Source organism: Variovorax sp. GW531-E2, from assembly GCF_059423125.1.
This window is the reverse complement of record NZ_JBWKXQ010000050.1, coordinates 1-48818: the sequence shown is the minus strand read 5'-3', so window position 1 is coordinate 48818 and position 48818 is coordinate 1. Positions and strand designations below refer to the sequence as shown.

Here is a 48818-nt window from a genome sequence, read left to right as displayed (position 1 = left end):
CATCCAGGGCCCGCCGCGATGGGCGGCAGGCCCTGGATGGGCGCGCCCAGCTTGCCGTCGGCCGCCACCAGCCGCAGGCGGCCGGGCTTCTCGGTGACCACGAAACGGCCCTCCGGCAGGAAGGCGACGCCCCAGGGGTTTTCAAGACCGGAAGCGACGGTTTCGGTGCGCACCTGCGCCATGGCCGCGCCAGCCATGCCACAACCCGCGAGCACCAAGAGGCTTCCCAGGGAGCGAAGAAAGGAGCGATTTCGCAAGTTCATGAAGATTTCCTGAATTTGAGGCCATCTTGACAACAAATGGAATGCACATATCGACTTTTAAGACTTCGAAGTCATATCAGCCGAGGTGTTTACATTCGAATCCTTATGCCGCATAAACGTTCACCGTTACATTTTTTCTTCCGCCGGATCGAAAAAACACATGTAAATCAATGGTTTACGCACGCATTCAACAATTCAGATTAAATTGACATAACTGCGCGTCATCAATATCCTACGCGCCATGCGTTTTTTCGTCCTACCCGTATCCCTCCTGTTCGCCGTGGCCGTCCACGCCGCCCCCCCTCAACAGGATCGATCGGATGAGATGGACCGAATCCTTGCCGAACGCGGCCTGGTCGGCCAGTTCCATCAGGTTCGCCAGACCGTCGCAGAGCGCACGTCCGACCTCGTCGTGACCGCCATCGGTTTCCTCGGCGTTCCTTACCGCCGTGGCGGCAACACCGCCGAATCCGGTTTCGACTGCAGCGGCTTCGTCCGCGCCATGTACAACCAGACGGTGGGCCACGTGCTCCCGCGCCGCGCCGAAGAACAGGCCGCCGCCACCGAGAAGATCGACCGCAGCCAGCTCAAGCCCGGCGACCTCGTGTTCTTCAACACCATGCGCCGCACCTTCAGCCATGTTGGCATCTACGTCGGCGAAGGCAAGTTCATCCACTCCCCCCGCTCCGGCGCCCAGGTCCGTGTCGAAGACATGAACGGCAGCTACTGGCAGCGCCGCTTCGACGGCGCCCGCCGCGTGCTCAGCGGCCAGGGCGACGAGGTCAAGGCGGCGGCCATGGGCACCGCCAGCGACTGATTCGATTTCCCCGAATCCCGGACGAAAAAAATCCCGCCGCGGCGGGATTTTTTGTGGGCGCTCGATCGGCGCCATAGGGCGCCGTAGCGCCTATCGATCAGGCCGCCTTCTTCGCCGGCGGCAGGTCGGTACACGTACCGTGCGCCACTTCCGCCGCCATGCCGATGCTTTCGCCCAGCGTCGGGTGCGGATGGATGGTCTTGCCGATGTCGATCTCGTCCGCGCCCATCTCGATGGCCAGCGCGATCTCGCCGATCATGTCGCCGGCGTGCGTGCCGACGATGCCGCCACCCAGGATGCGGTGCGTCTCGGCGTCGAACAGCAGCTTGGTGAAGCCTTCGTCGCGGCCGTTGGCAATGGCGCGGCCCGAAGCCGTCCACGGGAAGTGGCCCTTCTTGACCTTGATGCCTTCGGCCTTGGCCTGGTCTTCCGTGAGACCGACCCATGCCACTTCGGGATCGGTGTAGGCCACGCTGGGGATCACGCGGGCGTTGAAGGCGGCGCTGGACAACTCCTTGTCACCCTTCTGCTCGCCGGCAATCACTTCGGCTGCCACGTGTGCCTCATGCACCGCCTTGTGCGCCAGCATGGGCTGGCCCACGATGTCGCCGATGGCGAAGATGTGCGGCACGTTGGTGCGCATCTGGATGTCGACCGGAATGAAGCCGCGGTCGCTCACCGTGACGCCGGCCTTCTCGGCGCCGATCTTCTTGCCGTTCGGGCTGCGGCCCACGGCCTGCAGCACGAGGTCGTACACCTGCGGTTCCTTCGGCGCGTTCTCGCCCTCGAAGGTGACCTTGATGCCTTCCTTCGTGGCTTCGGCGCCGACCGTCTTGGTCTTGAGCATGATGTTGTCGAAGCGCGGCGCGTTCATCTTCTGCCAGACCTTCACGAGGTCGCGGTCGGCGCCCTGCATGAGGCCGTCGAGCATTTCGACCACGTCGAGGCGCGCGCCCAGCGTCGAGTACACCGTGCCCATTTCGAGGCCGATGATGCCGCCGCCCAGCACCAGCATGCGCTTGGGGTCGGTGCCCATCTCGAGCGCGCCGGTCGAGTCGACCACGCGCGGGTCCTTCGGCATGAAGGGCAGGCTCACCGACTGCGAGCCGGCCGCGATGATCGCGTTGCGGAACTTGACGGTCTGCTTCTTGCCGGTGGTGTCCCAGCTCGTGCCGGAGGTCTCTTCGACTTCCAGGTGGTACGGGTCGATGAAGTTGCCCACGCCGCGCAGCACCGTCACCTTGCGCATCTTGGCCATGGCCGTGAGGCCGCCAGTGAGCTTGCCCACCACCTTGTTCTTGTGGCCGAGCAGCTTGGCGCGGTCGACCGTGGGCGCGGCGAAGCTCACGCCCAGGTCGGCGAAGTGCTTCACCTCGTCCATGACGGAAGCGACGTGCAGCAGCGCCTTCGAGGGAATGCAGCCGACGTTCAGGCACACGCCGCCGAGGGTGGCGTAGCGTTCGATCAGCACGACCTTCAGGCCGAGGTCGGCCGCGCGGAAGGCGGCTGAGTAGCCGCCGGGGCCGGCACCGAGTACGACCACGTCGCACTCGACATCGACCTTGCCGCCGTAGCTGGACACCACCACCGAAGCTGCCGCGGCGGGGGCCGGTGCAGCCGCCTTGGGCGCAGGCGCAGCAGCTGCCGGCGCGGGTGCCGCCGCAGCCGGCGCGGGCGCGGCGGCCCCGTCGACTTCGAGCGTCAGCACGACCGAGCCTTCCTTGACCTTGTCGCCCACCTTCACGGCCAGCGACTTCACCACGCCGGCGGCCGACGAGGGAATCTCCATCGAGGCCTTGTCCGATTCGACCGTGATGAGCGACTGCTCGGCCTTGACCGTGTCGCCGACGTTGACCAGCACCTCGATCACCGCGACTTCGTCGAAGTCGCCGATGTCCGGCACCTTGATGTGTTGTTCGCTCATTTGGACACTTTCAGTTTGAGTGTGAGAACGTCGGCCGGCAGGGCCGAATTGCGATCGAATTCGCAGGCGGCGGCGATGCCCGCCTCCGCCACGTCGCGCGCGTTGCGCGACTTGTTGTCATAGGCCGCGTGCATGGCGCCGAGCGCAAAGCTGCGTCCCGAGCCAATGGCCCAGTACTGCTTGAACTCGAACACCTCGCGGTAGCTGTAGATGCCGTAGATGCCGCTCGGGTTGGCCAGCAGCATGGTGAACTGGCTCGACTCGTAGGGCTCGTGCTCGTCTTCCTTGGTCTGCATGAAGAACGAGTCCTTCAGCACCGGATGCAGCTGCGTGAAGGTGTGGAACACCTCGTGCTTGCTGCCGAACTGCAGCGCCTCGCGCGGCTGGGCGGCCAGCGCATGCTGGAGCACCAGCTGGTGCGCAGCAGCGCCCGCCACCGCGAACAGGCTCTGGCCCGCGGCATCCTCGACGGTGAAGATCTTCTGGTTCGCTTCGGCGTTGTGCGACATGCGCGTGTCGCCGAAGGTCACCAGCGAGTCTGCCGCCATCGTGACCTGGCCGCCTTTGCGGACGGCCACTACGGTGGTCATAGCAGGATGCGACGGTAGTCCGCGAGCACTTGCCCCAGGTAGGCGTTGAAACGCGCAGCCAGGGCGCCGTCGATCACGCGGTGGTCGTACGACAGCGACAGCGGCAGCGTGAGACGCGGCACGAACTGCTTGCCGTCCCACACCGGCTTCATCTGGCCCTTGGAGAGGCCGAGGATGGCCACTTCGGGGGCGTTGATGATGGGCGTGAAGTGCGTGCCACCGATGCCGCCGAGCGAGCTGATCGAGAAGCAACCGCCCTGCATGTCGGCCGAGCCGAGCTTGCCGTCACGCGCCTTCTTGGCGAGTTCGCCCATCTCGGCGCTGATCTGCAGGATGCCCTTCTTGTCGGCATCTTTCAGCACCGGCACCACGAGCCCGTTGGGCGTGTCGGCCGCGAAGCCGATGTTGTAGTACTGCTTGTAGACGAGCTGGTCGCCGTCCAGGCTGGTGTTGAAGTCGGGGAATTTCTTCAGCGCCGCGACCACCGCCTTGATCACGAAGGCGAGCATCGTGACCTTGATGCCCGACTTCTCGTTCTCCTTGTTGGTGGAGACGCGGAAGGCCTCGAGCTCGGTGATGTCGGCTTCGTCGTTGTTGGTGACGTGCGGGATCATCACCCAGTTGCGGTGCAGGTTCGCGCCGCTGAGCTTCTTGATGCGCGACAGGTCCTTGCGCTCGACGGTGCCGAACTTCGTGAAGTCGACCTTCGGCCACGGGATGAGGCCCAGCGCCGCGCCGTCGCCACCACCACCGGCCGGCGCCTTGGCCGCCGAGGCCTTGGTGCTGGCCTGGCCGCTCATCACGGCCTTGGTGAAGTTCTGGACGTCTTCCTGCGTGATGCGGCCCTTGAGGCCGGAACCCTTGACCTCTTCGAGCGGCACGCCGAGTTCGCGTGCGAACTTGCGCACCGAGGGCGAGGCGTGCGGCAGGCTGCCGGTGGGCGCCGACGTCGGCTGGTGGGCCGGGGCGGCTGCAGCAGGTGCTGCGGCGGCCGGTGCAGGTGCGCTGGTGGTTGCGGCGGCGGGCGCAGCAGCCGCGGCCTGTGCCGGCGCGGGCGCCGGTGCGGCAGCTCCTGCGGCGCCTTCGAGCACCGCGATCAGGTCGCCGATGTTGACGGTGTCGCCGACCTTGACCTTGAGTTCCTTCAGCACGCCGGCAGCCGACGACGGGATTTCCATCGAGGCCTTGTCCGACTCCACCGTGATCAGCGACTGCTCGGCGGCGATGGTGTCACCCACCTTCACCAGCAGCTCGATGACCGCGACGTCCTTGAAGTCGCCGATGTCCGGCACCTTGACTTCGACCGGGCCAGAGGCAACCGGTGCGGCGGCGACGGGCGCGGGCGCTGCAACCGCCGGGGCGGGTGCCGCGGCAGCAGGCGCAGCGGCCGGCGCCGGGGCGGCGGCAGCCGCGCCCTCGGCCTCGACCACCAGCACCACCGAGCCTTCCTTGACCTTGTCGCCCACGGCGACCTTGATTTCCTTGACCACACCGGCCGTGGACGACGGGATTTCCATCGACGCCTTGTCCGATTCGACCGTGATGAGCGACTGTTCGGCCTTGACCGTGTCGCCCACCTTCACGAGCACCTCGATCACCGCGACTTCATCGAAATCGCCGATGTCCGGCACCTTCACTTCCACTGCTGCCATATCGTTGTCTCCCGCCGTCAGGCGCCGTTCGTTCGTTGGTTGTTGATGTTCAAGCGTAAAGCGGGTTGACCTTGTCGACATTGATGCCGTACTTCTTGATCGCTTCCACCACCTTGGCCACCGGCACGGTGCCATCTTCGCTCAGCGCCTTGAGCGCGGCCACGACGATGTAGTGACGATTGATCTCAAAGTGTTCGCGCAGCTTGGCGCGGAAGTCGCTGCGACCGAAACCGTCGGTGCCCAGCACCTTGTAGTTGCGGCCCTTCGGCACGAACGGACGGATCTGCTCGGCGTACGCCTTCATGTAATCGGTCGACGCAATCACCGGGCCGGTCGAAGCACCGAGCTGCTCGGCCACGAAGGGCACGCGCGGCGTCTGGTCGGGGTGCAGCAGGTTCCAGCGGTCGGCGTCCTGGCCGTCGCGGGTCAGTTCGTTGAAGCTCGGGCAGCTCCACACCGAAGCCGACACGCCCCACTCCTTCTCGAGCAGCTCTTGCGCGGCAAAGCTCTCGCGCAGGATGGTGCCGCTGCCCAGCAGTTGCACGGTCGGCGCTTCTTTCGCGCCCTTGGCGGCCTTGACGACCGGGCCCTGCTTGGACAGGTACATGCCCTTGATGATCTGCTCTTCGGTGCCGGGCTGCAGGCCGGGCATCGCGTAGTTCTCGTTGAGCAGCGTCAGGTAGTAATAGACGTTGTCCTGCTTCTCGACCATGCGCTTGAGGCCGTGGTGCAGGATCACGCCGACTTCGTGCGCGAAGGTCGGGTCGTAGCTCACGCAGTTCGGGATGGTGTTGGCCAGGATGTGGCTGTGACCGTCTTCGTGTTGCAGGCCTTCGCCGTTCAGCGTGGTGCGTCCCGAGGTGCCGCCCAGCAGGAAGCCGCGGGCCTGCATGTCGCCGGCCGCCCAGGCCAGGTCGCCGATGCGCTGGAAGCCGAACATCGAGTAGTACACGTAGAACGGCACCATGATGCGGTTGTTCGTGCTGTACGACGTGGCCGCCGCGATCCAGCTGGACATGCCGCCGGCTTCGTTGATGCCCTCTTGCAGGATCTGGCCGGCCTTGTCTTCCTTGTAGTACATGACCTGGTCTTTATCGACCGGGGTGTACTGCTGACCGTGCGGGTTGTAGATGCCGATCTGGCGGAACAGGCCTTCCATGCCGAAGGTGCGGGCTTCGTCCACCAGGATGGGCACGACGCGCGGGCCCAGGGCCTTGTCGCGCAGCAGCTGCGTGAGGAAGCGCACGTAGGCTTGCGTGGTCGAGATCTCGCGGCCTTCGGCCGTGGGCTCCATCACCGCCTTGAAGGTGTCGAGCGAGGGCACCGTGAAGCTCTCGTCGGCCTTCACGCGGCGATGCGGCAGGTAGCCTCCCAGGGCCTTGCGGCGCTCGTGCAGGTAGCGCATTTCCGGCGTGTCGTCGGCCGGCTTGTAGAACGGCAGCTCGGCGATCTGGCTGTCGGGAATCGGGATGTTGAAGCGGTCGCGGAAGGCCTTGATGTCCTCGTCGCCGAGCTTCTTGGTCTGGTGGACCGTGTTCTTGCCTTCGCCGATCTTGCCCATGCCGAAGCCCTTGACGGTCTTGACGAGCAGCACGGTGGGCTGGCGCTTGTGGTTCTGGGCGGCGTGGAAGGCGGCATACACCTTCTGCGAGTCGTGGCCGCCGCGCTGCAGGTTCCAGACCTCGTCGTCGGTCAGGTGCTCGACCATCTTCAGCGTGCGCGGGTCGCGGCCGAAGAAGTTCTTGCGCACGTAGGCGCCGTCGTTGGCCTTGAACGACTGGTAGTCGCCGTCGTTGCACTCCATCATGATCTTGCGCAGCGCGCCGTCATGGTCCTTCTCGAGCAGGGCGTCCCAGCCCTTGCCCCAGATGAGCTTGATGACGTTCCAGTTGGCGCCGCGGAACTCGCCTTCGAGCTCCTGGATGATCTTGCCATTGCCGCGCACCGGACCGTCCAGGCGCTGCAGGTTGCAGTTGATGACGAAGATCAGGTTGTCGAGGTTCTCGCGCGCGGCCAGGCCGATGGCGCCGAGCGATTCGACTTCGTCCATTTCGCCGTCGCCGCAGAACACCCAGACCTTGCGGTTCTCGGTGTTGGCGATGCCGCGGGCGTGCAGGTACTTCAGGAAGCGCGCCTGGTAGATCGCCATCAGCGGGCCCAGGCCCATCGACACCGTGGGGAACTGCCAGAACTCGGGCATCAGCTTCGGGTGCGGATAGCTCGACAGGCCCTTGCCGTCCACTTCCTGGCGGAAGTTGAGCAGCTGGTCTTCGGAGAGGCGGCCTTCGAGGTAGGCGCGGGCGTAGATGCCGGGCGACACGTGGCCCTGGATGTATAGCAGGTCGCCGCCGTGGTTTTCGCTCTCGGCGTGCCAGAAGTGGTTGAAACCGGCGCCGAACATGCTGGCCAGCGAGGCGAAGGAGCCGATGTGGCCGCCCAGGTCACCGCCTTCGGGCGGGTGGATGCGGTTGGCCTTGACCACCATGGCCATGGCGTTCCAGCGCATGTAGGCGCGCAGGCGCTGTTCGATCTCGAGGTTGCCGGGGCTGCGGGCTTCCACGCCCGGCTCGATGGTGTTCACGTAGCCGGTGTTGGCCGAGAACGGCATGTCGACGCTGTTCTGGCGCGCATGTTCGAGCAGTTGTTCGAGCAGGAAGTGCGCCCGCTCGGGCCCTTCGCTCTGGATGACGGAAGACAGTGCATCCATCCATTCACGCGTCTCCTGGGCGTCCGCATCGTTTGCGGCCGAGCCGAACAGGTTCTCGGGATTTGCCGACATGCTTGTCTCTCCTTTTAGGGCTGTGGCTGTAATTTAGTGCGCTGGGCACCGAGCGCGCCGGAGTTTCGCATAGAAGTTTCCCTATTTCAAATAGTGCTTGTTGATTTCTTATTATGAAATATCAATGAGGCACGTCCCCGGCAGGGCCTCTTGCCCGCGAGGGCCATCACCTAAACTCCGCCCATGCCCCTTTCCTCCCCGCTCGCGGTCGCCCGCAGTGCCGTCAAAGCCTCGCCGTTGTCCTGGTGGCGCACGTGGTGGCGCAAGCAGACACCCGTGCTGCAGGACGCCGTCGCGATGCTCGCGCCGATGGCGGCCGTGCTGCTGTTTCTCGCGGCCATCGTGTCGGCGTTCTGGTATCTGCGCTCCGAAGAAGTCGAGCGCGAGCAGGAGTCGGTGCGACGCGATGTCGAGTACGCGCAACAGCGCATGCGCCTGCGTTTGCTGGAGCGGCAGGAACAGCTGATGCGCATCGCGCGCGATGCCTCCAACCGGGAGATCGATCCGGTCGAATTCACGAGCCGCGCCGAGTCGCTGGTGAGCCAGTTCCCCGAGCTGCAGACCATCAGCTGGATCGACGACCGCCGCCGCTTCAAGGCCGGCTATGCCGCGCCCAGCGTGCATCCGGCGCAACAGCACCTGATCGGCGATGTGCTGCGCCCCGGCGACATCGAAAGCAACTACGCATTGGCGCGCGAGCTGCGCCAGCCGGTGTACTCGCAGCCCGTGGCCGGCGGCGAACCGGCCGCGATGCTGCAGCTGCACATTCCGCTGTTCGACCAGGGCCTGTTCGCCGGCGTCGTGCTCGGCGAGTTCTCCATCGACGGCCTGCTGCGCTACGGCATGCCCTCCGAGGTGCAGGCGCGCTATGCCGTGTCGCTGCTCGACGCCAAGGGCAACGTCATCGCCGGCAACACCACGCCGCTGAAGAACAGTGGCACCCGCCTGCTGCCCTGGACCGAAGCCACCAACGAATACGAAGTGCCGGTGTCGCCCGTGGGCAACGCGCTGATGCTGCGCGCGCAGGCCTACCGCACCTCGCAGGGCGTGGTGGGCAACGGCCTCTTCTGGCTCGTGTGCGCCCTCAGCGTGATGACCAGCTGGATGCTGATCGGCACCTGGCGCCACACGCGCCGCCGCCTGCAGGCGCAGCAGCGGCTCGTGGCCGAAACCAACTTCCGCCGCGCAATGGAAAACTCCATGCTCACCGGCATGCGCGTGCTCGACCTGCAAGGCCGCATCACCTACGTGAACGCCGCGTTCTGCGCCATGACGGGCTGGAGCGAAGACGAGCTGGTCGGCCAGACGCCGCCCTTCCCCTACTGGCTCGAATCCGACCGCGAGGTGATGAACGAGCGCCTCGAAGAAGAACTGCACGGCCGCGCCCTGCCCGGCGGCTTCCAGGTGCGCGTGAAGCGCAAGAACGGCAGCGTGTTCAACGCCCGCCTGTACGTGTCGCCGCTGATCGACGCGCGCGGCCACCAGACCGGCTGGATGACGTCGATGACCGACATCACCGAGCCGACGCGCATCCGCGAGCAGCTGTCCGCGTCGTACGAACGCTTCACCACCGTGCTCGAAGCGCTCGACGCCGCCGTGTCGGTGGCGCCCATCGGCAGCGAGGAGCTGCTGTTCGCCAACAAGCTGTACCGCCTGTGGTTCGGCTCCGACACCGTGGGCCATCTGGGCATGGTGGCGCAGGCTGGCGTGCCGCCGTCGAACGCGCACGACGAGGGCCTGGACGACGTTGACCCCTACGCCGGCCTGCCCATCGACACCCTCACCGCCGCCCAGACCGCGAACAACGAGATCTTCGTGCCGCACCTGGGCAAGTGGCTCGAGGTGCGCTCGCGCTACCTGACCTGGGTCGACGGCCGCCTCGCGCAGCTGGTGATCGCCACCGACATCACGCCGCGCCGCGACGCCGAAGAGCAAGCCGCCGCGCAGGCCGACAAGGCCCAGGCCGCGAGCCGCCTGATCACCATGGGCGAAATGGCATCGAGCGTGGCGCACGAGCTCAACCAGCCGCTCACCGCCATCGCCAACTACTGCAACGGGATGATGTCGCGCATCAAGGGGCAGACGATCGACAACGACGCCCTGCTGGCCGCGCTCGAAAAAACCTCGAAGCAGGCGCAGCGCGCAGGCCAGATCATCCAGCGCATCCGCTCCTTCGTGAAGCGCAGCGAACCCAACCGCACGCCGGCCGACGTCGCCACCATGGTGAGCGAGGCGGTCGAACTCGCGGGCATCGAGCTGCGCCGGCGCAACGTGCGCCTGAACCACTACGTGGCCGCGCGGCTGCCGGTGGTGCGCGTCGACCCGATCCTCATCGAGCAGGTGATGGTCAACCTGCTGAAGAACGCGGCCGAATCCATCGACATCGCCGACCGCCCGCTGGCGCGCCGCAGCGTCGAGCTGCGCGTGCTGCCCAAGGTGATCGAGGGGCACAATGCCATCGAGTTCTCGGTGCAGGACACGGGCAAGGGCCTCTCGCCCGAGGTCATGGACCGGCTCTACGAGGCCTTCTTCTCCACCAAGCCCGAGGGCATGGGCATTGGGCTCAACCTGTGCCGCACCATCGTCGAGTCGCACCGCGGCCGGATGCAGGCGGAGAACATCTACAATGGCCCGGATGTGATCGGATGCCGTTTTTCCTTCTGGATTCCGGTGTTGGACGCTATCAGTTCCGTAGCAAGCGACGAGGCAAAGGTACCTGCATGAGTTTGATTCCGAAGAAGGGCACGGTCTATGTCGTCGATGACGACGAAGCCGTACGCGATTCGCTGCAATGGCTGCTCGAAGGCAAGGACTACAGAGTCCGCTGTTTCGAGTCCGCCGAATCCTTTCTCTCCCGATACGACCCGCGCGAAGTCGCCTGTCTGATCGTCGATATCCGCATGGCCGGCATGACCGGCCTCGAATTGCAGGATCGACTGATCGAACGGCGCTCTCCGTTGCCGATCGTGGTCATCACCGGCCACGGCGACGTGCCGATGGCGGTCGACAGCATGAAGAAGGGCGCCATGGATTTCATCCAGAAGCCCTTCAACGACGAAGAACTCGTGTCGCTGGTCGAGCGCATGCTCGAACACGCACGCGGCGCCTTCACGCAGCACCAGCAGTCGGCCAGCCGCGACGCGCTGCTGTCCAAGCTCACGGGCCGCGAAGCGCAGGTGCTCGAGCGCATCGTCGCCGGCCGCCTGAACAAGCAGATCGCCGACGACCTGGGCATCAGCATCAAGACGGTGGAGGCGCACCGCGCCAACATCATGGAAAAGCTCAACGCCAACACCGTGGCCGATCTGCTCAAGATCGCGCTCGGGCAAGCGGCCCCAGCCGCCAAGGCCTCCTGAGCTGCAGCTATCCCTGCGATAGCCACGCACCTTCCCCACGCCTGCGCAAGCGGGCGTTTTTACTTGGAGAATCAAAACCGATGACCGCCCAACTGATCGACGGCAACGCCCTCGCCAAAACCATCCGCGCCGAGGTGTCCGGCCGCACCGCTGCGCTGAAGGCCCGCGGCGTGAACCCGGCCTTGTCCATCATCCTGGTGGGCAGCGATCCGGCGAGCCAGGTCTACACCAAGCACAAGGTCAACGACAGCACCGAGACCGGCCTCTCGGCCACCCTCGAGACCTACCCCGCCGACCTGAGCGAGGCCGACCTGCTGGCGCGCATCCGCGCCCTCAACGACGACCCCAAGGTGCACGGCATCCTCGTTCAGTTGCCGTTGCCCAAGCACATGGACAGCCAGAAGGTCATCGAGACCATCTCGCCCGCCAAGGACGTCGACGGCTTCCACGTGGCCAGCGCCGGCGCGCTGATGACCGGCGCCCCGGGCTTCTGGCCCTGCACGCCGCACGGCTGCATGAAGATGCTCGAATCGATCGGCTACGACCTGCGCGGCAAGCACGCCGTGGTCATCGGCCGCAGCAACATCGTCGGCAAGCCGATGGCCATGATGCTGCTGGCCAAGAGCGCCACCGTCACCATCTGCCACAGCGCCACGAAAGACCTGGGCGCCCTCACGCGCCAGGCCGACGTGGTCGTCGCCGCCGTGGGCAAGCTCGACCTGCTGACCGCCGACATGGTGAAGCCCGGCGCCGTCGTCATCGACGTGGGCATGAACCGCAAGGCGGACGGCAAGCTGGCCGGCGACGTCGATTTCGACGGCGTGAAGGAAGTGGCCGGCTGGATCACCCCCGTGCCCGGCGGCGTCGGCCCGATGACGCGCGCGATGCTTCTGGTCAACACCCTTGAAGCGGCCGAACGCGCCGCAAGATAAGAACCACCCCGTTGTTGGCTCACTGCGTGTAGCCGCCTCCCCCTCAAGGGGCACCACCAGCGGCCCGGCAAAGCCGGTTCCGCGGTGGTTCCCGAAATGGCTTCGCTACGCTCGCCCAGGATCTTTCACATGACCAATCCGCTCCTCGACTTCACCGACCTCCCCCTGTTCGACCGCATCAAGCCCGAACACGTGTCGCCCGCGGTCGACGCGCTGCTGGCCGATGCCGAGGCCGCGCTGCAGACGGTGACGGCGCCCGAATTCCCGGCCGACTGGATCGCGATCTCGAAGGTGCTCGACGTGGCCTCCGAACGCTTCAGCCGCGCCTGGGGCGCTGTCGGCCACCTCAACGCCGTGGCCGACACGCCCGAGCTGCGCGCCGCCTACAACGAGGCCATGCCGCGCGTCACCGCCTTCTGGACCCGCCTGGGTTCCGACGAGCGCCTGTACGCCAAGTACAAGGCCATCGACCCGGCCACGCTCAACCCCGAGCAGCGCCAGGCGCACAAGAACGCCGTGCGCAACTTCGTGCTCGGCGGTGCCGAGCTGCAGGGCGAGGCCAAGCAGCGCTTTGCCGACATCCAGGAACGCCAAGCCGAGCTGAGCCAGAAGTTCAGCGAGAACGCCCTCGACGCCACCGACGCCTTCGCGCACTACGCGCAGCTGGGTGAACTCGACGGCGTGCCCGAAGACGTGGTGAGCGCCGCGCGCGCGGCCGCCGAGGCCGAAGGCAAGAAGGGCTACAAGCTCACGCTCAAGATGCCGTGCTACCTGCCGGTGATGCAGTTCGCCAAGAGCAGCGCGCTGCGCGAAACCCTGTACCGCGCCTACGTGACGCGCGCCAGCGAACTCGGCGATCCGAAGTTCGACAACACCGCGCTCATCACCGAGATCCTCGCGCTGCGCGAGGAAGAATCGAAGCTGCTGGGCTACAAGAATTTCGGCGAACTCTCGGTCGTGCCCAAGATGGCCGAATCGCCCGAGCAGGTCGTCAAGTTCCTGCGCGACCTCGCCGCCAAGGCCAAGCCCTACGGCGAGCGCGACCTGGCCGACCTGCATGCCTTCGCGGCCGAGCAGCTGAACCTCGTCGATCCGCAGGCCTGGGACTGGACCTACGTCGGCGAGAAGCTCAAGGAAGCGCGCTACGCCTTCAGCGAGCAGGAGGTGAAGCAGTACTTCCCGGCGCCGAAGGTGATGGCGGGCCTCTTCAAGATCGTCGAGACGTTGTTCGAGGTGTCGATCCGCCGCGACAGCGCGCCCACCTGGCATCCGAGCGTCGAGTTCTACCGCATCGAGCGGGCCGGCCAGAAGGTCGGCCAGTTCTACCTCGACCCCTCCGCCCGCGCCGCCAAGCGCGGCGGCGCCTGGATGGACGACGTGCGCGCCCGCTGGCTGCGCCCCGACGATGGCGTGCTGCAGACGCCGGTCGCGCAGCTGGTCTGCAACTTCGCCAGCGGCGTCGACGGCAAGCCGCCGCTGCTCACGCACGACGACGTGACCACCCTCTTCCACGAGTTCGGCCACGGCCTGCACCACATGCTCACGCAGGTGAACGAGCGCGACGTGTCGGGCATCAGCGGCGTCGAGTGGGACGCAGTCGAGCTGCCGAGCCAGTTCATGGAAAACTTCTGCTGGGAGTGGGACGTGCTTGCCCACATGACGGCCCACGTCGACACCGGCGAGCCGCTGCCGCGCGCCCTCTTCGACAAGATGACCGCCGCCAAGAACTTCCAGAGCGGGCTGCAGACGCTGCGCCAGATCGAGTTCTCGCTGTTCGACATGCTGTTGCACACCGAGCACCAGGCTGCCGCCGCCGCACCGGGCGCCGTGATGGCGCTGCTCGGCCAGGTGCGCACCGAAGTGGCCGTGATGCCCTCGCCGGCGTTCAGCCGCACGCCGAACACCTTCAGCCACATCTTCTCGGGCGGCTACGCGGCCGGCTACTACAGCTACAAGTGGGCCGAGGTGCTGAGCGCCGACGCCTACGCGGCCTTCGAGGAAACCGTGGGCGCCGACGGCGAGCCCAACATCGAGACCGGCCGCCGGTACCGCCAGGCCATCCTGGAGGCCGGCGGCAGCCGCAGCGCCATGGATTCGTTCAAGGCCTTCCGGGGCCGCGAGCCGCAGCTTGATGCGCTGCTGCGACATCAGGGCATGGCCCAGGCCCAGCCCGCTTGATACGGCGCTGAAGCTTGCGATACTCGGGAGATATGTATCCGACTTTTTACAAACTCCCGATGCGCGGCCTGATCGGCCTGGTCCTCGTGTTGTCGACCGCCAGCGTGCTGGCGCAGGCGGTCTACCGCCAGGTCGACAAGAACGGCAAGGTCACGTTCTCGGACCAGCCCCCCGTCGTCACCAACGCGCCGACGGGCGGGCCGCAACCGGCCAGCGCCAACGCGCCGGCCAACAGCGGGCTTCCCTACGAACTGCGCCAGGTGGCACAGCGCTATCCCGTCACGCTGTACAGCGGCGAAGGCTGCGGCCCCTGCAACGAGGCGCGCACGCTGCTCACCACGCGCGGCATTCCCTTCGAAGAACGCACCATCAAGAGCAACGAGGACGTCGACGCCCTGCAGCGCCTGAGCGGACAGAACGCGCTGCCGCTGCTGACCGTCGGGTCGCAGCAGCTCAAGGGCTTCTCGGATGTGGAATGGTCGCGCTACCTCGACGCGGCCGGCTATCCCAAGAGCAACAGCCTGCCCCCAGGCTACCGCCCGCCCGCCGCGCGCCCGCTCGTCGCGCAGCAGGCACCGGCAGCGGCGGCGCCCCGTGCGACCGACACGCCCCTGCAGCCGCCGAACCCCGCGCCGGCACCGCCCTCGAACGCACCGGGCCCGAACAACCCGGCCGGCATCAAGTTCTAGAGACGACGGGGACCTCGCCCCCGTGTTGCATCGCCGCCGTTCAGCCGGCGAACTGCAACGTCTTCACGCCCGACGCCGTGCCCAGCAGGCACACGTCGGCCTTCTGGTGGGCGAAGACCCCCACCGTCACCACGCCGGGCCACTGGCTCACCTCGGATTCGAAGGCGCGCGGGTCGGTGATCCGCAGGCCCGTCACGTCGACGATGTGCTGGCCGTTGTCGGTCACCAGCGGCAGGCCGTCTTTCTCGCGCACCTGGGCGATGCCGCCCAGGCCGGCAAACTGGCGCATCACGCGGCGCACGGCCATCGGGATCACTTCCACCGGCAGCGGAAACGCGCCGAGCGTCTCGACCAGCTTGGAGGCGTCGGCGATGCAGACGAAGCGCTTGGACTGCGCCGCGACGATCTTCTCGCGCGTGAGCGCCGCGCCGCCGCCCTTCACCATGAAGCCCCGGTGGTCGATCTCGTCGGCGCCGTCGATGTAGACGGCCAGTTCTTCCACCTCGTTGCTGTCGAACACCGGGATGCCCAGTGCGCGCAGGCGCTCGGTGGACGCGACCGAACTGGAGACGGCGCCCTTGATCTCGTCCTTGATCGTGGCCAGCGCGTCGATGAACTTGTTGACCGTGGAGCCGGTGCCCACGCCGACGATCTCGCCCTTGACCACGTAGGCCAGCGCGGCAAGGCCGACCTGGGCCTTGAGTTCATCCTGGGAAAGAGGGGTTGGGGAGGCGGGTGCGGTCATCGCGGAGAATCCTTGGCTCATTGAAGTCGAGAATTATCCGATGCCCCTGCTGTTGCCCTCTTCGCTCTATGGCCTGGCCCGCCCTTTTCTGTTCGGTTTCGACCCCGAGCACGCCCATGAAATCACCCTCGACGGGCTGGCCCGCACCCAGAACACGCCCTTGGCCTGCGCCTACGCGGCGACGCGCGTCGAAGACCCGATCCAGCTGGCTGGCCTGAATTTCCCCAACCGCGTCGGCCTGGCCGCCGGGCTGGACAAGAACGCACGCTGCATCGACGCCTTCGCGGCCATGGGCTTCGGTTTCGTCGAGGTCGGCACGGTCACGCCCAAGGGCCAGCCCGGCAACCCGAAGCCGCGCATGTTCCGCCTGCCGCAGCGCGATGCACTGATCAACCGGCTCGGCTTCAACAACGAAGGGCTCGACGCCTTCCTGGCCAACGTGCAGAAGGCCCGTTTCCGCAAGCAGGCCGGTGGCAGCAAGTCGCCCATGCTGCTGGGCCTGAACATCGGCAAGAACGCAGCCACGCCGATCGAGCGCGCGGTGGACGACTACCTGGCCTGCCTGGACGGCGTCTACCCGCACGCGGACTACGTGACGATCAACATCTCCAGCCCCAACACGGCCAACCTGCGCTCGCTGCAGAGCGACGAAGCGCTCGACGCCCTGCTGGGCGCCGTGGCCGAGCGGCGCGAAGCGCTGGCCACGCGCCACGGCAAGCGCGCGCCGCTGTTCGTGAAGATTGCACCCGACCTCGACGACGCCCAGGTCGCGGTGATCGCCGCCACGCTGCAGCGCCACGGCATGGACGGCGTGATCGCCACCAACACCACGCTCGCGCGCGACGCGGTGGCCGGCCTGCCGCATGCGCAGGAAGCCGGCGGCCTCTCGGGCGCGCCGGTGCGCGAAGCCAGCAACCGGGTGATCGCGCAACTGCGCGCGGCACTGGGCAAGGACTTTCCGATCATCGGGGTGGGCGGCATCCTGAGTGCGGCGGATGCCAAGGCCAAGATCGCCGCGGGCGCGGACGTGGTGCAGATCTACACCGGCCTGATCTATCGCGGCCCCGGGCTGGTCCGCGAAACGGCCCAGGCATTGCAGCAGGATCGCCGCAAGGCCTGAGCCGGTTTTCTTCTAGCTACCGGTCGCTCAGCGCATGCGCCAGAGCACCGGCGCAATGACCGTGGCCCAGCGCAGCAACCGCTTCGGGCGGATCACCGCCACGGCGGCGGCAGCGACCACCCCGGCAGCCACCGGGTGCTCGCGCGCAATACGCAACGCGGTTGCCGCGGCCGATTCGTTGACGGGCTCGCCCGAGGCCGGCTGCGTCTCGCGACCGCCCTGCAGGGTGGCGATGCGCTCGCGCTGGCGGTCCATGCGGGCCAGCAGCTCTTCGCGCGTGGCGGGGCGCGGCGGACGCGGCGCTTCGTCGTCCAGCTCCGGGTCCTTGCCGAGGTTGAAGCGGTCCTGGACCCAGGCCCAGTCGCGCTCGAACTCCTGAAAGGTCGGAACGAAGCTGTTGGAGGCATTGCTCAGGCTGCGCATCAGGCCGATGACGGCCGCCAGCCACAGCACCGCCCAGACACCTGCCACCACCCAGGCGGCGGTGACGCGGTACGGCGTGTCCCAGTAATGCACGACCACCGCCATCGAGAGCAGCGCCACCGCCACGGTGGTCAGCCCCAGCACGGCGACGACCAGGACGAGGGTCAGCTTCAGGCGCTGCTTCTCGTCCTCCCAGGCCATGCGCAGCAACTGCACCCGGTCCTCGGCCGCCAGCGCACCTTCGGCGGCGGCGATGCGCAACCGGCGGATGCGGGCATCGAGCCCGAACAGGGACAGCAGTCTCATGCGCCGCCTCCGCCCTCACCGGCCACATCCGCGTGGCGACGGCGAACGAACGAACGACGGTGTGCGCTCAGGCCGGTGCGGTGACGCTCAGCGGCGGCCAAGCAACAGACCCACCAGCACGCCGACCGCCAGTGCGGCGCCGGCCACCTGCCAAGGTTCGTCGTGGGCGTAGGTGTTGGTGGCGGTGGCCGCCTGGCGCGCCTTCTTGGCGGCCAGCTTGCTCTTTTCGGAAGCCAGCTCGCGCGCGATGGCGAGCTTGGTGTCGATGCGTTGGCGCAGCGCCTTGATGTGGGGAACCGAATCCAGGTCCTTGCTGGCCAGCACGCCGCGCACGTCGCTTGCGATGTCTTCGGCTGCTGCTTCAAGATTGTTGGATGCACTCATTGGAATCTTTCCTCCGTGATGACACCGGCACCGCGCCGGCGGCTTCACGCCAGCATATGGCGTGCTGTCATGTTACAGGCTCGAAAGCCCCTCATGCGCGACAGATGTGCTCAGTTGTGCCCGAGTGCATGCATCAGGCCTCGGCGAGCAGGTCTGCAACGTGCCGTCCGATGGCCAGGCAACTGGTGAGTCCGGGCGACTCGATGCCGAAGAGATGGACCAGCCCCGGCACCCCATGCGACGCGGGCCCCGCGATCACGAAATCGGCCGCGGGCGCGTCCGGCCCCGAGATCTTCGGGCGCATGCCCGCATAGCCCGGGATCAACGCCCCGTCGGGCAACGCCGGCCAGTACCTGCGCACCTCGTCGTAGAAGCGCTCGCCGCGCGTCGGATCGACCACGAGGTCGTCCGCGGCCTCGACCCACTGCACGTCGGGCCCGAACTTGGCCTGCCCGCCGAGATCGAGCGTCAGGTGCACGCCGAGCCCGCCCGGCTCCGGCACGGGATAGATGAGCCGCCCGAAAGGCGCGCGGCCCGCGAGCGTGAAGTAGCTGCCCTTGGCGAAGTACTCGCGCGGCACCACCGACGCCGGCATGCCTTCGAAGCGGCGCGCCAGCGCCGGCGCGCCCAGCCCCGCGGCATTGACCACGGTGCGGCAACGCAGCGCCGTGCCGTCGGCGGCGATCAGCACGACGGCGCCGCCGCCGCATTCGGCACGTTCGATCGGCGACTTGAGCGCCAGCATCCCGCCTGCGTTCTCGAGGTCGCCGAGCAGGCCCAGCATCAGCGCGTGGCTGTCGACGATGCCCGTGCTCGGCGAATGCAGCGCCGCCACGCAATGCAGCTGCGGCTCCATCACGTTGGCTTGCTGCGCGGTGAGCAGCACCAGGTCGTCCACGCCGTTGGCCGCGGCCTTGGCGCGGATCGCGTCGAGCTGCCCCACCTGTTCGGCCGAGGTCGCCACGATGAGCTTGCCGCAGCGGCTGTGCGGCACGCCGCGTGCCTGCGCGTAGCTGTAGAGCGCATCGCGTCCTTCCACGCACAGCGTCGCCTTCAGCGAGCCCTGCGGGTAATAGATGCCCGCGTGGATCACCTCGCTGTTGCGCGAACTCGTTCCCGTGCCGATGGCCCCTTCGGACTCCAGCACCAGCACCTCCCGGCCCGCGAGCGCCAATGCGCGCGCCACGGCCAGACCCACCACGCCGGCACCGATGACAGCGCAATCGATTTCATCCATCGCGCGAGCTTAGCGCGGCACGACGGGCGTTCTGCCTATCTCGCGCTGGGCGGCGGCTCGGGGTCGGTGGGCTCGTCGGGCGCGTGCTCCGGCCCTTCGTCGGGCTCGACCGGCAGGTCGGGCGTGATCGGAGACGGAAGATCGGGTTGGGTGGCCATGGCTGCACTCCTTCGTTCCATCTCGTCGTTCTAGCGCGCTTTCACGCGCCTGCAAGCGGCCCGTGGCGGAAGGCGTCGTCGGTGCGCACCGACAACAGGCCTTCGCCCAGGCGTTCCAGCAACAGGGCCACGCACGCTGCTGTGTCCTCGCCCCTCCCACGCCACACAGGGAGGATCACAGTGGACGATGCATGGCAGGGCCAGTTTAGGCATCGCCGCGCCTTCGCACATGAGCGAAGCGCCCTTTGGTGAGGGAGCCATGCGCCCTGCCCGGCGTGCATGCGAGCGTGACAAAGCGCCTGCCTGGGACCGGGTACCTGGCGCGGCCCCCACGATCCGCCGGTCGCGTCGAGAAAAACGCCGTCCGTCCGGCCTGAAAAACCCGTGCCCGCAAAGCATTCGCGCCGCGGTCCGACGGTGAATTGCGGACGAAATGACGGGCCCGCTGCATCGATGCCCGGACCCGGTTCGGGCCTTCCGGCCGGCGCGACAGAAATCAGCCGGGATCAATGCCGGTACCCATGGCGCGACTGCCTTTCCGAAATTCGCCGGCGATTGTCGCAATGCATCCCCGCGCTCCGTGCGCTGACAGAGGGGAAAGTACCTCGACCCCCATTGCTCTCTATTTCATTAAAACAATGGACATCATTTTAATTTCAATGATCGCCAAGAATCACGAAAAAATTGCAACCCAGGCACCAAAAATCAGATGGCAAGTAACATTTTTCATTAGATCTTTTAGGCCCTTTGAGAATTTTCAAATTCACCCTCGAATTACCCAAAAGATAAAAATCCATTCCACGGAAGAAAAATATCTACCCCATTCTGAGTGCTCAACGCTCGAATGCCGATTCCTTCCAACTGTCTCAATTCGCGAAAAGTTTCTTGTCAATCGTCAAAACTTGTCTGACTTTAGAAATTTTCATCGAATTGATGCCGAAATTCAGACTCGCAGGTCTGCAGACATAGCGAAGAAGAATGGCCATTTTTTTGAATCGACGTTCCATCATGGCTTCCTACAGGGGTGACAAAACGCCCACTACAAATGGCCTTGGTACCTCAAATGTCATGGCTTAGGTAGTTCGATTCGGAAATATTTATATCAAAATGTAAACATGGAGAAAAGAGACAAACAGAAGGCTCACCAAGTTCATAGGATCGCGACAAACCAAGAACCAAATCCAATTGAAATCAATTCGATTCCTTCAATTGAATTTTCCATTCACAGTCTGCAGCCGGGTAATTGCATGGAAACCCACATTGCTTCGTCGCCGGAGGCCGCCGTGGCCTCGCTGGCCACGCTGGGCGATCTGTTCGTGTCGCCGCCCGCGCGCGCGGCGGCAGGCGAACGGCTCGGCGTCTCGCTGGTCCTCGAAGCCGGGTTCGCGCAGCGCTGGCTCGCCTCGCTGGGCACCACGGGGTACCTGCCGGACACGCTCTTCGTGGGTGCCTGGCTGCTGCTGCAATCGCGCTGGCTGGGCGCGGCCCTGCCGGGGTCTCACGGCATGCCGACGTCGCTGCCCGGCACCGCGAGCGCGTGGCTGACCCAGCTCGACCTCGACCGGCGGGCCACGCCGCACACCGCCGACACCCTGCCGCCCCTGCGGCTCGAAGCCCGGACAGAACTCCCCGCCAGCCTGCATCTGGACGTCGACGCGAGCCTGATGGACGCGCCCTGCGCCAGCCGCCTGCTCGCAGCCATCGCCGACACCGCCGCCGATCTGCTGGCGCATCCCGGTGCGGCGCTCCACAACATCCGCGCCCTGCCCGACACCGACCGCCGCGACCAGCTCGCCGCTTGGGCCACGCCGCCCGCCGCGCCCGACCTGTCGCTCACCGTGCCCGCCGTGTTCCGCCGCCGGGCCGCGGCCACGCCCGACGCCGTGGCGCTGGTGGAAGGCGACGAAACGATGACCTACGCCGAGCTCGACGCGCGCAGCGACCGCCTCGCACAGCGCCTGCAGCGCGCGGGCGTACAGGCGGGAGACCCCGTCGGGATGGTGTTCGAGCGCTCGGTGGCCGCCATCGTCGCCATGCTCGGCATCCTCAAGGCGGGCGCGGCCTACGTGCCGGTACCCACCGACTTTCCGCCCGAACGCGTCGCCACGATGTTCGACCAGGCCGGCGTGACCCGGGTCGTGACGATCGAGGCACTGGCCTCTCTCGTGCCGGCCCCCTGCACCGCCGTGCGGGTCGACGCGCCCGAAGACGGCGCGGACCCCGCGCCGTGGACACCGCCGGCCTTCGACGGCGAATCGCTGGCGTACCTCATGTACACCTCGGGCTCGACCGGCGTACCCAAGGGCATCGAGATCAGCCATCGCGCCATCCTGCGGCTGGTCGTCGATGTCGACTACATCGAGCTCGCACCGGGGCGCGCGATGCTGCACGCGGCGCCGCTCGCCTTCGACGCCGCGACGCTCGAAGTCTGGGGGCCCTTGCTCAACGGCGGGCGCTGCGTGATCCACGACGAACGGGTACCCACCGGCGCGGGCCTCGCACGCACCATCGCCCGCCACGAGGTCCACACCGCCTGGCTCACGGCCTCGCTCTTCAACGCCGTGGTCGACGGCGATCCGCAGCATCTCGCGGGCCTGGCGCACCTGTTCACCGGCGGCGAAGCGCTGTCGGTACCCCATGTGCGGCGCGCGCTCGACGCGCTCCCCGGGCTCACGCTCAGCAACGGCTACGGGCCGACCGAGTGCACGACCTTCGCGACCACCCACCGCATCGAGCGCGCCGCGATCGCAGCGGGCCCACGCTCGGTGCCGCTCGGGCGCCCGATCAAGGACACCGTGCTGCGCGTGCTGAGCCCGACGCTCGAGCTGCTGCCCAGCGGACTCGTGGGCGAGCTGTGCATCGGCGGACACGGCCTGGCGCGCGGCTACCTGGGCCAGCCCGAACTCACGGCCGCGCGCTTCGTGCCCGATCCCTTCGGCGCGCCGGGCGACCGGCTCTACCGCACCGGCGACCTCGCCCGCTGGCTGCCCGACGGCACGATCGAATTCATCGGCCGCATCGACGGCCAGGTCAAGATCCACGGCCACCGTATCGAGACCGGCGAGGTCGAGGCGGCCATCCTCGCGCACCCCGCGGTGCAGTCCTGCGCGGTGGTCGCGCGGCCCGGTCGCGACGGTCAGCTGCGCCTGGTCGCCTACCTGGTCGCCCGCACGCAGAAGCTGGCATGGGACACGCTGCGCGCGCACCTGGCGGCCCGCCTGCCCGCGGTGATGCTTCCGTCGGCGCAGGTGTGGCTTGCGCAACTCCCCGTCACGCCCAACGGCAAGCTCGACCGCAACGCCCTGCCCGAACCAACCGCCGAGCGCCCCGAACTCGCGCAGCCCTTCGAGGCCGCGCGCGACGCGCTCGAACAGCAGGTCTGCGACGCCTTCGCGCGCGCCCTGGGCATCGACAAGGCCGGGCGCCACGACAACTTCTTCGACCTGGGCGGCAGCTCGCTGCTGGTGCTGCAGGTGCTGGCGGACCTGCAGCGCGAAGGCGCGCCGCCGCTGTCGACCAACCTCTTCTTCCGCCACCCGACGCCGGGCGCCATCGCGGCGCAGTTGCAGTCCGCTGGCGAGGCGCCGCAGGCGCCACACCCCGTGCCCGTGCGCGAGGACGCCGCCAGCGTCCCCGAGCCCATCGCTCTCATCGCCACCGCCGGTCGCTTCCCCGGCGCGGGCGATGTGGAGCAGTTCTGGGACAACCTCGTCGCCGGGCGCGACACCATCAGCTTCTTCGACGACGCCAGCCTGGACGCCGGCGTCGGCGAGTCGCTGCGCCGCGACCCGGCCTACGTGCGGGCGCGCGGCGTGATCGACGGCATCGAGGGCTTCGATGCCGCCTTCTTCGGCATCGGCCCGAAGGAAGCCGCGCTCATGGACCCGCAGCACCGCGTGTTCCTCGAGATCTGCTGGGAGTGCCTGGAGCGCGCGGGCTACGTGCCCGACGAAGCGCCGGGCCCGGTGGGCGTGTACGCGGGCACGTACAACGCGACCTACTTCCAGCGCCACGTCGCCTCGCGCCCCGACCTCGTGGAGGCCGTCGGCGAGTTCCAGGTGATGCTGGCCAACGAGAAGGACTACATCACCACGCGCGTGGCCAACCGGCTCAACCTCCGCGGGCCGGCGGTGAGCGTCAACACCGCGTGCTCGACCTCGCTGGTCGCGGTGGCCCAGGCCTTCCACGCGCTGCGCACGGGCCAGTGCTACATGGCGCTGGCGGGCGGCGCCTCGGTCACCTGCCCGCCGCGCAGCGGCTACCTCTACAACGAGGGCTCGATGCTCTCGCCCGACGGCCACACGCGCAGCTTCGACGCGCAGGCCAAGGGCACCGTGTTCAGCGACGGCGCCGCCGTGGTGCTGCTCAAGCGGCTGTCCGACGCGCAGGCCGATGGCGACACCGTCTATGCCGTGCTGCGCAGCGCCTGCGTCAACAACGACGGCGGCGCCAAGGCCAGCTTCACCGCGCCCAGCGTGGACGGCCAGGCGGCGGTGATCCGCGCCGCGCTGGCCGCGGCGGACGTGGACGCGCGCAGCATTTCCTACGTGGAAGCGCACGGCACCGCCACGCCGATGGGCGACCCGGTCGAGGTCGAGGCGCTGGCCGTCGCGTACGCCGAACACACCGACGCGCGGGGCTACTGCACGCTCGGCTCGCTCAAGAGCAACGTGGGCCACATGGTCACGGCCGCGGGCGCCGCCGGCCTCATCAAGACGGCGCTGTCGCTGCACCACGAACTGATTCCGCCCACCGCGCACTTCACGGCGCCGAACCCGGCGATCGACTTCGCGCGCACGCCGTTCCACGTCAGCAACCAACTGCAGCCGTGGCCGCGGGCCGACCTGCCGCGCCGCGCGGGCGTCAGCTCGTTCGGTGTCGGGGGCACCAACGCGCACGTCGTGCTCGAGGAAGCGCCGGCGCGGCAGGCACGCACCACGCAGCCGGGCGTCCATGTGCTGGCGCTGTCGGCACGCTCGGAGGCCGCGCTGGCGGTCGCGACGCAGCAGCTGGCAACGCACCTGGAGGAACAGCCCGAACTCTGCTTGGGCGACGCGGCGTTCACCCTGTGCGTCGGCCGCAAGGCCCATGCCTTCCGCCGCGCCGTGGTGGCCGGCGATGCGGCGCAGGCCATCGAGGCCTTGCGCTCGGAGAACACGGCGTGGCGCGTGAGCGACTGGATCGCCGAGCGCGCGCCGCAACCCGTGCTCATGTTCCCGGGCCAGGGCGCGCAGTACCCGGGCATGGGTCGCGCGCTGCATGCCGGCGACCCGGTGTTCGCGGCCGCGTTCGACAACTGCCTGCGCGCCTTCGAGGGCGCGCTGGACTTCGACCTGCGCGAGCGCCTGTTCGCAGACGACCCGCAGGCGCTCGCGCCGACAGCCGTCACGCAGCCCGCGCTCTTCACGCTCGAGTACGCGCTTGCACGGCGGCTGCTGTCGCTGGGCCTGCGCCCGCACGCGCTGATCGGCCACAGCGTCGGCGAATTCGTCGCGGCCGTGATCGCCGGCGTGATGCGACTGGAAGATGCCGCCCGGCTCATTGCCCGCCGCGGCGCGCTCATGCAGGCGCAGCCCGCCGGGACGATGCTGTCGGTGCGGCTCGGCGCGGACGCGCTGGCCTCCCGGCTCGCGGCCTCGCCCCAAGTCTCGCTCGCCGCGGAGAACGCACCCGGCGCCTGCGTGGCCGCCGGCCCCACCGAGGCCATCGCCGAACTCCAGGCCGCGCTCGAAGCCGAGGGCGTCGCCTGCCGGCTGCTGCAGACCTCGCACGCCTTTCACTCCGCCATGATGGACGCCGCGGTGGCGCCCTTCGAGGCGCTCGTGAGTCAGGTGGCGCTGCACGCACCGCAGATCCCTCTCTACTCCACGTTCACCGGTCGCCTGCTCGAAGACGCACAGGCCACGAGCCCGGCCTACTGGGCGCAGCACCTGCGCGGCACCGTGCGCTTCTCGCCCGCGTTGCAGAGCGCCGCCGGCGATACCACCCATCCGGTGTTCGTGGAAGTCGGTCCGCGCAACACGCTGGCCGCGCTGGTGCGCCAGCACCGCCTGCCAGACCTGGCCCCGGCGTCGAAGGCCGGCGCGGTGGCGGTGTCGCTGCTGCACGGCGAACCGGCCGACGAGACCCGGACCCTGCGCCTGGCCGCCGCGCGCCTGTGGACCTGCGGCGCCGAGGTCGACCTTGCCCTGCTCGCACCGCGCGCCGGCGCCCGGCGCGTGTGCCTGCCCACCTACCCGTTCGAACGCAAGCGCCTGTGGGTCGACATCGCGCCCGCCGCGCCGGTGTCGCCCGCCCTTGCGCCCGTCCTGCCTGTTTCATTGGAGCCGATCGTGACCGCTGCAGCGCCCTCGCCTGACCTTCCTCTGCCTTCTTCCCCGCCGCCCGAGGCGTCGCGCGCGGCGTCGGTCGACAGCCGATTGCGGGCCCTGTTCGAAGACATCTCGGGCATCGACATGGCCCAGGCCGAGGGCCAGGCCCCGTTCGGCGAGATCGGGATGGACTCGCTCACGTTGACCCAGGCTGCCACGCAGATCAAGAAGCGCTTCAAGGTCGAGCTGAGCTTCCGCCAGCTGATGGAGAACTACCGCAGCTTCGACGCGCTGGCCGCGTACCTGCTGCAGAGCCTGCCGCCCGAGGCCGAGCCGGTGGCCGTGCTCGTCACGCCCACCATGCCTGCGACATCCGTTGTGCAGGTGTCGATGCCAACGCCACCGCAAGGGCTTGCGCAGCCCACCGGCCTGCTGAACCAGGTGATCGCGCAGCAGATGGAGCTGATGCGCCAGCAGCTCGCACTCCTGTCCGGCGCCGCCGCGCCAGTGGCGGTGGCGGCGATGCCCGTGTCGGCCGAGGCCACACCCGCCGCGCAGCCACAGCCGCCCGCCGAAGCGCCGCTTCGCTACGACGTCAACAAGGCCTTCGGCGCCATCGCCCGCATCCACACCCAGCGCACCGCCGAACCCAGCGCGCGGCAGAAGGCGCGGCTGGCGACCTTCGTGCGGCGCTATGTCGAGCGCACGCCAAAGAGCAAGCGCTTCACCGAGGACAACCGCGCCCACATGGCCGATCCGCGCGTGGTCAACGGCTTCCGTCCGCTGACCAAGGAGATCACCTACCAGATCGTGATCGAACGCTCCAAGGGTTCCAGGCTCTGGGACCTCGACGGCAACGAGTACGTCGACGCGCTCAACGGCTTCGGGCTGAACCTGTTCGGCTGGCAACCCGATTTCGTGCAGGACGCCGTGCGGGCCCAGCTCGATGCGGGCTACGAGATCGGGCCGCAGCATCCGCTCGCGGCCGACGTGACCCGCCTCATCTGCGAACTCACGGGCAGCGAGCGCGCCGGCCTGTGCAACACCGGCTCCGAGGCCGTGATGGCGGCGCTGCGCATCGCGCGCACCGTCACCGGCCGCAGCACGGTGGTCGCCTTCACGGGCTCCTACCACGGTACCTTCGACGAAGTGCTGGTGCGCGCCGGCAAGGGCGGCAAGGGCCTGTCGGCCGCACCCGGCGTGATGAGCGGCATGTTCGGCGACATCCGCGTGCTCGACTACGGCACGCCCGAGGCGCTGGCCTTCATCCGCGACAACGCCGCGGACCTGGCGGCCGTGCTGGTCGAGCCGGTGCAAAGCCGCCGCCCCGACTTCCAGCCGCGCGAGTTCCTGCATGACGTGCGCGACGTCACCGCGAAGAACGGCTGCTGCCTCATCTTCGACGAGGTCATCACCGGCTTTCGCAGCGCGCTGGGCGGCGCGCAGGAGCTGTTCGGCGTGCGCGCCGACCTGGCCACCTACGGCAAGGTGATCGGTGGCGGCTTTCCGGTGGGCGTGATCGCCGGCAAGCGCGAGTTCATGGACGCGCTCGACGGCGGCGCCTGGCAGTACGGCGACGACTCGATCCCGGGCGTGGGCGTGACCTACTTCGCCGGCACCTTCGTGCGCCATCCGCTCGCGCTCGCCGCGGCCAAGGCCTCGCTCACGCACCTGAAGGAGGCCGGGCCCGCGCTGCAGGCCGGGCTCAACGCGAGCACGACCGCCATGGCCACGGAACTCTCGGGCTGGTGCCAGGAGGTCGGCGCGCCGATCGAGATCCGCCATTTCGCGTCGCTGTGGCGCGTGAGCTGGCTCGAAGACCAGCCGCTGCAGGACCTGCTGTTCGCCATGATGCGCAGCCGCGGCGTGCACATCCTGGACAACTTCCCGTGCTTCCTCACGAGCGCGCACAGCGCCGAGGACATCGCCTTCCTGCAGCGCGCCTTCAAGGAGTCGGTCGCCGAGATGCAGGAATCCGGCTTCCTTCCGCGCCGCGCTCCCGCCCCCACCCGCTTCGACGCGCGCAAGCCCGTCGAGGACGGCAGCGTGCTGGCCCGCGACAGCGACGGCCAGCCGTACTGGTACGTACCCGAAGACGCCGCCTTGCACGAGCGCCTCATCAACGGAAAGGCCGCAGCATGAACGCCGCACTCAAGCCCACCGCGAGCGGTGGCCTCGTCGAATGCATCATTGCGACCACCGAGTCGCAGCGCGAAATCTGGCTCGGCGCCACGCTGAGCCCCGAGGCCTCGATGGCCTACAACGAGTCGGTCGTGCTGCGCCTGCGCGGCGCGCTGGACGGCGACGCCTTGGCGCGCGCCACCGACCGGCTGCTCGAACGCCACCAGGCGCTGCGCGCCACGATCTCGCCGGACGGCACCTTCATGCTGGTCAGCCCGCCGGCCGGGAACCACCTGGTCCGCCAGGACCTGGGCGGGCTGGCGCCCGAGGCCCTCGCGCAGGCGCTGCACGCGGCCCACGACGAGGCGGTGTGCACGCCGTTCTCGCTCGAGCACGGGCCGCTGTTCCGGGCGGTGCTGTACCGCCTGGGCGATGACGAGCACGAGCTCGTGATGTCGGCGCACCACGTGGTCTGCGACGGCTGGTCGTGGGCGGTCATCACCGAGCAGCTGGGCCACCTCTATGCCGAGGAAACCGGCATCGGGCTCAAGCTCAAGGCCGCACCGCTCTTCGCGGACTTCGCCGCCGAGGAAGCCGTCGCGGCCGCGAGCCCCGACATGCAGGCGCACATCGACTATTGGCTGGAGCGCTTTGCCGGCAACACGCAGCCCGTGCTCGATCTGCCGCTGGACCGCCCCCGCCCCGCCGCGCGCACCTTCAACTCGCGCCGCGCCGAGCGCCTGCTCGACCGGCGCGTGGTCGGCGCCGTGCGCATCGCGAGCACCAAGGCCGGCGTCAGCCTGTTCACGGGCCTGCTCAGCGGCTTCGTCGCGACGCTGCACCGCCTCACGGGCCAGGAAGACATCGTGGTCGGCATTCCGACCTCGGGCCAGCTCGCGCACGACGTGCCCGGCCTGGTCGGCCATTGCGTGAACCTGCTGCCGCTGCGCATCGCCGCGCATCCGGCCATGCGCTTCGACGCGCTGATGGACGAATGCAGCACCGCCGTGCTCGATGCCTTCGATCACCAGGCCCTGACCTATGGCGCGCTGCTGGGGCAGCTCTCGCTCGAACGCGACCCGAGCCGGCTGCCGCTGGTAAGCGTGACCTTCAATGTCGACCCCGACGTGGCGAGCAGTGCGCAGGCCTTCACCACCCTCGACGTGGTGCAGGACACCATCGCCCGGCGCTACGAGAACTTCGAACTCTTCGTGAACCTGCGCCCGCACGCCGGCAGCCTGCAGGTCGAAGCCCAATACAACACCGACCTGTTCGACGACGTGAGCGTGCAGCGCTGGCTCGACATGTTCGAGTGCGTGCTGCAGTCGGCCGCGCACAAGCCCGACGACACCATCGGCGGGCTCGACGTGCTGTCCGCCGGCGCCGCGCGTGCGCTGCTGGCGCTGCAGCCCGCGCGCGTGCCGTTGCGCGGCGCGCCGCTGGCGCACGCCGGCTTCGTGGCGCGCGTGCCGCAGCAGCCCCACCGCCCGGCGGTGCGCGACGGCGCGCGCAGCTGCAGCTACGGCGAGCTCGACGCGCTGTCCAACCGCCTGGCGCGTGCGTTGCGTGCGCGCGGCGTGGGCCGCGGCCAGCGCGTGGGCCTGTGCCTGGAACGCAGCCTGGAGATGGTCGTCGCCATGCTGGGCATCCTCAAGGCGGGGGCGTCCTACGTGCCGATGGACACCTCTTTTCCGCAGGCGCGGCTGGACCACTACGCCAGCGACGCCACCCTCAGCCTGATGCTGACCTCGTCCGACATCGCGGTGGCGCCGCGCGACTGGCGCGCCGACGCCGACCAGCGCGTCTTCGAGATCGATCGCGACACCGCCTGGCGCCAGCTCTCGGGCGACGCGCTGCCGCCGAGCAGCGACGACCCCGGGTCCGAAGACGCCGCGTATGTGATCTACACCTCCGGCTCGACCGGCCTGCCCAAGGGCGTCATCGCGCACCACCGGGGCGTGGCGCACCTGCTGCAGTGGATGCAGCGCGAATCGGGCATCGGCCCGTCCGACCGCATCGCCGCCGTCACCACGCTGTCGTTCGACATGGCCGTGCCCGACCTGCTGCTGCCGCTGGCGGCGGGCGCCGAGCTGGTGATGGTGCAGCGCGAGGTCGCGATGGACGGCAACCGCCTGTCGCAGGCGCTCGACGACGAACAGATCACGCTGCTGCAGGCCACGCCCGGCATGTGGCAGCTGCTGCTCGATGCCCAGTGGGCCGGCGGCACACCCGGTTTCCGCGGCTGGACCGGCGGCGAGGCGCTGCGCCCGAGCATGGCGCTGGCGCTGTGCGAGCGCATGGAAGGCCTGTGGAACGGCTACGGCCCGACCGAGACGACGGTGTATTCCACGGCCTGGCATGTGCGTCCCGAAGAGATCGCCTCGCGCGGCATCTCGATCGGCAGGCCCGTCGACAACACCGAGATCTGGATTCTCGACGCCGACCTGCAGCCCTGCCCGATCGGCGTGCCCGGCGAAATCTGCATCGCGGGCGAAGGCGTCTCGCTGGGCTACCTCGACCGCCCCGCACTGACCGCCGAGCGCTTCGTCACGGTGCGCATCTTCGGCGCCACGAAGAAGGTCTACCGCTCCGGCGACCGCGGCCGCTGGCGCAACGACGGGCTGCTCGACCACCTCGGCCGGCTCGATTTCCAGGTCAAGGTGCGCGGCTACCGCATCGAGCCCGGCGAGATCGAGGTGCGCTGCTGCGAAGTGGCCGGCGTCTCGCGCAGCGTGGTCGTGGCCCGCGAGGACAACCCCGGCGACGTGCGCCTGGTGGCCTACCTGGCGCTGCTGCCCGGCGGCGGCTTCGACCTCGATGCACTGATGGTGCACCTGCGCAAGCACCTGCCGGCCTTCATGCTGCCGCAGCACGTGGTGACGCTCGACGCCCTGCCCACGCTGGCCAACGGCAAGGTCGACCGCGTCTCGCTGCCGCCGCCGCAGGCGGTGGCGCGCAACGAAGTGCGGCGCGGCGCCGGTCCGCGCAACGCGCACGAGCGCAAGGTGCTCGCGGTCATGGAGAAGGTGCTGAGCCTGCCGGGCCTGGACATGCACGACAACTTCTTCACCATGGGCGGCCACTCGCTGCTGGCCGCGCGGCTCACCACGCTGCTGAGCCGCGAGTTCCAGGTCACGCTGCCGCTGCGCGCGCTGTTCGAGGCGCCCACGGCCGAGAAGCTGACCGCGGTCATCGAGGCGCTGCAGGGCGCGGGCGTCGGCCTGCAGGCGCCCATTGCCTGCCACCCCGATCGCCGCAGCGCACCGCTCACGCCCTCGCAGGAACGCATTCGCTTCATGGAGCAGCTGTACACGGGCCGGTCGGTCTACAACGCGCCCTCGGCGCAGCGGCTCACCGGCAAGCTTGACGCCGCGCGCTTCGAAGGCGCGCTGCGCGAAATGATCCGCCGCCAGCCGTCGCTGCGCACGCGCATCGGCTTCGACGAGGACACGGGACGTCCGATTCAATCGATCGCGGAGTCGGTGGAGTTCGCCCTGCCGCTGGTCGACCTGCGCGGCCTGCCCGCAGACCAACGCGAGGCCGAGCTGGCCGAGCAGATGCAGGAGCTGGCCGACCGGCCGCTCGACATCCACAGCGCGCCGATGATGCGCGCGACCCTGTTCCAGCTCGACGACAACGAACACGTCTTCCTGTTCGTGCCGCATCACCTGATCTGGGACGGCTGGTCCTTCGACCTGATGCAGCGCGAGCTGGGTGCGTTCTACGACGCCGCCGAACGCGGCCGTCCGCACAACCTGCCCGCGCTCGCCACCACCCACGGCGACTACGCCGAGTGGCTGGAGACCTGGCTGACCGAGCCGGCCTGCGAGGAGCAGCTCGCGTTCTGGCGCGGCCGGCTCGCAAGCGCCAGGGCCGTGCGCCCGCCAAAGACCGACATGCCGCGCCGCGCGGGCAAGAGCGGCCAGGGCGGCGCGCACTGGATCCACATCGACCTGCAGAGCACGCAGCGGCTGCGCGAGGTGGCGCGCGACATGGACGTGACGCTCAGCATGCTGACCTTCGGCATCTACGCGCTGACCATGGCCCAGGCGACCGGCAACGACGCCATCGTCATCGCGAACCCGGTGCGCGGGCGCCAGCAGGCCGAGACGGAAGACGTCATGGGCTTCTTCAACAACGTGCTGCCAGTCTCGCTCGCGGTCGACATGGCGCTGCCGCTGCCCGACTTCATGCGCTACGTGAAGCAGGAGCTGCTGTCGATGATGAACCACCAGCAGGTGCCGTTCGAGCGCCTGATGGCCGAGCCCGGCTATGCGGGACAGATCAAGGCCTCGGGGCCCTACCAGGCGATGTTCTCGTTCCAGGACGCCCGCGAGCGCGCGCGCACCGTCGGCAGCCTGCAGACCCGCCAGGTGCACGTGATGCAGCACGGCGCCACCGACGACGTCGGCGTGTGGCTGATGGACAAGCCGCACGGCCTGGAAGGCGCGCTGCTCTACAACGCCGACGTCTACCTGCGCGAGACCGGCGCCCAGCTGCGCGAGCGTTATCTCGAGGTGCTGGGCCGCGTCGCCGACCACCCGAACGCCACGCTCGCGGAGATCGCCAGCACCGAAGGCTCGGCCAGCGCGCGCTATCTACGCAAGCTGGCGGCCGGCGAGGCGGACAAGAGTGCGCCGGCCGAGCCCCTCAACGGCGACGCGCGCGAGGCGAACCGCGGACTGCTCAGCCCCGAGCACGCCCAGCTGGCCCAGATCTGGGCCGACGTGATCGGCATCGACGTCGACGAGATCCGCGCCAGCGACAACTTCTTCGACCTCGGCGGCGACTCGCTGCTGGTGCTGCGCGCCGTGCAGCAGGCGGCGCAGACGCTGGGGCACCGCGTGGAGCCGCGCCGCTACCTGTTCGAGAACCTCGGGCAGATCGCGTCCTCGGCGCACGGCACGCCGCACGGCGTGCCCTCGGACCTCGCCGACCTGGCCGCCGGCACGGCCGCGCATGCACAGCGCGGCGGGCTGCTCGGCGCACTCGGCAGCTGGCTGCGCAAGGGGTGACCATGACCGGCGCCGCCAACGCACTGTCCATCGACGCACCGGTCTGCCGGTACGTCGAGCTGGACAACTTCACCGACACCCTGCCCGCCCAGGTCCTGTCGGAGGAAGAGCGCGCACGCGCCGAGAACCTGCGCTTTCCCGTCGACCGGCAGCGCTTCGTGGCGGCCCATGTCGCGCTGCGCCAGGCGCTGTGCGCGTACACGGGCCTGGCCCCCGACGCACTGACGCTGGCCATCGGCGCCTTCGGCAAGCCGTCGCTGGCGGGGCATCCGCGCACCCAGTTCTCGCTGAGCCACAGCCAGGGCCTGGCATTGATCGCCATCGGCGGGCGCGGCCCGCTGGGCGCCGACGTCGAGCTGCTGCGCCCGATGCCGGACGCGGCCGACCTGGCGGCGGCGCATTTCACGCGGCGCGAACAGGAGGCGCTGGCCGCCTTGCCCGCCGACGAACGCGACCGCGCCTTCCTGACCTGCTGGACCCGCAAGGAAGCCTGCCTGAAGGCCATCGGCGTGGGCCTGCTGGTGTCGCCGCAGAGCTTCGACGTGGGCCTGACCCCGGACAGCCGCAGCGTCGAGCTGCCGGTGGCCGGTCGCATCCTGGTGCTGGCGCTGGGGCCCGCGCCCGCGCGGGCGGACAGCGTGGGCTCGCTCGCCGAATGGCGCCATACCGAAGCCCGCGCCCGGCCCTCGCAGGCCGACCCCGAAGGCCGCCGCATGCGCCCCCTGAATCCGCGCAAGGGCATGAGCGAGGCGCGATGCGCAGGGGGTGTCGCATGACCCTCTTCACGCCCCTCATGTTCGGACCGGCCTCGCGCCAGGTCTTCGGCGCGTTCCACGCCGCCGACGACCACCGGGACGAGCCCACCGCGGTGCTGCTGTGCCCGCCCTTCGGGCAGGAGGGCCTGCGCACCCACCGCTTCTTCAAGGTGCTGGCCGAACGCCTCGCGCGCGCCGGCATCGCCACGCTGCGCTTCGACTTCTACGGCTCCGGCGACTCGCCGGGCGACGAGAGCGAAGGCGAACTCGACGGCTGGCGCCGCGACCTGTGCGCGGCGCACGAGGAGCTGCGGCGGCACGCACCCCATGCCGCCATCGTGTGGATCGGCGCGCGGCTGGGCGCCACGCTGGCCGTGCTGGCCGCGCGCAACGGGCGCTGCGACCCGGCGCGGCTGGTGCTCTGGGAGCCGGTGATCGACGGGCCGGGCTACGCGCGCCTGCTGCGCGAACGGCACGTCGAGGCGATCGACACGACCTTCTGCATTCCCGACCTGTCCTGGCGCCGCAACCTCGCGCGGGAACCGGATGCGCTGCCCGAGGAGGCGCTGGGCGTGCGTCTCTCGCCGGCGCTGCAGGCGCAGCTGCGCGCCCTCACGCCGCAGTCGCTGCCGCTCACGGCCCTGCACGACACCCTGGTGCTGGCCCCGCCCGACGACACGTCCACCGCGCAATGGGCGGCCGAGCAGCAGTCGCGCCACATGCCGGTGCGCCTGGCCTACCTGAGCCACCCGCTGGACTGGACGTCCGACCCCTTTCCCCACAGCGCGATGGTGCCGGCCGATGCGCTCAACCGCCTGCAGGGAGCCATCCATGAATGACATGACGCAGACCCCGGTGTGCTTCGGCCCCGGCAACGCACTGATGGGCATGCTCACCCTTCCCGCGCAGCGCGTGCCGGCGCCGGTTGCCTGCCTGATGTTCAACATGGGCGCGAACCACCGCGTCGGGCCGCGCCGCATCAACGTGAAGCTGGCGCACCTCCTGGCCGCGCGCGGCGTGGGCAGTCTGCGCTTCGACCTGGGCGGCATTGGCGACAGCGAGGCGCTGGACACCGGACCCGACCTGCAGACGCGCGCGGTGCACAGCCTGCAGGCCGCCATGGACCTCGTGCAGCGCATGCAGGGCATCGGCCAGTTCGCGACCGTGGCCATGTGCTCGGGCGTGGAGCACGCCATGTCGGCCGCCGCGGTGGACGCGCGCATGGTGGCGCTCTCGCTCTTCGACGGCTTTGCCTTCCCCCAGCGGCGCACGCGCTGGGAGCTCACGGTGCGCCGCGCGCTCGCGGCGCCGCTGCACCCGTCGTTCCCCGGCAAGGCGCGGCGCTGGGTGCTGCGCCATCTGCCGGGCAGCACGGTGGGCAAGCCGCTGCCGGGCTACTTCGTGGACCGGCGGCCGCCCAACGTCAACGCGATCTGGTTCGAAGCCACGATGAAGCGGCTGGTCGAACGCGAGGTGGCGGTGCAGCTGCTGTATTCGGGATCGCTGCATGTCTGCGACCGCGACCGCGACCAGCTCGGCGCCCTGCGCCGCGAACCGTTCATGCAGGGCCTGCAGTACGAGTTCATGCGGGACGTGGACCACACCGTCTGCACGGTGAAGGGCCAGCAGCTCTTCCTGCAGTCCGTCGGCGACTGGGTCGTCGAGCACTGTCTGGCCACCGGCAGCCCGCAGCGGCAGGACCGTCCGGCGACAGGCACCCCGCGCGCGATCCCGGCCACGCTCGCCGCACCCTGAAACAACAACCGAAGCCAAGGAGATTGCCATGACATCCGCAACCCCAGCGAACCCGCGCGGCGAGCGCCTCCTCGCCACCGAGGGCGCCCGCGCCCTTCCCGGTGGCCGCTTCCGGTCGCGTGCCATGGCGCTGCTGCTGTCGCTCGGCTTGTGCGGCTGCGCACCCGGCTTCGGCACGCCGGGCCCGCTGCAGTCGGCCGACGGCACGGCCGGTGGCAGGATCGCGGCCATCACGCCGGAGCTGGTCCGCGCGCAGCTCGCCGGGAACACGGGCATCCCGCCCGACGTGAAGGCGTTGTTCGGCCGGCCCGCGCCCTACACCATCGGGCCGGGGGACGTGGTGGGCATCACCGTCTACAACAACCCCGAGCTGCAGCCCAACCTGGGCGCGGTGATCGCGCAGCAGAGCGACCCGACCGGCGTCACCGTGGCGCCGGGCTTCATCGTCGATGCCGCGGGCGAGATCAGCTTCCCCTACATCGGCCGCACCCGGCTGCAGGGCCTCACGGAAAGCGGTGCGTCCGAGCTGATCGCCAAGCGCATCGGCAGCATCATCAAGGCACCGCTGGTGAGCGTGCGCATCCAGTCGTTCCGCAGCCAGCGCGCCTATGTCGAGGGCGAGGTCCGAACGCCCGGGCTGCAGATCTTCACGGACATCCCGATGACGCTGTCCGAGGCGCTCAACCGCGCGGGCAGCATCACCGCCGGGGGCGACCGTTCGCATGTGACGCTCACGCGCGGCGACCGCACGGTGGTCATCGACCTGATGCAGCTCAAGCGCTTCGGCGCCGACGCCAACAACATTCCGCTGCGCAACGGCGACATCGTGTACGTCGGCAACCGCGACGACAGCCGCATCTACGTGATGGGCGAGATCCTGCGGCCCTCGGCGCTGCTGATGCGCAACGGCCGCATGAGCCTGAACGAGGCCCTCGGCGATGCGGGCGGACCCGACCTGCTCACGGCCGACCCCGGGCAGATCTACGTGATCCGCAACTCGCCGCAGACGCCCGACACGCCGCAGATCTTCAGCCTGAACGCGAAGAACCCGGCCGCGCTCGCGCTGGCCGACCGCTTCGAGCTGCGGCCGCGCGACGTCGTCTATGTCGACCGCGTGCCGCTGGTCTCGTGGAACCGGGTCGCCAACCTGATCCTTCCCGCCGCCCAGGTGATCAACCTCGCGCGCGACACCGCCCGCAGCAGGTAGGCCGCGCAGCCCCGGCCCGAACACGACAAAGAAGGTGAAGCCCATGAATGCGCGTTGGTACCCCCCGCTTCCCGCACCGTACAGCCCGGAACCAGAGCGCCCGCACTCGAGGTTCAAGGAATACGTCGACCTGATGCTGGACAACCGATGGCTGATCGCCTCGGTCACCGCCGCGGTGTTGGTGCTGGGCGCGGGCTACGCGCTCTTCGGGCCGCGCGTGTACGAAGCGAACGTGCTGATCCAGCTCGAGGATGCCGAACGTTCGCCCGGCGGCGCGGGCGATGCCGCGGTCAACGGCGTGGGCGTGAAGACGCCGACCTCGGGCGAGGCCGAGATCCTGAAGTCGCGCATGGTGCTCGGCCAGGCGATCGAGAACACCAAGCTGTTCATCAAGGCACGGCCGCACTACATCCCGGTCGTGGGCGCCTTCATCGCACGGCATTCGAAGACGCTGTCCAGGCCGGGCTTCCTCGGCATGCGCGGCTACGTGTCGGGCACCGAGCGGATCGCGGTCGCGCAGATGGACGTGCCGCCGGCCCTCGAGGGCAAGAAGTTCCTGCTGACCGCCGGCAAGGACGGCACCTACACCCTCACGCACCCCGACCTCGACACCCCGCTGCACGGCCGGGTCGGCGAGCCGCAGGACAGCTCGGTGCCGGGCGGCACGGTCCATCTGCTCGTGGCCTCGATCGACGCCCGGCCCGGCGGCGCCTTCGAGCTGACCCGGCACTCCACGCAGCTCACCATGCTCGAGCTGCAGCGCGAGCTGCGCGTGATCGAGAAAGGCAAGCAGTCCAGCGTGATCGACGTGAGCTGGCAGACCGACGATCGCGAGCATCTGGCGAACCTGCTCAACGAGGTGGCGCGCCTGTACATGCGCCAGAACATCGACCAGAAGACCGCGCAGGCCGAGCGCACGCTGAACTTCCTGGGCACCGAGCTGCCCAAGTTCAAGCAGCAGCTGGAACAGTCGGAAGAGGCCTACAACCAGTACCGCAACCAGAACGGAACCATCAGCCTGGACGACGAGGCGCGCAACGCGCTGTCGCAGAACGTCGACCTGCAGGCCAAGCTGCTCGACGCGCGCCAGAAGCGCCTGGACCTGGCGAGCCGCTTCACCAGCCAGCACCCGATGCTGATCACGCTCGACGCGCAGATCGCCTCGTTGCGCAAGGAGCTGGGCGGCGTGGACAACCGCATCCGCCGCATGCCGATGCTGCAGCAGAACTCGCTGCGCATGCAGCGCGACATCAAGGTCAACACCGAGCTCTATTCGTCGCTCCTGAACAGCTCGCTGCAGATGCGCCTGGCCCGCGAAGGCCGCATCGGCAACGTGCGCGTGCTCGACCAGGCGCTGTCGCCCGAGAAGCCGGTGCGGCCCAAGGCGGTGATCGTGATGGCGCTGGCGCTGGTCGTGGGGCTGTTCCTGGGCGCGGTCACGTCGGTGCTTCGCAAGGTGCTCAAGAACACGGTCGCCACCCCCGACGAGATCGAGATGCGCACCGGCCTGAACGTCTACAGCACGATCGCACTCAGCACGCGGCAGGGCACGCTCGACCGCGCCATCCGCCAGGGCAAGCCCGGCGTGAAGCTGCTGGCGGCCTCGCACCCGGACGACCCGGCGCTCGAAGGCGTGCGCAGGCTGCGCACCGCGCTGGGCTTCCTGATGGCTGGCGCGCAGAACAACCGCATCCTGCTGACCAGCGCCACGCCGGGCGCGGGCAAGACATTCCTGTCGGCGAACTTCTCGGCCGTGCTGGCGGCCTCCGGCAGGCGCGTGCTGCTGATCGACGCCGACATGCGCCGCGGCAAGCTGGCGAGCCAGTTCGGGCTCAAGGCGACCACCGGCCTGTCGGAGCTGATCGCCGGCACCGCCACGCTCGCGCAAGCGGTGCATGCGCAGGTGCTGCCGCACCTGGACGTGATCACCACCGGCAAGCTGCCGCTCGATCCGGCCACGATGATGGGTTCCACTGCGTTCACGCGGTTGCTGGAGACCCTCTCGGCGCTGTACGACGCCGTGGTCATCGATGCCCCGCCGATCCTGCTGGCGACCGAGACCGTGGCGATGTCACCGGACGTAGGCACCCTGATGCTCGTGGCCCGCGCCGGCGACAGCGAAATGGGCGACCTGGTGGAGAGTGCCAAGCGGCTGGCGCATGTGGGCGCGGCGTTCCACGGCGTGGTGCTCAACGCGCAGGACGCGCGGCAACGCCACAACGCCTACGGCTACGACTACGGGCCCTACGGCCTGCCGCCGAACATCTATCCGCCCGCGCTGGGGCACACCCCCCGCGCCGAACCGGAGCGCGCGACATCATGAGCACGCACCTTTCACGCACGCCGCACCGCACCGCCGCACGCCCCGTGCCGGTGGGCGGCTCGCGGCTCCTGCAGGCCGCCAAGCGCACCATGGACATCCTCCTGGCGGGCGCCTTCTTCCTGTTCCTGGGCTGGGCCTACGCGCTCATCGCCCTCGGCGTGCTGCTGACCTCGGGCGGCCCGGCCATCTACGTGCAGCCGCGCTACGGCCGGGACGGGCGGATCTTCCGCTTCTACAAGTTCCGCACCATGGCGCCCGACGCCGATGCCCTGCTGGCCCGGCACCTGCGCGAGAACGACGCAGCGCGGCGCGAATGGGAGAAGTTCCAGAAGCTCGAGCACGACCCTCGGATCACCCGCTTCGGCGCCTTCCTGCGCCGCTACAGCATCGATGAGTTTCCGCAGTTCTGGAACGTGCTCAAGGGCGACATGAGCATGGTCGGCCCGCGCCCCTGCATGTTTGCGCAGAAGGAGCTCTACGGCCCCTACTGGGCGTACTACTGCGCGGTGCGCCCGGGCATCACGGGCCTGTGGCAGATCAGCGGACGCAACGAGGTGAGCTACCGCCGCCGCGCGGCCATGGACGCCGAGTACGTCGCCACGCTCTCGCTGCTGCGCGACGTGGTGATCCTGCTGAAGACCTTCCGCGTCGTGCTCGGGGCGCGCGGTTCGCGCTGAGACCCGAAGCCCCCTCTTCCTTCACTGAAAGAACGCCATGCGAATCTATGTTGCAGGTCATCGCGGAATGGTCGGCCAGACGCTCACGAGGCGCCTGAGCGAACTCGGCCACGAGGTCGTGACGCGCAGCCACGCCGAGCTCGACCTGCTCGACCAGGCGGCGGTCGCGCGCTTCTTCGCGACCGAGCGCATCGACCAGGTCTACGTGGCGGCGGCCAAGGTCGGCGGCATCCACGCCAACATGACCTACCCCGCGCAGTTCATCTACGAGAACCTGCTGATCGCGGCCAACCTCACGCACCAGGCCTTTCTCGCCGGCGTCAAGCGGCTGCTGTTCCTCGGCTCGAGTTGCATCTACCCGCGCCTGGCCGAACAGCCGATCCGCGAAGAGGCCCTGCTCACCGGCAAGCTCGAGCCCACCAACGAGCCCTACGCGATCGCCAAGATCGCCGGCATCAAGCTCTGCGAAAGCTACAACCGGCAGTACGGCGCCACGCACGGCGTCGACTTCCGCAGCGTGATGCCGAGCAACCTCTACGGCCCCGGCGACAACTACCACCTGGAGAACAGCCACGTGGTGCCGGCGCTGATCCAGCGCTTTCACCTGGCCAAGATCAGCCGCACGCCGAGCGTGCTGATCTGGGGCAGCGGCCGGGCGCGGCGCGAGTTCCTGTACGTGGACGACATGGTCGAAGGCTGCCTGGACGTGATGAACCTGTCGCGCGCCGACTACGACCAGCACACCGATCCGATGCGCGGCCACATCAACCTCGGAACGGGCGAGGACGTCTCGATCGCCGAGCTGGTGGAGCACATCCGCGAGGTGGTGGGCTACGAGGGCAGCATCCACTACGACCTGGCCCAGCCCGACGGCGCCCCGCGAAAGCTGCTGGACGTGTCGCGCGCGGCCAGCTTCGGGTGGCGCGCCACCGTGCCGCTGGCCGAAGGGCTGCGCCGCACCTATGCGGACTACCAGACGGCGCGCCGGACCGCCGCAGAGGCCGAGCACGCCTGAAGCAGAAACGGACCTCGCCATGAGAACCCTCGTCTTCTGGTCCGGCATCGTCTGCGCCGCGCTGTGCGGGCTGATCGATCCTGTCTGGGGCTACGGGGTGGTGTTCGTGCTGACGGTGGTGCAGCTGTCGATGCTGGGCACCGCCAGCGACAGCGTGTTCCTGCTGATCCACTACACGGCGGTTCTCATCTACTTCTCGCTGGCGCCGGCGATGCAGATCGCGACCGACACCGACTTCTGGGAGGTGGGCATCGTCGGGCAGGCTGCGCACACGCAGGGGCTGATGCTCGTGCTGCTGTACATGGCCGGCGTGGAAGCCGCACGGCTGGGCCTGCCCGAGCCGCCCGCCACGCCCCGGCTGGCGCAGCGCGCGCTCAGTGCCGGTGTCGCCCACCCCTTCCTGCTGCTGGCCTGCCTGGAGGTGGCGTTCGCCATGCTCTTCCTGCGCCCCGACATGAACTTCACGGCGCGCGGCGTGATTTCCGAAGAGGAGGCCGCGCCGGTCCAGTACATCGTCTATTCCACGCTGCCCAAGCTCATGGTGCTGCTGTGCTGCGTGGCGCTCGCGATCCACGCCACGCGCCAGCGCACGCTGTGGGCCTGGTGCGTCGCGGGCCTCGCCTTCGCGCTGGCCGCCATCGCCGCCAACCCGGTCAACACGGCACGCCAGGTCATCCTGATCGGGCTGCTGCCGCTGCTCATCCATGCCCTGGGGCGGCGCCACCGGTGGACGCTCGCCGCCGTGATCTTCGGCGCCATCGCGGGCCTGGGCCCGGTGCTGAACCTGATCTCGCGGGACGCCATGTGGGGCGCGGAGCTGGCGTCGTACCCGTTCAGCCAGGACTTCGACGCGATGTTCGTCGTCGCGGGCATCCTGGAGCGCGCGCCCTCGCCCGACCTCGGCTACGGGCGCTACCTGCTCTCGGCCTTCTCCTTCATCCTGCCGCGCGAACTGAAGATGTTCCCGGGCTACGACCCGCTCGGCTGGCCGGCCGTGCTGGGCAACTTCTCGCAGAGCAACCTGTCGCTGCCGCCCTTCACCACCGCCTACTTCGACTTCGGGCTGGCAGGCCCGGCCCTGCTGGGCTTCGCGGTCTCGGCGCTCTTTCGCCTCGTCGACAAGGCCATCGATCCGCAACGCACGCTGACGGCCGGCTACCTGTGCGCGCTGGTGCTGCTGGCGGCCTACGTGCCGTTCCTGCGCGGGCCGATCCTGGGCTGGGGACCGTTCGCCGTCTCGGGGCTGGTCGCGGCCATCGTCGCCGGCAGCCTCGCGGCGTGGTTCCGCAGGCCGGCCCCCCGCCCGGCGCGCGCCAGCCTGCCGACCGCATGAGAACGCACGCACGCAGGAGCGACCATGGCCACCTACCTCTTCTACGACACCATCCGGCTCAACGCGTCGGCGGGCGGGGTGCTGAACGTGTCCGAGGTGCTGCTCGAAAGCATGCGCGACGCGCCGGGCCACGAGGTGCAGCCGATCAGCGAGCGCCATCCGCACCTGTACGCGGCCGCGCGGCGGCTGAAGATCAGCCGCTTCATCCTCGACACGCTGCTCTACAACGTCCACCTGGTGCGCGGGTGGCTGCGCGGGGAGCGCGTGTACTCGCTGTTCCCGAACTACTTCCTGCCCTTCTCGCTGCTGGCGCCCTTCAGCCGCCACCGGGATTCGATCGTGGTGGTGCACGACGTGCAGTACAAGTCGTACCCGCAGTACTTCAGCGCGCGCAAGCGCCTCTGGCTCGACTGGAACCTGCACCGCGTCGCGCGCAGCGCCGCCGACGTGGTCTTCATCAGCCGCAGCAGCCAGGAAGACTTCGAGCGGCACTTCAGGCGCTGCGAGCACCCGGCGGTGATCTTCAATCCCGTGGATGCGGGCGCCGTCGCCGCGAACGCCGACCGCACGGCAGCACCCGACGGGCGCTACCTGATCGCGGCCTACCACTACTACCCGCACAAGAACTTCGAAGGCATCCTGAAGCTCTTCGTGCGCATGAAGCGCCAGGGCCTGGTCGACTACCTCGACATCACCGGCAACGGCGCCAAGGAGGTCGAACGCATGATCTCGGCCATGGCGCCCGCGTTCCGCGGCTGCGTGCGGCACCGGGGACTGGTGTCGCGGGACGAGCTCCTGCGGCTGTACCGGGGTGCGACGGCCTTCATCTCGCTGTCCACCTTCGAGGGCTTCAACCTGTCGGCCGCCGAGGCGGCCACGCTGGGCGTGCCGCTGCTGCTCTCGGACCTTCCGGTGCACCGGGAGCTCTTCGCGGGCTACGCGTTCTTCATTGGCAATGAATTCGTCGGCCTCGGCAGCATCGAGCGCTACCTGGCCGCGCACCAGCGCACGCGCCCCGCATGGTCGCTCTCGCGGGTCTGCACGCCGGGCGCGGTGGCCGCGAGTTACCTCAGGCTGAAGCGCGGCGACGCGTCGCTGGCGAGGGCCACGCCATGACGAACCGTGCACGCTCCCTGCTTCGCACGCTCGCGGTGCTGGCGCTCGGGCTGGCCGCGTGGGCGCGGCCGGCCGTCGCAGCACTTCCCGAAACGCAGGGCGCACCGGGCTTCGGCGTGATGGTGCATTACCTGCCCGACAAGCAGTCCATCGCCGGCATCGGGCGTTTCGACGTCGACGCCTTCGCCGCCGAACTCGCCGGGATGCGCGCCAGCCATCTCATCCTCACGCTCGGGCAGAACAACGGCCAGTTCATCGCGCCGAACGCCGCGCTCGAAGCGCAGTGCCCGCGTAGCGCCGCGCACCGTTCGCCACGCGACCTGCCGATGGAGATCGGCCGCGCACTGCGGCGCCACGGCATCGCGCTGATCCTCTACCTGCCCTTCCGCGCGCCGCAAGGGGACCCCTACCTGATGGAGTGCCTGGGCGATGTCTCCGAGCAGCAGCCACCGCCGACGCGCTTCATCGCCGCCTGGTCGGCGGTGATCGACAGCTGGTCACAGCACTACGGCGCAGTCGCCACAGGCTGGTGGTTCGACGGCGTCTACAACACGACGGGCATGACGACGCGCGACTGGGACCGGTTCTGCGCGGCCGCGCGCAACGGCGCACCCACCCGGTGGCTGGCCTTCAATGCCGGCGAGGGGGCGGCGCGCTTCAGCCTCAAGAGCGCGCCGTGCCAGAACCTCATGGCGGGCGAGTACCTGCAACCCGCCGCACGCCTGGCCTCGCCGCCCTCCGAACTCCGGCTGCATGTGCTGACGCCGCTGGGCGCTTCCTGGGCCCAGCCGAGCGCGCCGCGCTTCTCGGCCGCGCAGCTGCGCAGCTGGATCGGCGACGCGAACGCGCGGGGCGGAATGCTCACGCTCGACATGCCGCTGGACGCCGACTTCCACTTTCTTCCCGCCCACGTCGCGCTGGTGCGCAGCGCCACCGCGGCGCGGCCCTGACCCGTACTAACCCGCTTGCCCGACCATGGACCACGCCCTCCCCTTCATCGTTGTGGAAGACCGCCAGAACACGGCCCTGCGCCTGTGCTGCGAATCCGCGGCCATGGCGCAGGAGCAGCTGGTCGTCCTGTCGGACACCGACGCCGGACCGGCGTACGAACGCTTCTGCCAAGCCTACGTGCACCTGTCGAGCAACACGCCGGCGTTCGAGAAGATCTGCTTCAGGCGCTACTTCCTCCTGGCGAACCATCTCGCAGCGCACCCCGATTGCCGCGCCTTCGTGCTGATCGACAGCGACGTGCTGCTGTTCAACGGCGTCGGCGCCCACATTGCGCGCCTGGTAGGCCACGCCGACTTCTCCGGCTCCAGCATCCTGCCCACGGACGGCTGGAACCCCTGCCAGATCTCGCCGCACGTGAGCTACTGGACGGCGGCCGGCCTGCAGGACTTCGTCGCCTGCCTCCTGCACATGTACAGCACGCCCGCGGGCCTGCACCAGCTGCGCGACATTGCCGAGCGCTTCGCGACCCGCAGCGTGCGCGGCGGGGTGTCCGACATGACGCTGCTGTACCTGTGGGCGCAGGCCAGCGGCAACACCGTGCCGATCAACCGGGTGTTCGACGGCCAGGTGATCGACCACAACGTCAACGGCGGCACCAACCACTTCGTGCGCGAGTTCCGCGTGCGCGGCGGCGCCAAGCGCCTGGCCTTCGTCGACGGCCAGCCCTGTCTGCAGACGCCGGCGGGCGACACGGTGCGCGTGCTCGCGCTGCACTTCCAGGGCGCCGCCAAGCTGGCGATGCAGCCCGCGCTGCATCGCCGCGTGTACGCCGTTGCGGCACTGACCTGGGCACTGCAGATGGCGCGCCGGGCCAAGAACAACGCGCACCGGATCGCGTCGCGCGCGCGCCGCATGGCCGACACCTTGGGCTTTGCGGATGCGCCAACGCCGAAGCACCCCGCGGACGGGAGCACGCCATGAAGCCCGCCGCCGGCACCTCGTTCGCCCTGCCCGGCATCCGCCTCGCGCAACGCCTGGGGCTGGGGGCGCTCGCGTCGCGGCTGTATGTGTACCTGTCGGGTTTCCTGGCGATCTTCCTGATCGCGGCGCAGGTGGCGCCCGCGCGCTTCGGCGAGTACTCCGTCTACCAGTCGGTGCTCGAAGTGGCGCTGGTCGTGGGCACGCTGGGCAGTTCGCTGCTGTTCTCGCGCAATGCCGCGAGCGTGCCGCCCCGGGTGACGCGCGGCGACCTGCTGCGCACGCTGGCGATCGGGCTGCCGCTGGCCGCGCTGCTCGCGGCCGGCGTCGTGGGCGCGCAGCGCCTGCCGGTGGTCGGCGCGCCCTTCGTGCTGATCGTGCTGTCGCTCGCGGTCTTCGCCTTCAACAGCCTGCGCCTGTCGTACAGCCGGGGCCTGGGCCATGCGGGCCTGCTCAACCTGGAGTCGGGCGTGCGCGCGACCGTGCTGGTGCTGGGCGTGGCGGCGCTCGCTGCGCTCGGCCTGGAGATCGGCGTGGCGCACCTGCTCGCCATCAATCTGCTGGCCTTGGTGCTCGTGGGCGCGGCCATCTTCCTGCCGGCGAACGGCGCGCCGCCGCCGGCCGGGCCGCCCGTGCTGGCGCTCGCGTCGCAGGCCAGCGCCACGGTGTATGCGCTGCTGACCTTCCTGCTGCGCAAGTCGGACCTGCTGCTGGTGGCGCTCTTCATGCCGCTGGGCTACGTGGGCGCGTTCAAGCTGGCCTTTCTTCTCGCGGAGGCACCTTCGCAGTTCGTGCAGGCCTTTCTCGTCACGAAGACGCCGGCGATGCTGGACGCCAACGCGGCCAACCTGACGATCGAGAAGCTGCGGCTGGCGCGGCATTCGTTCCTGCTCGGCTGCGTGCTCTTCGTGGGGCTGGCGGGGCTGATGGCGGTGGCCGCGCCGCTGCTGAAGCTCGGCCCCGAGGCGCGCGACATCTTCGTGTGCATCGCGCCGTACTTCCTGCTGAGGACCTACACGGTCCACCACGAAACGATGCTCTCGCTGAACGCCACCATGGGCTCGCTCGGGTGGTGGACGCTGCTGGAGTTCGCGCTGCGGCTGGCCTCGTATGGCGTCGTGATCTCGCTCTTTCCCGACAAGCCGCATTACGTCTTCTTCATCGCCTTCGTCACCGACTTCGTGCTGTACGAGCTGCGCATGCGCGCGCTGTTCGGCTTCTTTCCGATCGTGCGCCTGCTGCGCCCGGCCCTGGGGAGATCGCCGTGAAGATCCTGCTGTACTCGATGAACTTCGCGCCCGAGCTGGCCGGCATCGGCAAGTACTCGGGCGAGATGGCCGACTGGCTCCAGGCCCAGGGCCATGACGTGCGCGTGATCGCGGCGCCGCCCTTCTTCCCGCACTGGGCGGTGTTCGAGGGCCATTCGGCCTGGGCCTATCGCAAGACCACCGGGCGCAACGGCCTCACGGTCTGGCGCGCGCCCACCTGGGTGCCTTCGCAGCCGCGTGCGCTGGCGCGCGTGGCGCACCTGTGCTCGTTCATGCTGTCGAGCATGCCGCTGCTGCTGGCGCAGGCGCGCTGGAAGCCCGATCTTGTGTTCGTCGTGGAGCCGCCGCTTTTCTGCGCGCCCGCGGTGCTGTGCTTCGCGAAGCTGCTCGGCATCAGGTCGTGGCTGCACATCCAGGACTTCGAAGTCGATGCGGCGTTCGGCCTGGGCCTCGTGCGCGGCGCGGGCGTGCGGCGTGTCGCGCTGTCGCTGGAGCGATGGCTGCTGGCGAGGTTCGACCGCGTTTCGACCATCTCGGCGGCCATGGTCGACAAGGCCAGGAGCAAGGGCATCGGCGAAGGCCGGCTCGTTCTCTTTCCGAACTGGGTGGACGTCTCGGCGATTCGTCCCGCTCCCCGCGCGGCCGATGGCTACAGAGCCGAGCTGGGCATTGCGCCCGATGCCGTGGTCGTGCTCTATGCGGGCAGCCTGGGCGCCAAGCAGGGCATCGAACTGCTGGCCGAGGCGGCGGGCCTTCTAGCCGACCAGCAGAGCATTCACTTCGTCATCTGCGGCAACGGCCCAAGCCGCGCCCCGCTGATGTCGGCCTGCGCCGGCCTGGACCGCGTGCACTTTCTCGAGCTACAGCCCGCCGAACGGCTCAACGAGCTGCTGGGCATGGCCGACATCCACGTGCTGCCGCAGCGCGCCGATGCCGCCGACCTCGTGATGCCCTCGAAGCTTGCCGGCATGTTCGCGAGCGGCAAGGCCGTGATCGCCACGGCGCACCCCGGCACCGAACTCGCACGCGTGGTCGCAGACCGTGGCTTCGTGGTGCCCCCGGGCGATGCGGCCGTGCTGGCCGACGCGATCGCGCAGCTCGCGTGCTCGCCGGGCCTGCGCCAAGCGCTCGGTGCGGCGGGCCGCGCGTTCGCGCTGGCGGAGCTCGACCAGGACGCCATCCTGTCGCGCCTCGAACAAGAACTGCTTCGCTGCGTGGCGGACCGAAGCACGGCCACGCCAACCCCACTGCGCGAGTCCCAACCATGACCCACTCAAAGATTCTGGTGACGGGTGGCGCCGGCTTCGTCGGAAGCCACGCCTGCGTGGCGTTGATCGCGGCCGGCTACCTGCCGGTGGTGCTGGACACGCTGGTCAACAGCGACCCGCGTTCGCTGGAGCGCGTGGCACGCATCTGCGGCGTGCAGCCGCAGCTGGTGCGCGGCGACGTGCGCGACGCGGCGGTGCTCGACCGCGTGTTCGCCGAGCACGGGGTCGACGCGGTGCTGCATCTGGCGGGGCTGAAGGCGGTCAGCCGCTCGGTGAGCGACCCGCTCGGCTACTACGACGTCAACGTGGCGGGCAGCCTCGCGCTGGCGCGTGCCATGGAGCGCGCCGGCGTGCGCACGCTGATCTTCTCGTCCTCGGCCACGGTCTACGGCGACATCCCGCGCTCGCCGATACGGGAAAGCGCGTCGTACGCGGCCGTCAACCCCTACGGGCGCTCCAAGGTGATGGTGGAGCGCATGCTCGCGGACCTCGCCCGCTCCGATCCGCGCTGGGGCATCGCATGCCTGCGTTTCTTCAACCCCATCGGCGCGCACGAGAGCGGCCTGCTGGGCGAACACCCGCAGGGGCCGCCCGACAACCTGGTGCCGTATGTCTCGCAGGTCGCGGTGGGCGAGCGCGGGCACGTCGTCGTGCACGGCAACGACTACGAGACGCACGACGGCACGGGCGTGCGCGACTACGTGCACGTGATGGACGTGGCCGAAGGCCATGTGGCGGCCCTGCGGTACGCGACGCTGCATCGGGGCCTGCTCACGGTGAACCTGGGCACGGGGCATGGCGCCTCGGTGCTCGACGTGATCGCGGCCTTCGAACGCGCATGCGGGCACCGCATCGCGGTGCACATCGGTCCGCGCCGTCCCGGCGATGCCCCGGCCTACTGGGCGGACGTGCAGCACGCCCAGGACCGGCTGGGCTGGCGCGCGCAGCGCAGCCTGGACCAGATGTGCGCCGACAGCTGGCGCTGGCAGCTGGCGAACCCGCGCGGCTTCGACGAACCGGTGCCGGGCTTCCCGGTCCGCGCCGCCGACGGCGCCGCACCGACCGCCGTCCCTCACTCACTTCAACCGGGGCAAGAACATGGCTGAAAACACGCTCACACCCTCTGGCGACCCCACCCCCGCCGTGATGGCGCCGCGCCGCCCGGGCCCGTC

The 48818-nt window shown here is 69.0% G+C and carries 33 protein-coding genes; 23 read left to right on the top strand and 10 right to left on the bottom strand.

Features of this window, described 5'->3' with window-relative positions:
- The coding region (locus AC07XP_RS23830; protein WP_495266062.1) for a PQQ-dependent sugar dehydrogenase at nt 1-197 on the bottom strand (197 nt) is incomplete at its 3' end.
- Between the two features lie 307 nt (nt 198-504).
- Between AC07XP_RS23830 and AC07XP_RS23825 the strand changes: the two genes are divergently transcribed.
- Nucleotides 505-1080 carry a C40 family peptidase gene (locus tag AC07XP_RS23825; RefSeq protein WP_062480809.1) on the top strand — a complete coding sequence of 192 codons (576 nt, stop codon included), beginning with the start codon at nt 505-507 and terminating at the stop codon, nt 1078-1080.
- Between the two features lie 97 nt (nt 1081-1177).
- Here the strand turns inward: AC07XP_RS23825 and lpdA are convergent, their stop codons facing one another.
- Genes lpdA through aceE form a run of 4 tightly spaced genes read right to left on the bottom strand, consistent with a single transcriptional unit; the run spans nt 1178 to nt 8025 of the window.
- Nucleotides 1178-3004: a dihydrolipoyl dehydrogenase gene (lpdA, locus tag AC07XP_RS23820; protein ID WP_495266061.1), complete on the bottom strand. Its 1827-nt coding sequence runs from the start codon at nt 3002-3004 to the stop codon at nt 1178-1180.
- Nucleotides 3001-3594, bottom strand: a complete 594-nt coding sequence (locus AC07XP_RS23815; protein WP_095745669.1) for an Ntn hydrolase family protein — start codon at nt 3592-3594, stop codon at nt 3001-3003. Before AC07XP_RS23815 ends, lpdA begins: the two co-directional genes overlap by 4 nt.
- Nucleotides 3591-5246, bottom strand: coding sequence for a dihydrolipoyllysine-residue acetyltransferase (aceF, locus tag AC07XP_RS23810; protein WP_495266060.1), 1656 nt, complete (start codon nt 5244-5246; stop codon nt 3591-3593). Before aceF ends, AC07XP_RS23815 begins: the two co-directional genes overlap by 4 nt.
- Nucleotides 5247-5295: 49 nt before the next feature.
- A complete protein-coding gene (aceE, locus tag AC07XP_RS23805; protein WP_369646694.1) occupies nt 5296-8025 on the bottom strand; it encodes a pyruvate dehydrogenase (acetyl-transferring), homodimeric type in 2730 nt (909 codons plus the stop codon).
- A 183-nt stretch (nt 8026-8208) separates the two neighbouring features.
- Between aceE and AC07XP_RS23800 the strand changes: the two genes are divergently transcribed.
- The 5 genes from AC07XP_RS23800 (at nt 8209) to AC07XP_RS23780 (ending at nt 15180) form a co-directional block, all read left to right on the top strand.
- Complete coding sequence (locus tag AC07XP_RS23800; RefSeq protein WP_062479933.1) at nt 8209-10749, top strand: PAS domain-containing sensor histidine kinase; 2541 nt, start codon at nt 8209-8211, stop codon at nt 10747-10749.
- The gene (locus AC07XP_RS23795; protein ID WP_056580071.1) at nt 10746-11381 is read left to right on the top strand and encodes a response regulator transcription factor; all 636 of its coding nucleotides are present in this window, start codon (nt 10746-10748) and stop codon (nt 11379-11381) included. The genes AC07XP_RS23800 and AC07XP_RS23795 overlap by 4 nt, the downstream gene beginning before the upstream one ends.
- 80 nt (nt 11382-11461) lie before the next feature.
- A complete protein-coding gene (folD, locus tag AC07XP_RS23790; RefSeq protein ID WP_062479931.1) occupies nt 11462-12313 on the top strand; it encodes a bifunctional methylenetetrahydrofolate dehydrogenase/methenyltetrahydrofolate cyclohydrolase FolD in 852 nt (283 codons plus the stop codon).
- 129 nt (nt 12314-12442) lie between these two features.
- A complete protein-coding gene (locus tag AC07XP_RS23785; protein ID WP_495266059.1) occupies nt 12443-14491 on the top strand; it encodes a M3 family metallopeptidase in 2049 nt (682 codons plus the stop codon).
- A gap of 59 nt (nt 14492-14550) precedes the next feature.
- Nucleotides 14551-15180 (top strand): glutaredoxin family protein, encoded by a 630-nt coding sequence (locus tag AC07XP_RS23780; RefSeq protein WP_235926508.1) that lies wholly within the window; start codon nt 14551-14553, stop codon nt 15178-15180.
- A gap of 40 nt (nt 15181-15220) precedes the next feature.
- Here AC07XP_RS23780 and rpiA read toward each other — a convergent pair whose 3' ends face one another.
- A complete protein-coding gene (gene rpiA, locus AC07XP_RS23775; protein WP_095745673.1) occupies nt 15221-15925 on the bottom strand; it encodes a ribose-5-phosphate isomerase RpiA in 705 nt (234 codons plus the stop codon).
- A gap of 40 nt (nt 15926-15965) precedes the next feature.
- Here rpiA and AC07XP_RS23770 point away from each other — a divergent pair, with 40 nt between their 5' ends.
- On the top strand, nt 15966-17045 hold the full coding sequence (locus AC07XP_RS23770; protein ID WP_492684050.1) for a quinone-dependent dihydroorotate dehydrogenase: 1080 nt from the start codon (nt 15966-15968) through the stop codon (nt 17043-17045).
- 27 nt (nt 17046-17072) lie between these two features.
- On the opposite strand, the gene AC07XP_RS23765 is transcribed toward AC07XP_RS23770, so the two are convergent.
- The 4 genes from AC07XP_RS23765 to AC07XP_RS23750 all read right to left on the bottom strand — a co-directional run bounded on the left by AC07XP_RS23765 (nt 17073) and on the right by AC07XP_RS23750 (nt 19553).
- Nucleotides 17073-17774, bottom strand: coding sequence for a phage holin family protein (locus tag AC07XP_RS23765; protein WP_062479920.1), 702 nt, complete (start codon nt 17772-17774; stop codon nt 17073-17075).
- 87 nt (nt 17775-17861) lie between these two features.
- A complete protein-coding gene (locus AC07XP_RS23760; protein ID WP_056580064.1) occupies nt 17862-18158 on the bottom strand; it encodes a glycine zipper domain-containing protein in 297 nt (98 codons plus the stop codon).
- 133 nt (nt 18159-18291) lie between these two features.
- Nucleotides 18292-19395 (bottom strand): NAD(P)/FAD-dependent oxidoreductase, encoded by a 1104-nt coding sequence (locus tag AC07XP_RS23755; RefSeq protein WP_495266058.1) that lies wholly within the window; start codon nt 19393-19395, stop codon nt 18292-18294.
- A 35-nt stretch (nt 19396-19430) separates the two neighbouring features.
- The gene (locus AC07XP_RS23750; protein WP_062479916.1) at nt 19431-19553 is read right to left on the bottom strand and encodes a hypothetical protein; all 123 of its coding nucleotides are present in this window, start codon (nt 19551-19553) and stop codon (nt 19431-19433) included.
- Nucleotides 19554-20800: 1247 nt separating this feature from the next.
- Here AC07XP_RS23750 and AC07XP_RS23745 point away from each other — a divergent pair.
- Genes AC07XP_RS23745 through galE form a run of 16 tightly spaced genes read left to right on the top strand, consistent with a single transcriptional unit; the run spans nt 20801 to nt 48752 of the window.
- The gene (locus AC07XP_RS23745; protein ID WP_495266057.1) at nt 20801-28006 is read left to right on the top strand and encodes an amino acid adenylation domain-containing protein; all 7206 of its coding nucleotides are present in this window, start codon (nt 20801-20803) and stop codon (nt 28004-28006) included.
- Nucleotides 28003-33000: an amino acid adenylation domain-containing protein gene (locus AC07XP_RS23740; protein ID WP_495266056.1), complete on the top strand. Its 4998-nt coding sequence runs from the start codon at nt 28003-28005 to the stop codon at nt 32998-33000. The genes AC07XP_RS23745 and AC07XP_RS23740 overlap by 4 nt, the downstream gene beginning before the upstream one ends.
- Nucleotides 33001-33002: 2 nt before the next feature.
- Nucleotides 33003-33776, top strand: a complete 774-nt coding sequence (locus tag AC07XP_RS23735; RefSeq protein WP_495266055.1) for a 4'-phosphopantetheinyl transferase family protein — start codon at nt 33003-33005, stop codon at nt 33774-33776.
- Nucleotides 33773-34594: a serine aminopeptidase domain-containing protein gene (locus tag AC07XP_RS23730; protein ID WP_495266054.1), complete on the top strand. Its 822-nt coding sequence runs from the start codon at nt 33773-33775 to the stop codon at nt 34592-34594. The genes AC07XP_RS23735 and AC07XP_RS23730 overlap by 4 nt, the downstream gene beginning before the upstream one ends.
- Nucleotides 34587-35510, top strand: a complete 924-nt coding sequence (locus tag AC07XP_RS23725) for an alpha/beta hydrolase family protein (RefSeq protein ID WP_062473263.1) — start codon at nt 34587-34589, stop codon at nt 35508-35510. The genes AC07XP_RS23730 and AC07XP_RS23725 overlap by 8 nt, the downstream gene beginning before the upstream one ends.
- A gap of 28 nt (nt 35511-35538) precedes the next feature.
- Nucleotides 35539-36717, top strand: a complete 1179-nt coding sequence (locus tag AC07XP_RS23720; RefSeq protein ID WP_370869855.1) for a polysaccharide biosynthesis/export family protein — start codon at nt 35539-35541, stop codon at nt 36715-36717.
- Nucleotides 36718-36760: 43 nt separating this feature from the next.
- Nucleotides 36761-39040: a polysaccharide biosynthesis tyrosine autokinase gene (locus AC07XP_RS23715; protein WP_495266053.1), complete on the top strand. Its 2280-nt coding sequence runs from the start codon at nt 36761-36763 to the stop codon at nt 39038-39040.
- Nucleotides 39037-39717, top strand: coding sequence for a sugar transferase (locus AC07XP_RS23710; RefSeq protein WP_487849448.1), 681 nt, complete (start codon nt 39037-39039; stop codon nt 39715-39717). Before AC07XP_RS23715 ends, AC07XP_RS23710 begins: the two co-directional genes overlap by 4 nt.
- Before the next feature lie 37 nt (nt 39718-39754).
- Complete coding sequence (locus AC07XP_RS23705) at nt 39755-40732, top strand: GDP-L-fucose synthase family protein (protein ID WP_495266052.1); 978 nt, start codon at nt 39755-39757, stop codon at nt 40730-40732.
- A gap of 19 nt (nt 40733-40751) precedes the next feature.
- The gene (locus AC07XP_RS23700; protein WP_495266051.1) at nt 40752-42065 is read left to right on the top strand and encodes a hypothetical protein; all 1314 of its coding nucleotides are present in this window, start codon (nt 40752-40754) and stop codon (nt 42063-42065) included.
- A 24-nt stretch (nt 42066-42089) separates the two neighbouring features.
- Complete coding sequence (locus AC07XP_RS23695; protein ID WP_495266050.1) at nt 42090-43181, top strand: glycosyltransferase; 1092 nt, start codon at nt 42090-42092, stop codon at nt 43179-43181.
- Entirely contained in the window at nt 43178-44131 is a 954-nt protein-coding gene (locus AC07XP_RS23690; protein WP_495266049.1) for a hypothetical protein, read from the top strand. Before AC07XP_RS23695 ends, AC07XP_RS23690 begins: the two co-directional genes overlap by 4 nt.
- A gap of 25 nt (nt 44132-44156) precedes the next feature.
- A complete protein-coding gene (locus AC07XP_RS23685; protein ID WP_495266048.1) occupies nt 44157-45113 on the top strand; it encodes a hypothetical protein in 957 nt (318 codons plus the stop codon).
- Nucleotides 45110-46378, top strand: a complete 1269-nt coding sequence (locus AC07XP_RS23680; RefSeq protein WP_495266047.1) for a polysaccharide biosynthesis protein — start codon at nt 45110-45112, stop codon at nt 46376-46378. Before AC07XP_RS23685 ends, AC07XP_RS23680 begins: the two co-directional genes overlap by 4 nt.
- Entirely contained in the window at nt 46375-47646 is a 1272-nt protein-coding gene (locus AC07XP_RS23675) for a glycosyltransferase WbuB (RefSeq protein WP_495266046.1), read from the top strand. Before AC07XP_RS23680 ends, AC07XP_RS23675 begins: the two co-directional genes overlap by 4 nt.
- The gene (galE, locus tag AC07XP_RS23670) at nt 47643-48752 is read left to right on the top strand and encodes a UDP-glucose 4-epimerase GalE (protein WP_139704945.1); all 1110 of its coding nucleotides are present in this window, start codon (nt 47643-47645) and stop codon (nt 48750-48752) included. Before AC07XP_RS23675 ends, galE begins: the two co-directional genes overlap by 4 nt.
- Nucleotides 48753-48818 lie beyond the last annotated feature (66 nt).

Excerpts from the sequence above, each read along its gene's own strand:
- AC07XP_RS23825 (WP_062480809.1), top strand. The coding sequence starts at position 505 with ATGCGTTTTTTCGTCCTACCCGTATCCCTCCTGTTCGCCGTGGCCGTC.
- lpdA (WP_495266061.1), bottom strand. The coding sequence starts at position 3,004 with ATGAGCGAACAACACATCAAGGTGCCGGACATCGGCGACTTCGACGAA.
- AC07XP_RS23815 (WP_095745669.1), bottom strand. The coding sequence starts at position 3,594 with ATGACCACCGTAGTGGCCGTCCGCAAAGGCGGCCAGGTCACGATGGCG.
- aceF (WP_495266060.1), bottom strand. The coding sequence starts at position 5,246 with ATGGCAGCAGTGGAAGTGAAGGTGCCGGACATCGGCGATTTCGATGAA.
- aceE (WP_369646694.1), bottom strand. The coding sequence starts at position 8,025 with ATGTCGGCAAATCCCGAGAACCTGTTCGGCTCGGCCGCAAACGATGCG.
- AC07XP_RS23800 (WP_062479933.1), top strand. The coding sequence starts at position 8,209 with ATGCCCCTTTCCTCCCCGCTCGCGGTCGCCCGCAGTGCCGTCAAAGCC.
- AC07XP_RS23795 (WP_056580071.1), top strand. The coding sequence starts at position 10,746 with ATGAGTTTGATTCCGAAGAAGGGCACGGTCTATGTCGTCGATGACGAC.
- folD (WP_062479931.1), top strand. The coding sequence starts at position 11,462 with ATGACCGCCCAACTGATCGACGGCAACGCCCTCGCCAAAACCATCCGC.
- AC07XP_RS23785 (WP_495266059.1), top strand. The coding sequence starts at position 12,443 with ATGACCAATCCGCTCCTCGACTTCACCGACCTCCCCCTGTTCGACCGC.
- AC07XP_RS23780 (WP_235926508.1), top strand. The coding sequence starts at position 14,551 with ATGCGCGGCCTGATCGGCCTGGTCCTCGTGTTGTCGACCGCCAGCGTG.
- rpiA (WP_095745673.1), bottom strand. The coding sequence starts at position 15,925 with ATGACCGCACCCGCCTCCCCAACCCCTCTTTCCCAGGATGAACTCAAG.
- AC07XP_RS23770 (WP_492684050.1), top strand. The coding sequence starts at position 15,966 with ATGCCCCTGCTGTTGCCCTCTTCGCTCTATGGCCTGGCCCGCCCTTTT.
- AC07XP_RS23765 (WP_062479920.1), bottom strand. The coding sequence starts at position 17,774 with ATGAGACTGCTGTCCCTGTTCGGGCTCGATGCCCGCATCCGCCGGTTG.
- AC07XP_RS23760 (WP_056580064.1), bottom strand. The coding sequence starts at position 18,158 with ATGAGTGCATCCAACAATCTTGAAGCAGCAGCCGAAGACATCGCAAGC.
- AC07XP_RS23755 (WP_495266058.1), bottom strand. The coding sequence starts at position 19,395 with ATGGATGAAATCGATTGCGCTGTCATCGGTGCCGGCGTGGTGGGTCTG.
- AC07XP_RS23750 (WP_062479916.1), bottom strand. The coding sequence starts at position 19,553 with ATGGCCACCCAACCCGATCTTCCGTCTCCGATCACGCCCGACCTGCCG.
- AC07XP_RS23745 (WP_495266057.1), top strand. The coding sequence starts at position 20,801 with ATGGAAACCCACATTGCTTCGTCGCCGGAGGCCGCCGTGGCCTCGCTG.
- AC07XP_RS23740 (WP_495266056.1), top strand. The coding sequence starts at position 28,003 with ATGAACGCCGCACTCAAGCCCACCGCGAGCGGTGGCCTCGTCGAATGC.
- AC07XP_RS23735 (WP_495266055.1), top strand. The coding sequence starts at position 33,003 with ATGACCGGCGCCGCCAACGCACTGTCCATCGACGCACCGGTCTGCCGG.
- AC07XP_RS23730 (WP_495266054.1), top strand. The coding sequence starts at position 33,773 with ATGACCCTCTTCACGCCCCTCATGTTCGGACCGGCCTCGCGCCAGGTC.
- AC07XP_RS23725 (WP_062473263.1), top strand. The coding sequence starts at position 34,587 with ATGAATGACATGACGCAGACCCCGGTGTGCTTCGGCCCCGGCAACGCA.
- AC07XP_RS23720 (WP_370869855.1), top strand. The coding sequence starts at position 35,539 with ATGACATCCGCAACCCCAGCGAACCCGCGCGGCGAGCGCCTCCTCGCC.
- AC07XP_RS23715 (WP_495266053.1), top strand. The coding sequence starts at position 36,761 with ATGAATGCGCGTTGGTACCCCCCGCTTCCCGCACCGTACAGCCCGGAA.
- AC07XP_RS23710 (WP_487849448.1), top strand. The coding sequence starts at position 39,037 with ATGAGCACGCACCTTTCACGCACGCCGCACCGCACCGCCGCACGCCCC.
- AC07XP_RS23705 (WP_495266052.1), top strand. The coding sequence starts at position 39,755 with ATGCGAATCTATGTTGCAGGTCATCGCGGAATGGTCGGCCAGACGCTC.
- AC07XP_RS23700 (WP_495266051.1), top strand. The coding sequence starts at position 40,752 with ATGAGAACCCTCGTCTTCTGGTCCGGCATCGTCTGCGCCGCGCTGTGC.
- AC07XP_RS23695 (WP_495266050.1), top strand. The coding sequence starts at position 42,090 with ATGGCCACCTACCTCTTCTACGACACCATCCGGCTCAACGCGTCGGCG.
- AC07XP_RS23690 (WP_495266049.1), top strand. The coding sequence starts at position 43,178 with ATGACGAACCGTGCACGCTCCCTGCTTCGCACGCTCGCGGTGCTGGCG.
- AC07XP_RS23685 (WP_495266048.1), top strand. The coding sequence starts at position 44,157 with ATGGACCACGCCCTCCCCTTCATCGTTGTGGAAGACCGCCAGAACACG.
- AC07XP_RS23680 (WP_495266047.1), top strand. The coding sequence starts at position 45,110 with ATGAAGCCCGCCGCCGGCACCTCGTTCGCCCTGCCCGGCATCCGCCTC.
- galE (WP_139704945.1), top strand. The coding sequence starts at position 47,643 with ATGACCCACTCAAAGATTCTGGTGACGGGTGGCGCCGGCTTCGTCGGA.